47 protein-coding genes and 1 CRISPR repeat array (2 of these 48 running past the window's edge) are annotated in these 57,671 nt (G+C 52.6%); of the genes, 23 read left to right on the forward strand and 24 right to left on the reverse strand.

What is annotated here, in order from left to right:
* On the forward strand, positions 1–1,480 hold the 3' portion of the coding sequence (locus QWI17_RS13265) for a cyclic-di-GMP receptor FimW-related protein (RefSeq protein WP_302722995.1). 323 nt of this gene lie to the left of the window's left edge; 1,480 of the gene's 1,803 nt are visible here — the last part of the coding sequence; its start codon lies off the left edge, out of view; its stop codon occupies positions 1,478–1,480.
* Between the two features lie 283 nt (positions 1,481–1,763).
* On the forward strand, positions 1,764–3,845 hold the full coding sequence (locus tag QWI17_RS13270) for an EAL domain-containing response regulator (RefSeq protein WP_302722996.1): 2,082 nt from the start codon (positions 1,764–1,766) through the stop codon (positions 3,843–3,845).
* A 129-nt stretch (positions 3,846–3,974) separates the two neighbouring features.
* On the opposite strand, the gene serB is transcribed toward QWI17_RS13270, so the two are convergent.
* On the reverse strand, positions 3,975–5,192 hold the full coding sequence (gene serB, locus QWI17_RS13275; RefSeq protein WP_302722997.1) for a phosphoserine phosphatase SerB: 1,218 nt from the start codon (positions 5,190–5,192) through the stop codon (positions 3,975–3,977).
* 244 nt (positions 5,193–5,436) lie between these two features.
* Between serB and QWI17_RS13280 the strand changes: the two genes are divergently transcribed.
* From QWI17_RS13280 to QWI17_RS13305, 6 genes are all read left to right on the forward strand, one after another.
* Positions 5,437–6,558, forward strand: coding sequence for a hypothetical protein (locus QWI17_RS13280; RefSeq protein ID WP_302722998.1), 1,122 nt, complete (start codon positions 5,437–5,439; stop codon positions 6,556–6,558).
* A gap of 143 nt (positions 6,559–6,701) precedes the next feature.
* On the forward strand, positions 6,702–8,456 hold the full coding sequence (gene olsF, locus QWI17_RS13285; protein WP_302722999.1) for a bifunctional ornithine lipid synthase OlsF: 1,755 nt from the start codon (positions 6,702–6,704) through the stop codon (positions 8,454–8,456).
* Between the two features lie 117 nt (positions 8,457–8,573).
* Positions 8,574–9,935: a UDP-N-acetylmuramate:L-alanyl-gamma-D-glutamyl-meso-diaminopimelate ligase gene (gene mpl / locus QWI17_RS13290; protein WP_302723000.1), complete on the forward strand. Its 1,362-nt coding sequence runs from the start codon at positions 8,574–8,576 to the stop codon at positions 9,933–9,935.
* A gap of 11 nt (positions 9,936–9,946) precedes the next feature.
* On the forward strand, positions 9,947–10,558 hold the full coding sequence (locus tag QWI17_RS13295) for a flavin prenyltransferase UbiX (RefSeq protein WP_302723001.1): 612 nt from the start codon (positions 9,947–9,949) through the stop codon (positions 10,556–10,558).
* Positions 10,555–11,460, forward strand: coding sequence for a hydroxymethylglutaryl-CoA lyase (locus tag QWI17_RS13300; protein ID WP_302723087.1), 906 nt, complete (start codon positions 10,555–10,557; stop codon positions 11,458–11,460). The genes QWI17_RS13295 and QWI17_RS13300 overlap by 4 nt, the downstream gene beginning before the upstream one ends.
* Positions 11,461–11,473: 13 nt before the next feature.
* The gene (locus QWI17_RS13305; RefSeq protein ID WP_302723002.1) at positions 11,474–11,782 is read left to right on the forward strand and encodes a DUF2288 domain-containing protein; all 309 of its coding nucleotides are present in this window, start codon (positions 11,474–11,476) and stop codon (positions 11,780–11,782) included.
* Positions 11,783–11,908: 126 nt separating this feature from the next.
* On the opposite strand, the gene QWI17_RS13310 is transcribed toward QWI17_RS13305, so the two are convergent.
* The gene (locus tag QWI17_RS13310) at positions 11,909–12,643 is read right to left on the reverse strand and encodes a sulfite exporter TauE/SafE family protein (protein WP_302723003.1); all 735 of its coding nucleotides are present in this window, start codon (positions 12,641–12,643) and stop codon (positions 11,909–11,911) included.
* Positions 12,644–12,877: 234 nt separating this feature from the next.
* Positions 12,878–14,605, reverse strand: a complete 1,728-nt coding sequence (locus QWI17_RS13315; RefSeq protein WP_302723004.1) for a glycoside hydrolase family 43 protein — start codon at positions 14,603–14,605, stop codon at positions 12,878–12,880.
* 253 nt (positions 14,606–14,858) lie between these two features.
* Between QWI17_RS13315 and QWI17_RS13320 the strand changes: the two genes are divergently transcribed.
* The 3 genes from QWI17_RS13320 (at position 14,859) to QWI17_RS13330 (ending at position 18,772) form a co-directional block, all read left to right on the forward strand.
* Positions 14,859–16,463 carry a glycoside hydrolase family 43 protein gene (locus tag QWI17_RS13320; protein WP_302723005.1) on the forward strand — a complete coding sequence of 535 codons (1,605 nt, stop codon included), beginning with the start codon at positions 14,859–14,861 and terminating at the stop codon, positions 16,461–16,463.
* A 56-nt stretch (positions 16,464–16,519) separates the two neighbouring features.
* Positions 16,520–17,455: an alpha/beta hydrolase gene (locus QWI17_RS13325; protein WP_302723006.1), complete on the forward strand. Its 936-nt coding sequence runs from the start codon at positions 16,520–16,522 to the stop codon at positions 17,453–17,455.
* 408 nt (positions 17,456–17,863) lie between these two features.
* The gene (locus tag QWI17_RS13330) at positions 17,864–18,772 is read left to right on the forward strand and encodes a poly(ethylene terephthalate) hydrolase family protein (RefSeq protein ID WP_302723007.1); all 909 of its coding nucleotides are present in this window, start codon (positions 17,864–17,866) and stop codon (positions 18,770–18,772) included.
* Positions 18,773–19,000: 228 nt separating this feature from the next.
* Here QWI17_RS13330 and QWI17_RS13335 read toward each other — a convergent pair whose 3' ends face one another.
* From QWI17_RS13335 to QWI17_RS13385, 12 genes are all read right to left on the reverse strand, one after another.
* On the reverse strand, positions 19,001–19,417 hold the full coding sequence (locus QWI17_RS13335; protein WP_302723008.1) for a type II toxin-antitoxin system VapC family toxin: 417 nt from the start codon (positions 19,415–19,417) through the stop codon (positions 19,001–19,003).
* Entirely contained in the window at positions 19,404–19,667 is a 264-nt protein-coding gene (locus tag QWI17_RS13340) for a ribbon-helix-helix protein, CopG family (RefSeq protein WP_302723009.1), read from the reverse strand. Before QWI17_RS13340 ends, QWI17_RS13335 begins: the two co-directional genes overlap by 14 nt.
* 186 nt (positions 19,668–19,853) lie before the next feature.
* Positions 19,854–21,101: a CRISPR direct-repeat array (repeat unit 28 nt; unit sequence GAAACACCTCCACGTGCGTGGAGAAGAC).
* Between the two features lie 47 nt (positions 21,102–21,148).
* Positions 21,149–21,388 (reverse strand): type I-E CRISPR-associated endoribonuclease Cas2e, encoded by a 240-nt coding sequence (gene cas2e, locus QWI17_RS23655; RefSeq protein ID WP_368045344.1) that lies wholly within the window; start codon positions 21,386–21,388, stop codon positions 21,149–21,151.
* Positions 21,389–21,413: 25 nt separating this feature from the next.
* Entirely contained in the window at positions 21,414–22,289 is an 876-nt protein-coding gene (gene cas1e / locus QWI17_RS13345) for a type I-E CRISPR-associated endonuclease Cas1e (protein WP_302723010.1), read from the reverse strand.
* A gap of 2 nt (positions 22,290–22,291) precedes the next feature.
* A complete protein-coding gene (gene cas5e, locus QWI17_RS13350) occupies positions 22,292–23,002 on the reverse strand; it encodes a type I-E CRISPR-associated protein Cas5/CasD (protein ID WP_302723011.1) in 711 nt (236 codons plus the stop codon).
* A gap of 12 nt (positions 23,003–23,014) precedes the next feature.
* Positions 23,015–24,043, reverse strand: coding sequence for a type I-E CRISPR-associated protein Cas7/Cse4/CasC (gene cas7e / locus QWI17_RS13355; protein ID WP_302723012.1), 1,029 nt, complete (start codon positions 24,041–24,043; stop codon positions 23,015–23,017).
* Positions 24,044–24,075: 32 nt separating this feature from the next.
* A complete protein-coding gene (cas6e, locus tag QWI17_RS13360; RefSeq protein WP_302723013.1) occupies positions 24,076–24,720 on the reverse strand; it encodes a type I-E CRISPR-associated protein Cas6/Cse3/CasE in 645 nt (214 codons plus the stop codon).
* The gene (gene casB / locus QWI17_RS13365) at positions 24,717–25,271 is read right to left on the reverse strand and encodes a type I-E CRISPR-associated protein Cse2/CasB (protein WP_302723014.1); all 555 of its coding nucleotides are present in this window, start codon (positions 25,269–25,271) and stop codon (positions 24,717–24,719) included. The genes cas6e and casB overlap by 4 nt, the downstream gene beginning before the upstream one ends.
* A gap of 4 nt (positions 25,272–25,275) precedes the next feature.
* The gene (casA, locus tag QWI17_RS13370; protein ID WP_302723015.1) at positions 25,276–26,772 is read right to left on the reverse strand and encodes a type I-E CRISPR-associated protein Cse1/CasA; all 1,497 of its coding nucleotides are present in this window, start codon (positions 26,770–26,772) and stop codon (positions 25,276–25,278) included.
* A gap of 2 nt (positions 26,773–26,774) precedes the next feature.
* On the reverse strand, positions 26,775–29,348 hold the full coding sequence (gene cas3, locus QWI17_RS13375; RefSeq protein ID WP_302723016.1) for a CRISPR-associated helicase Cas3': 2,574 nt from the start codon (positions 29,346–29,348) through the stop codon (positions 26,775–26,777).
* A gap of 31 nt (positions 29,349–29,379) precedes the next feature.
* Positions 29,380–30,246 carry a hypothetical protein gene (locus tag QWI17_RS13380; RefSeq protein WP_302723017.1) on the reverse strand — a complete coding sequence of 289 codons (867 nt, stop codon included), beginning with the start codon at positions 30,244–30,246 and terminating at the stop codon, positions 29,380–29,382.
* Positions 30,247–30,398: 152 nt separating this feature from the next.
* Positions 30,399–31,217 (reverse strand): helix-turn-helix transcriptional regulator, encoded by an 819-nt coding sequence (locus tag QWI17_RS13385; RefSeq protein ID WP_302723018.1) that lies wholly within the window; start codon positions 31,215–31,217, stop codon positions 30,399–30,401.
* A 243-nt stretch (positions 31,218–31,460) separates the two neighbouring features.
* Between QWI17_RS13385 and QWI17_RS13390 the strand changes: the two genes are divergently transcribed.
* Together QWI17_RS13390 and QWI17_RS13395 are read left to right on the forward strand one after the other, a co-directional pair.
* Entirely contained in the window at positions 31,461–32,513 is a 1,053-nt protein-coding gene (locus QWI17_RS13390) for an aldo/keto reductase (RefSeq protein WP_302723019.1), read from the forward strand.
* Positions 32,514–32,544: 31 nt separating this feature from the next.
* Positions 32,545–33,477 (forward strand): bile acid:sodium symporter family protein, encoded by a 933-nt coding sequence (locus tag QWI17_RS13395; protein WP_302723020.1) that lies wholly within the window; start codon positions 32,545–32,547, stop codon positions 33,475–33,477.
* Between the two features lie 169 nt (positions 33,478–33,646).
* Here QWI17_RS13395 and QWI17_RS13400 read toward each other — a convergent pair whose 3' ends face one another.
* Together QWI17_RS13400 and smrA are read right to left on the reverse strand one after the other, a co-directional pair.
* Positions 33,647–33,859, reverse strand: coding sequence for a DUF1418 family protein (locus QWI17_RS13400; RefSeq protein WP_302723021.1), 213 nt, complete (start codon positions 33,857–33,859; stop codon positions 33,647–33,649).
* A gap of 12 nt (positions 33,860–33,871) precedes the next feature.
* Positions 33,872–34,462, reverse strand: a complete 591-nt coding sequence (gene smrA / locus QWI17_RS13405; protein WP_302723022.1) for a DNA endonuclease SmrA — start codon at positions 34,460–34,462, stop codon at positions 33,872–33,874.
* 195 nt (positions 34,463–34,657) lie between these two features.
* Here smrA and QWI17_RS13410 point away from each other — a divergent pair, with 195 nt between their 5' ends.
* Entirely contained in the window at positions 34,658–35,548 is an 891-nt protein-coding gene (locus QWI17_RS13410) for a GGDEF domain-containing protein (RefSeq protein WP_302723023.1), read from the forward strand.
* Between the two features lie 119 nt (positions 35,549–35,667).
* Here the strand turns inward: QWI17_RS13410 and QWI17_RS13415 are convergent, their stop codons facing one another.
* Positions 35,668–36,669, reverse strand: coding sequence for an NAD-dependent epimerase (locus QWI17_RS13415; RefSeq protein ID WP_302723024.1), 1,002 nt, complete (start codon positions 36,667–36,669; stop codon positions 35,668–35,670).
* Positions 36,670–37,042: 373 nt separating this feature from the next.
* On the opposite strand from QWI17_RS13415, the gene QWI17_RS13420 reads away from it, so the two are divergent.
* Genes QWI17_RS13420 through QWI17_RS13450 form a run of 7 tightly spaced genes read left to right on the forward strand, consistent with a single transcriptional unit; the run spans position 37,043 to position 45,859 of the window.
* Positions 37,043–38,242 carry an ExeA family protein gene (locus QWI17_RS13420; protein ID WP_302723025.1) on the forward strand — a complete coding sequence of 400 codons (1,200 nt, stop codon included), beginning with the start codon at positions 37,043–37,045 and terminating at the stop codon, positions 38,240–38,242.
* A 24-nt stretch (positions 38,243–38,266) separates the two neighbouring features.
* Positions 38,267–39,319, forward strand: a complete 1,053-nt coding sequence (locus QWI17_RS13425) for a CpsD/CapB family tyrosine-protein kinase (RefSeq protein WP_302723026.1) — start codon at positions 38,267–38,269, stop codon at positions 39,317–39,319.
* A gap of 19 nt (positions 39,320–39,338) precedes the next feature.
* Complete coding sequence (locus QWI17_RS13430; protein WP_302723027.1) at positions 39,339–40,445, forward strand: polysaccharide biosynthesis/export family protein; 1,107 nt, start codon at positions 39,339–39,341, stop codon at positions 40,443–40,445.
* 55 nt (positions 40,446–40,500) lie between these two features.
* Positions 40,501–41,874: a GumC family protein gene (locus QWI17_RS13435; protein WP_302723028.1), complete on the forward strand. Its 1,374-nt coding sequence runs from the start codon at positions 40,501–40,503 to the stop codon at positions 41,872–41,874.
* A gap of 53 nt (positions 41,875–41,927) precedes the next feature.
* Positions 41,928–43,226: an O-antigen ligase family protein gene (locus QWI17_RS13440; protein WP_302723029.1), complete on the forward strand. Its 1,299-nt coding sequence runs from the start codon at positions 41,928–41,930 to the stop codon at positions 43,224–43,226.
* Between the two features lie 6 nt (positions 43,227–43,232).
* A complete protein-coding gene (locus tag QWI17_RS13445) occupies positions 43,233–44,543 on the forward strand; it encodes a glycosyltransferase (protein WP_302723030.1) in 1,311 nt (436 codons plus the stop codon).
* On the forward strand, positions 44,540–45,859 hold the full coding sequence (locus tag QWI17_RS13450; RefSeq protein WP_302723031.1) for an oligosaccharide flippase family protein: 1,320 nt from the start codon (positions 44,540–44,542) through the stop codon (positions 45,857–45,859). The genes QWI17_RS13445 and QWI17_RS13450 overlap by 4 nt, the downstream gene beginning before the upstream one ends.
* Before the next feature lie 96 nt (positions 45,860–45,955).
* Here QWI17_RS13450 and QWI17_RS13455 read toward each other — a convergent pair whose 3' ends face one another.
* Genes QWI17_RS13455 through QWI17_RS13470 form a run of 4 tightly spaced genes read right to left on the reverse strand, consistent with a single transcriptional unit; the run spans position 45,956 to position 50,316 of the window.
* A complete protein-coding gene (locus QWI17_RS13455; RefSeq protein ID WP_302723032.1) occupies positions 45,956–46,906 on the reverse strand; it encodes a glycosyltransferase family 2 protein in 951 nt (316 codons plus the stop codon).
* A gap of 16 nt (positions 46,907–46,922) precedes the next feature.
* Positions 46,923–48,086: a glycosyltransferase gene (locus QWI17_RS13460; protein ID WP_302723033.1), complete on the reverse strand. Its 1,164-nt coding sequence runs from the start codon at positions 48,084–48,086 to the stop codon at positions 46,923–46,925.
* Positions 48,083–48,907, reverse strand: a complete 825-nt coding sequence (locus QWI17_RS13465) for an OmpA family protein (protein ID WP_302723034.1) — start codon at positions 48,905–48,907, stop codon at positions 48,083–48,085. Before QWI17_RS13465 ends, QWI17_RS13460 begins: the two co-directional genes overlap by 4 nt.
* Positions 48,908–48,954: 47 nt before the next feature.
* Positions 48,955–50,316 (reverse strand): UDP-glucose dehydrogenase family protein, encoded by a 1,362-nt coding sequence (locus QWI17_RS13470; protein ID WP_302723035.1) that lies wholly within the window; start codon positions 50,314–50,316, stop codon positions 48,955–48,957.
* A 517-nt stretch (positions 50,317–50,833) separates the two neighbouring features.
* Here QWI17_RS13470 and QWI17_RS13475 point away from each other — a divergent pair.
* Together QWI17_RS13475 and QWI17_RS13480 are read left to right on the forward strand one after the other, a co-directional pair.
* Positions 50,834–51,952, forward strand: coding sequence for an alginate lyase family protein (locus QWI17_RS13475; protein WP_302723036.1), 1,119 nt, complete (start codon positions 50,834–50,836; stop codon positions 51,950–51,952).
* 199 nt (positions 51,953–52,151) lie between these two features.
* Positions 52,152–53,228, forward strand: coding sequence for a sugar transferase (locus QWI17_RS13480; RefSeq protein WP_302723037.1), 1,077 nt, complete (start codon positions 52,152–52,154; stop codon positions 53,226–53,228).
* Positions 53,229–53,531: 303 nt separating this feature from the next.
* Here QWI17_RS13480 and QWI17_RS13485 read toward each other — a convergent pair whose 3' ends face one another.
* Positions 53,532–56,669, reverse strand: a complete 3,138-nt coding sequence (locus QWI17_RS13485) for an efflux RND transporter permease subunit (RefSeq protein WP_302723038.1) — start codon at positions 56,667–56,669, stop codon at positions 53,532–53,534.
* A protein-coding gene (locus QWI17_RS13490; protein ID WP_302723039.1) for an efflux RND transporter periplasmic adaptor subunit crosses the window boundary here: on the reverse strand, positions 56,669–57,671 show its 3' portion. 182 nt of this gene lie beyond the right edge of the window; only the last 1,003 of its 1,185 coding nucleotides appear in the window; its start codon lies beyond the right edge, outside the window; the stop codon is at positions 56,669–56,671. Before QWI17_RS13490 ends, QWI17_RS13485 begins: the two co-directional genes overlap by 1 nt.

Below are 57,671 nucleotides of genomic sequence, written 5' to 3' on the forward strand. Positions count from 1 at the left end.
GGTGGCGCAGGCACTGCAAAAGCACCTAAGCAATGCTTATACCTGCGCCGTTCGGGACAGCTTTACCAACAAAACCAGCCAAGATGTGAAGGCTCTGTGTATCCACCGCGCAATTACGGGGCTTGGTTTATTGTTGCTGCGCAGCTATCAGCTGTACACACCAACCCCGAGCCAAGCCTGGCGAGAGCTGCATACGCTATACCATTTAGCGGAGCTCAGCGGACTGTCACAGGTGCTACTGCGTGACCCCATGGTGGGGCAGCGCGGTGTGCGCACCATTGAGCAGGCCTACTTGCGCGTTGTATTACTGTCCGCCTGCCGCCCCAATCAATTGCGTCAAAACGACCTGCACAACATATACAATGCGCTAGAGGACTGGTCGGCAAAAGCATCGCTTAATAAGCTAGACCCTTCCGGGACCAAGAATTTGTACAGCGTTATGCTGGACAGCGAAGCCCCTCCGGTTTATCGCACCCGGCTAGCACTCTATGAAAGCCAAGATATTCGCCAACTGGACACCACTGAACTATGTCAATCCCTGCACGAGATGGTGACAGACCCAGAGCGGCTAAAATCATTGAAGCTCAATACCAGTCTACTGGGCCACGCGATTGATGCATGGCAGCAACCGGCGCAACGCAATTTCGAACGCACAGCCGGCGACGGACAGCTGGAGGTTTGCGTCGGGCTAACCAACCTGCATTTTCATGTAGCCGATGAAACGCCGTTCAATCTGTTCATCAGGCAAACCTCAAGCTTTGATATCGAGGGCGACGGTGAAATATTTAAAAAACACAGCGTGAAACTGAAAGACCGTATCGACCCCAGCCAAGCTGACCCATGGGGGGATGCTTATGATATCGCCAAACCTAGAATGGCGGGGAGCGACAAGCCCACCACCAATATCGACCAGGCACTGCAACAAGGTGCGCGCATGCGGTATCGCGGTCAGCACCCCATATTTTCCGTCGAGATTATTGATGTTAGCGCAGGTGGTTATTGTCTGGAATGGCACACCGCAAGCCCGCTGCAACTGAAAGCCGGTGAACTGCTTGGGGTGCGCGAGCCCGGCCGCTTTAAGTGGGCCATTGCCGCAGTGCGCTGGGTGCAGCAAACCCGCAACACCAGCCAACTGGGCATTCAATTACTGGCCCCCCAGGCACACCCAGGAGCGGCCGCACCCATCCACAAAACTGGTGACACGTCTGAATATCATCGCGTACTGGCACTACCTGCGCAAAGGCTGGCCAACCGCCCGGCAAGCTTGTTGACCAATGCGGTGTCTTTTCACGAGCAGCAAAAGGTAAAACTTTATCAGGGGGGGCAATTGGCCACGCTACAATTGACCCGACGACTTTTTAGCACAGGCTCCGTGAGTCAGTTTGCCTACAAAAACCTAACCAGTGCCAGCGATCAACCTGAAAAGAACGACTCCCGATCCACTTCGGAGGATGATTTCGAATCGGTTTGGCGCAATTAGTAACGCTGGGGACGTCTACTATGTCGCATAATATCGACATATGCCCCACTCACATGCAGTTCTATACGCCAATAGCTATTGTCGTAGGCCCGGATTCGGGTAATATAGTTGCCGCACTAGCTCGGTTGAGCTAATAATTTCAACTAGATGGCGACAAACGGTAGCAACAGACACCGCAACGGCCTATTACAAGTCGCCGTGCATTGGTTTGACTCTCGCATGTGGTGGATTGCAGGCAACGGGTCACCCATAAAATCAAAATGAAAGAGCGCAGTAATACTCTATGACAGCCAACGATACGATCCGACTGCTCATCCTCAATGACTCACAAGCCGAGGCTGAGCGCCTGATCAGCATGCTGCAAAATGCGGGCAAACCGAATCGGGCTCAGCATGTCACCAGTGCCGACTCTCTGGCAAAGCTGCTTGAAGATCAAGCTTGGGATCTACTGATCGCTCACGAAAAAACCCAAAACCTTGCCCCCGCTAGCGCTATCCAACAAATCCGCCGCCTCAACAAAGATGTCCCGGTCATATTGCTCACCGATGAGCAAGGCAGCCAAGTGGTGGTCGAAGGCCTGAAACTGGGCGCCGTCGATGTTGTACAACTCGATGAAGACCAACACCTGCTCTTTGTCATTAATCGCGAAATGGCTAATCGTTACCAGCGGCAAGAAAAGCGCATTGCGGATCGTCTGTTTCGAGAGTCGGAACGGCGCGCCCAATCGCTGCTCGACAGCTCGCGCGATGCCATCGCCTATGTCCAGGATGGCCTGTACCTCTACGCCAATGAATCCTTCGCCGAGCTGTTTGCCTACGAGGACAAAGACGATATAGATTGCATGCCCATCATGGACATGGTTGCAGAGCGGGATCAAAAGACGCTAAAAGACTTCATCAAAGAGTTTACCTTGAAGGGCGTGGACGCCGAGTCATCTCAGCTGCAATTCAGCGGATTGAAGCAAGATGGTAGCGAAACCAATATCGCCCTGGAAGTAAACCACGCCACCTACGACGACGAACCCTGCCTGCAATTTTTAGCCAAGGCCACAAAGCAAGACGGCGCGTCCGCTGAAGAGCTGGAGGCGGTAAAATCGCTGGATGTGGTTACCGGTTTATACAACCGCAGCTACATGATGGGGCAAACCAACAAAGTCATTAATAATATTGGGGACGACCAAACCCGCGCCCTTTTGTACATTGATATCGACGATTACGCGGACGCTATACAGGGTAAGTTCGGGGTTAGCGGTGCCGATGAGGCCATTACTGACCTGGCTAAACTTTTTACCGAGCTTAAGCATGACAGTGAAATTCTGGCACGCTTCGGCGACAGCAGCTTTACCTTGCTAACCAACACAACTACGGCGTCGGAAGCGGTAAAGCGCGCAGAAAAAATTAGCAGTCAGGTCGCCGAACACATTATCGACATAGACAACGTTACCCTGCAAGTAACCGCCAGCATTGGGGTTTCGGTGATCAACGAAAATAGCTCAAAAGCGGAAACTGCCATAGAGCAGGCCCTGGATGCCATGGAGAAAGCTCGCGCCAGCTCCGAGTGTCAGGCCCTGCTCTATGAACCCCCCATGAGCGATGAGGAACGCCAGGAGAAAAATCTTCTGAGTGAAGTACGCGAAGCGCTGGCCAATGATCTTTTCCGCTTAATGTTCCAACCGATTATCAGCCTGCGCGGTTCTGACGAGGAGTATTACGAAGTATTAGTCCGGCTGGAAAGCGCCACTGGCGACAAGCTGTCCCCAGAGGGTTTTATTGATGCTGCGGCCGATGCAGGTATCGGGACCAAAGTTGACCGCTGGATTGTCCTTGAGTCGATTAAAATGTTGTCTGAACATCGCGCCCGGGGCAACCAGACCAAACTTATCGTCAACCTTAACCGAGTCTCTGTGTGCGACGAAACATTAGTTCCCTGGTTAGGGGTGGCCTTTAAAGCGGCCGGCCTACCTACCGACGCCATTATATTTCAAGTGCAAGAACGCGACGTCACAAACCACCTCAACGCGGCCAAAGCACTGAACAACGGCCTGTTAAAAATCGGCTCAATGATGTCAATCAGCAGCTTTGGCTGCTCGCTCAACCCATTCAATACGCTAAAGCATGTAGACGCCAAGGTAATAAAGGTAGACGGCTCCTTCACTCAAGACATTCAGAGTAAGAGCGAGAGCCCTGAGGGGCTCTCACAGCTGCTGGCGGAACTGCACGAACACGAGCGCGTTACCATAGTGCCCTTTGTGGAGAACGCCAGCGTACTATCAACGCTATGGCAGGCTGGCGTGCACTACATTCAAGGTCACTATTTGCAAGAACCCACGGAATCGATGAGTTACGATTTTAATATGGAAGGGTAAAACTGTCGGATGTCGGATGTCGGATGTCGGATGTCGGATGTCGGATGTCGGATGTCGGATGTCGAACAGTGTGGAGTGACGCGTTGATTTTCAAACCTCAGACATCGGACCTCAGACATCCGACTTTTTTCAAACAATCCGATCGCGTTCGCGAAACCCCATCAAATAGAGAATCGCGTCTAGCCCCAGCGTTGATATTGCCTGCTCTGCGCTGGCTTTCACCAAAGGCTTGGCGCGAAACGCAATGCCAAGGCCAGCAGCACTTAGCATTGGCAAATCGTTGGCGCCATCGCCAACTGCGATGGTTTGCTCTACGGTGATACCTTCTTTCTCAGCCAGAAGCTTTAATAACTCGGCTTTGCGCTGGCCATTGACGACTTCACCTTTCACCTCGCCGGTTACCTTTCCGTCAACGATATCCAGCTGATTGGCGAACACGTAATCAACGCCCAATCTTTTTTGTAAGTACTCACCAAAATATTGAAAGCCACCAGACAAGATCGCAGTTTTGTAACCCAAGTGTTTTAAGCTACTGATCAGCTTTTCTGCGCCCTCAGTAATTCGTAAATTCGCCGCAATATCCGCAAGTACGTTCTCATCCAAGCCCTTTAACAGTGCCATGCGGCGGGTAAAGCTCTCATTGAAATCCAATTCGCCACGCATGGCCAGCTCGGTGATTTCAGCCACCTGCTCCCCCACGCCAGCGGCCTTAGCGAGCTCATCGATCACTTCCGCTTCAATCAGGGTGGAATCCATATCGAAACAAACAAGGCGCCGATTGCGGCGATAAACGGTGTCCCGCTGAAAGGCGATATCTACTTCATGCTGCGTCGACAGCTCCATAAAGTCTGCGCGCAAAGCTTCGCGATTGGCCGGCTCGCCGCGCACCGAAAACTCAACGCAAGCGCTGCTGCGCTGATCCAAACCATTGAGGGGAATACGCCCTGAAAGGCGATTAATATTGTCTATATTCAGACCGTGCTTGACGGTTACCTGCGTTAAGTCCGCTATTTGGCCAGCAGTGACTTCTCTTGCCAGTAACGTCACGATATAGCGGGCCTTGCCCTGATGATTGACCCACTGTTCATAGCTTTGCGCATCAATACGGGTAAACCGCACCTGAATAGACAAATCGATAACCGCCGCCCGGATTTCCTGTAGCAGGTCATCTTGATTCACAGCACCCTGCTCAAAACCCACTAACAATCCTAACGTTAAATTATCGTGGATTACCGCCTGCCCAATATCCAGCACGGCAGCTTGGTACCGATCAAGCACCTGAGTAATGGCGGAAGTGACACCGGGCTTATCTTCCCCGGCCGCATTGATCAAAACTATATCTTTCACGGTATAAGGCGCTGTAGTAAAAGCGGGCATTATAGCGGTTAACGCGTTGCAAATACTAATAGGACAGCGGCAAAACAACCACAGAATGCAAAATTTAAGCAATGCCTGGGCAGACTGTTGAACAACCGCCTGCATGTAAAGGGTTTTTCAACAGCGGCTAATGCTACAATTGCGTTAGAATGCGCTCACCGTATCGACGCGGTATAAGAGAATACTTAGCCTCAAGGACACCTCAAAACCCGTAATGACACTGAAGCAAACTCTTAGTCGCCATCCTTTACTCGGCCTGTGCCTGTGCCTGATGGTACTGCTTGGACTGACCGGCGCCATGCTGACTCTGCACTTCGCCGCACAGCAACAGGCGACAAGCGCAAGTCAATATGGCAATGCGTTAGCCGAAAGTGCGGCGTCACAGGCCGTAGAGCCGGCCCTGAGCCAGGACATGATCAGCTTGCAGGTCATTTTACAAGCCGTTGCTCAGCAACCCAATGTCAGCGGCGCGACCATTCACGATGTCGAGAATCAACTATTGGTGCAAAGCGGCTCCGGCAATGCCCCGCCACATTACAGCGAGCTAAACTTCACCGCCCCCATCACGTTGGACACACATATTGCGGGCCACCTAGGCGTCACACTAGCGCTGCCTCCGATCCAGCAAGTTTATGACAGCTTTATTTGGGCGTGGGCTCTAACCGTTTTTATCGCCATGTTGGTCTGCGTGCTGGCCTATAGGCGTCTATCGCAACAACAAGGCGCGGGCAAAGAGCCGGCCCATGATCTAGAGCAAACAGCGGCCGACTCACAAGGTGTCGAAGACGAACCCAGCGAGCAAGAGATTGCCGGCGCTGAGTCAACGGACAGCCACTGCGTTACCGTAAAGTTGCAGCTGCTGAACATCAACAAACTGGAACAACAACTGTCGTTAAATAACTACCAAAGCTGCTTGAAAAAATTTGACCGACTTGTAAAAGGCATACTAGCGCTCTATGAAGGCGAGAAAAACACACTAGAGAACGGCCGGCTAACCCTCTCTGTTACCAGTGACAACCTGGATGACGCCAGCTTCTACGGAATTTGCATCGGCCACCTGGCATGCGAATTGTCACAACAGCAGCCCAGCCCCCGACTAAAAATTTCAGTAACCGTTACGACACCCGACGGGAGCTCTCAGCGGACGCCCGAACAGACACAGCTTCCTGACGCAGGTACTATTTGGGTTGACCCAGCACTGCACAGCCCAGCCCTGGCATCGCATGTCAGCATAACTGAACGCCAACAGGTAGCAGTGATCAAACCGCCCTATCAAGCTCTGCTCGAACGCCAATGCAAACAACTGCAGGCAGCACTGCACCAAGACGCAGAGTGAAGCATACCGAGCTTGCAGGCTACACGGGCGAGCTTGTCACTCATCCGTCACCAAAGCATCACATAACTGTCACTAAAGCCAACTAGCGTAGCGTATCACCGTCCGCCCACATCCAGCACGGGGCATAGATACAGGTTACGCGTATGCTGAATATCGAACAGTCCGTTAATGATAAATTCCCCCGCTTTGCCGGTACTAAACCCCTCTTAAAAAAGCCTACGCTGTCGTTGCTGCGCAAGCTCACTCATGAGCAAGAGATTAATGACTTCCTAAGCAACAACGAAGGGTTAAAGGGAATTGACTTCATCGATCAAATTTTCGATTACTTTAATTTCAACTACAGTGTCAGCTCGCGTGACCGCAATAATATTCCCGCTCAGGGCCGCGTCGTCATTATTGCCAATCACCCTATTGGCTCGCTAGACGGGCTCGCTTTACTGCACATGGTACGCGGCATTCGCTCAGATGTTCGTATTGTTGCCAACGATATGCTGATGGCCTTCGAGCCGCTACACAACGTGTTTCTGCCACTGGATAACATGACCCGCGGCGCCTACCGGAAAAGCTATAAAGCTATTTTGGCGGCACTCAATAACGAGCAGGCCGTCATTATTTTTCCTGCGGGAGAAGTATCGCGCGCCACCCCCAAAGGCATTCGCGACGGCGCCTGGCACGCAGGCTTTTTACACTTTGCCCGCAAAACCAATGCTCCGGTACTGCCTATCTGCATCGACGCGAAGAACTCTCTGCTGTTTTACTCTGCGTCCATGCTCTACAAACCTTTCGGTACCGCGTTGCTCGCGCGTGAAATGTTCAAAAAGCAATCAACCGAAATTCGTATGCGCATTGGCGAGCCGATTCCTGCCACGGAATTGGAAGCAAAGAACCTTGCCGATAAGGCCCTGATCCGCCGCCTGAAAAAACACCTGTACAAACTGCGAAAAAAACGTGACGCGCAGTTTGTTACCGAACGAACCATAGCCCACCCGGAAGAGCGCAGTGCACTGAAAAAAGAATTTTCGCTGGCGCAGCAAATTGGCACCACCTCAGACAACAACAAAATATTTCTCTGCAACTACGCTGACCACCCAACCATCTTGCGGGAAATAGGGCGACTGCGAGAACACACCTTTCGCAAAGTAGGCGAAGGCACTGGCGCGCGCCGCGACCTCGATAAATACGACCACCACTATTTGCATCTGGTACTGTGGGACGAAAGTAACCTCACTATTGCAGGGGCTTATCGCATAGCCGATTGCGGTCGAATTTTGCAACAATACGGCGCCGAAGGGCTTTACACCAACGAGTTATTCACCTTTCACCCCAATCTATTCCCCTATTTAGAGCAAGGCGTAGAGCTGGGCCGCAGCTTCGTGCACCCAGACTACTGGGGCAAAGCCAGTTTAGACTACCTTTGGCAGGGGTTAGGTGCCTACCTGACACACAATCCTCAAGTGCGCTATGTACTCGGACCTGTCAGTATGAGCGCCACCTACCCCAAAAATCTGCGCGATTTGGCTGTCTTTTTCTACCAGCGCTATTTCAGCACAGCCCAGCCGATGGCACTTGCCCCACACCCTCATGTCATCAATCAAGAAGACCATGAACGGCTAATCTGTGAGTTTCGCGATAAAGAACCCGACGATGCCATGCGTTACGTGCAGCAGCAATTCAGCGCCGCTGGCCACAAATTCCCAACGCTCTATAAACAATACGCCGCACTGTATGAAGCCGGCGGTTACAGCCTACTCGCCTTCAGCGTCGACTCGGATTTCGGCAATTGTTTAGATGGCCTGTTTATGGGAGATCTAACCAAAATGAAGGCGACCAAAAAGAGAAGGTATTTTGGGGAATCGTTACGGGCGTCCGAGGCCCAGGGTCTGATGTCCGACGCTTGACGGTCCAAGAGGCTTCTCCTGCGTAGCGAAAACTCGTCAGACATCAGGCCTCAGACGTCTAGCATCGCAATTTATGCTAAGCTCGCTGCAATCAAAAATGACGATTGAAGCGAGTTTATGCACATACATATTCTTGGTATTTGCGGTACGTTCATGGGCAGTCTGGCCTGCCTTGCCAAGGAACTTGGCCACCGGGTGACAGGCTCGGACCAAAACGTTTACCCACCCATGAGCACTCAGCTGGAGCAATTGGGTATTGAGCTTATCAGCGGCTACGACCCCAGCCAGCTCGACCCGGCCCCCGATTTGGTTGTTATCGGCAATGCGCTAAGCCGTGGCAACCCGGCGGTAGAAGCTGTGCTTGAGCGAGGACTGCCTTATACGTCTGGCCCCGAGTGGTTGCGACAACATGTGCTGCCGGGCAAATGGGTGTTAGCGGTTTCTGGCACTCATGGTAAAACCACAACGGCCAGTATGCTGGCGTGGATTTTAGAGTACGCCCAAATGAGCCCCGGCTTTTTAATCGGCGGCGTCACCCAAAACTTCCCCGTATCCGCCCGCCTGGGCGATACCCCCTTCTTTGTTATCGAAGCCGATGAATACGACAGTGCCTTCTTCGATAAACGATCCAAGTTTGTTCATTACCAGCCGCGCACGCTGATTATTAACAACATGGAATTCGACCACGCCGATATTTTCGATGCACTGGCGGACATCCAACGACAATTCCATCATCTGGTACGCACAGTACCCGCTAGCGGTCGTATTATTTATCCGGCCAATGTCGCCGCCATAGAGGACACCATTGCCAAAGGCTGCTGGAGTGAGACAGTCACCACCGGCGAACAAGGTGAATGGCAATGCACTAACCTGCAAGCCGACGGCAGCCAGTTTGCTGTATGCCAAGGCGGACAGCAACATGCCGTTGTCGACTGGGGGCTCAGCGGCCAGCACAACGTCGACAACGCGCTTGCAGCGATACTGGCGGCGCGCCACGTAGGCGTTACACCAGAAATTGCGGCGGCGGCGCTGTCGGAATTTAAAGGCGTAAAACGCCGCATGGAATGCATCGCCGATACACATTCTATAAAGGTGTACGACGACTTTGCTCACCACCCTACGGCCATTCAAACCACCCTGGCCGGGCTGCGCGCCAAAGTGGGCGATGGAAAAATCATCGCCGTAATTGAACCGCGATCAAACACGATGCGTATGGGTGTCCACAAAGATAATTTGGCTGCCGCCTGTGTCGACGCCGATGATGTACTCTGGTACCAGCCACCCGATACCGACTGGGATCTGGCCGATGTCATTAAACACTCGCCCGTGCCCGCAAAGTTATATCGTGATTTGAATGCAATTATTCACGACGCGCTGGCATTGGCCGAGGCCAACTGCCACATTGTTATTATGAGCAACGGCGGCTTTGGTGGCCTGCACGGCCGCCTGGTGGAACAACTGAATAAACACGCACTGTGACGGAGGCCAAAATGAATGAGGAGCGCACCGTAACCCTCGCTATGACGGGCGCCTCAGGCGCTCAATACGGATTGCGACTACTGCAGTGCCTGCTCGCTGCCGAATGTCGCGTCTACCTATTGCTGTCGTCCGCCGCCGAAGTGGTGATTCGAACGGAAACCGAATTAGATTTACCCTCGAACTTGGAAGAACAACAGATCTTCCTTAGCCAGCGTTATGGCGCCGAAGATGACCAGCTTATGTTATTCGGCCGCGACGATTGGTTTTCGCCGGTGGCCTCTGGCTCGAGCTCCCCGGCCTCTATGGTTATTTGCCCGGCCAGTGGTGGCACTTTATCGTCCATCGCGACCGGCGCCAGTAACAACTTAATTGAGCGCGCCGCCGACGTGGCGTTAAAAGAAAGGCGACAATTAATTTTAGTCCCGCGCGAGACCCCCTACTCGGCCATTCACCTTGAGAACATGCTTAAACTTACCCAGCTGGGCGCGGTGGTATTACCGGCCAGCCCTGGCTTCTATATGCAGCCTGACAGCGTCGAAGCACTGATTGATTTTGTCGTGGCCCGTATTCTCGACCAACTGGGTATTGAGCAGGAACTGATGCCGCGCTGGGGAGAGGAATAGTGCTACCGGGTAAAGCCACCTTGGTGGAAGTAGGCCCGCGCGATGGCCTGCAGAATGAGACCGGGCTCATTGCCAGTGCCGACAAAATAGAACTCATTAACGCCCTCGCCCGAGCGGGACTTACGCGCATAGAGGCCGGCGCCTTTGTTAACCCCAAGTGGGTGCCGCAAATGGCCGATAGCGAAGCGGTGTTGGCTGGTATTGAACGCCGTGCAGGCGTCAGTTACAGCGCCCTCACTCCCAACTTAAAAGGCTTTGAGCGCGCGCTCGCAGCAAAGGCCGACGAGGTCGCGATTTTTGCTGCCGCGTCAGAGGCCTTCAGCCAAAAAAATCTCAATTGCAGTATCGATAAAAGCCTTGCGCGCTTCGCAGAGGTCACTCAGGCGGCAGCCCAGGCCAAGATCCCTGTGCGCGGCTATATTTCCTGCGTACTGGGCTGCCCTTACAGCGGGGCAGTCGACCCCGCACTTTGCGTGGACATCGCCGAGGCACTGTTCGACATGGGCTGTTTTGAGGTGTCACTGGGTGACACTATTGGCGTGGGCACCGCCGCTAGCACCCAGGCTCTGCTCACGCCGATGCTTCAAAAATTCAACCCCAAACAACTGGCCGTGCATATGCACGATACCTACGGCCAGGCGCTGGCCAATGTGTACCAGTCCCTGCAAATGGGCATTAGTGTTATCGACGCCTCGGTCGCAGGGCTGGGCGGCTGCCCGTACGCCAAAGGAGCCTCGGGCAACCTCGCCACCGAAGACGTGCTATACCTATTAAACGGGCTGGGTATTGAGCACGGCATTGACCTCAATCAAGTAGTAGTAGCGGGCGATGTTATGTGTCGCAAACTCGGCATTGCCAACCACAGTCGGGTAGCCCAAGCACTGCTAAGCCAAAATGCCTAAAAGATTCGAGAATATGACCGAAGACAACGAACTGTTACAAGCCAAAGTAAATTTAGAAACTGCGCAAATACCCTGGCGCGAACTGCAGCGTTTTTTCGCCTCGGGCAACGCCATTTTTGTCGCGCCGGAACTCGACCTTACACAAGTAGCGACCGAAATGGCCCGCGACAACGCAGCGCAAATTCAGCATTGGATGCAAGCCAACCAAGTTGGCCCCGTCAGCGACGAAAGCGCGCAAGCGTGGTTTGATGATGACATCACCCTGTGGGCTGTTGTGGTTAAGCCTTGGGTTTTGGTGCAGGAGAAAGGGTCTGAGGTCTGACGTCTGAGGTCTGACTGGATAGAATGCCTGAATTCGGACGGCTAATGTCTGAGGTGAATCGAAAGCGGCTAGTGCCGTTTCGATGTTGTTTGCGTCAGACATCGGACCTCAGACATCCGACGGCCGTTAGTATGTCAACACCCCCCTAATCACAGCCGCAACGCCCGCCAGCGCCGCTATGGACAAAATAACGGGTCTGAGGGCATTGAAGGGTAAGCGCGTCACTAAGTGGCCCGACAACCAAAAGCCGATAAATACCCCGGGGGCGGTGGCCAGCACCAGCTTCATTTCCAGCATGCCGATATAGCCGGCGGGGGCCAGCGCCACGACGCTGGCAAGGCTGGCGAATAGAAAAAACGCGGCCAGATTAGCGCGCACCAATTCACCGGTCTCATTTTGGTAAATCAGCGCAATAGGTGGGCCACCTACCGCGGTAATCGTACCCATATAGCCGGACACCCCACCAGCCATAACACTATTGCGCGGCGACAGTGACGGCCTTAACCCCATCACACTCAAACCTACCGCCATTAGAATTAATACTCCAAAAGCCAGCTCGAACCCCTGTGCGGTTAAAAACGTCAGGGTAATAGCGGCCAAACCGGTACCAATCACGTTGCCGCCTATGGCGTAGCGCACGGGCCGAAACGTTAAACTTTGGTGATTGCGAATCAGCATAAGAATGTTAAGAACCACGGCATTAATAATCATGACGCCGGGTAAAAAAGCGGGGCTGATTAAGAACATCAACGGTGCTGACAAGGTACCGATGCCATAGCCCGCAACACCCTGAAGGCAGGCGCCGGCCACCAAGACAATATTGGCGAGGATAAGTTGTAAGAGCGAAATATCGGACAACAAATTCAGTTCTCAAAAATCAACGTGGGCATTATTACCTAACCAATATATCATACAATTGAAGGGCTAAACAGATTATAAACCAAGCAGGCCTGGTAGATTAATGGTAATAAAAAGCCCCGTCACCTCACAGATCCGGCAACTCAATCACTAGCAGGCTGTGACCTACCATTTAGTTCAACGGCCCGATGGCGACTTTCGTTCAATATGAGCCACCATCAGGCGAAAGACTTTATTTTAAAGCGTCGTGCAATAGGGCCCAATCAAGGTGCCGACAAAACCACCCGCGACATTGGTACTGAGATTAGTGGCATCAACCGCCTCGGCGAGCGTATACGACTGGCCCTGAACATCATAGGAGGCAGACATTTGTCCACCATCGAATGCCAGCGTTAAGGTGACATTCTCAGTGTCAGGCAAGGTCGTTGCTTTAACTAACTCATCCTCCAATGAGCCCGCGCGCCGGTATAGCGCCACCTGTTGTTCACCTTCGAATTCGCGAATACCCAGAAACATCAAATATTGATCGTTTTGGATCGCGGCCAAACCGGCCATTTGACCTTCATCGCCCGAACCCAATGACACGGTGGTTGATACGGTTGCAATATGATGCTGCTGACGCTTACCGACAAAAGAAGGCACTGTATTTAGGTCGCCAAGGCCACCCTCACATGCCAGGTTTAAGGCCCCATTCTCGACTTGGTAAAATGGGCTATCCGATGCGCGAATCCCCATCCAACCCAAGGAGAGCTTATCGCCATCGAAATCATCCGAGTAACTAAAGTCTCCCGAATTCAGTGAGGCTGCCTCGGGCTGAACAGGCAGGTCAGGTTTTTTAAGGGCAAAGGGAATGCGCTCACCCTCAGGCAAAATATAGGGCCAGTCGTTTTCCCACCGTACCGGCAGCAAAAAAGTTTCTCGACCAATATTAAACATGTCGTGGTCATATGGGCGAATGGCAAGAAACGTTGCCCACCAGTCGCCGTTGGGGATTTGTACAAACTTGGCGTGCCCGGCGGCAATAATTGGATCCTCTCGCTCAAATTCCAAATCGCGCTGGGTCAATATCGGGTTATGGTCAGCGGGTTTGTAAGGGCCCCAGACGTTGTCCGCCCGAAAAATGGTCTGGGAATGCTGCACACTCGTGCCACCCTCAGCGGCGGTAATATAGTAGTAACCATTTCGCTGAATAATATGTGGCCCCTCGATCCATACCGGCTCTTCTGAGATATCCACACCGCCATTAATCAGCTGTTTACGCTCTCCCGTCATAGCAAGATTGCGCCAGTCAAACTCCTGAATCCAAATGGCGCGGTGACCGTCGTAGCGCGGCTCTTCATTGGGCGCACCGTTATTAAGAATGTAGGCTTTGCCACTAGTATCCCAATGAATAGAAGGGTCAATTCCCTCAAAACCCAACCAGTGCGGGTCCGACCAAGGCCCAGTGGGACTCTCGGCCGTCATTACAAAGTTACCGTCGCAATCAACACACGTCGAGGTTAGATAATAGAGCCCCTCGTGGTAAGAAATATCAGGCGCGAATATACCTCGTGAAACGTTTAAGCCAAAAAAGTCGAACTGATCGGGCCGGTCAATCGCATTGGCGATATGCGTCCAGTTAACCAGATCTTTGGAGTGGTAAATCGGCAAACCGGGGAAATGGGTAAACGAGGAGGTGACCACATAATAATCGTCGCCCACCCGTGTCACTGTAGGGTCCGGTGCGTAACCAGAAATCACCGGATTGCGAAACTCGCCCTCGCCCACCACCACCTGTTCCTGCGACTTGCCTTTGTAGCTAAAGCTTGTGTACTGAGCAGCGCCCGCAGCAGCCGGTGTCGACGCTGAAGATGAAACCTCTTGCGCTGATACCTCTGGTTCGCTCTGGTTACTGTCTGGGGTCGAATCACAACCCGCCAACAATACGGCAAGCCCAACTAGAAGTAAGGTAAATAATTTATTCATTATATGAACCCTCAAAGTTCTACAAGGATACGCAACACGTAAATAACCGCCATTGTTCGCGGTGTAAGTTAAAGACTGTTGCTCTCTTTTAAATTGCAATATATTATTACAATTTCATATTGTCAAATTCACTATAACCTTTCGTGCAGCTGCAATCAATTAGAGTAATAGCGCGCCGCAGCGCCTTTTTACAAGGCCGGGGTTCTGGCTCACTGATGGTTTTATCGGTAATGACTTCATGGGGATACACGGGATGAACACCATCAAATGCGTCGGGTTGGCCGTGGCCGCATTAACAAGCGCCTGCAGCCATCACGCCGAGGTAGCAACCCCACCGAAGACGGCGGTGTTCGCCAAGAACCCGATTATCTGGGCCGATGTGCCGGACCCAGCTGTTATTCGTGTCGATGACACTTATTACATGAGCAGTACCACGATGCACATGAATCCTGGGCTGCCTATTATGCAATCTCCCAATCTGGTGGATTGGGAGTTATCGGGTTACGTTTATGACACCCTGTCGGACGGCGATCAATCAACCCTAAGCAATGGTAAACAATCCTACGGGCAAGGCTCCTGGGCCAGTAGCCTGCGCTATCACCAAGGGCGCTATTACGTAACCACCTTTGCCAATCACACCGGCGAAACCTATATCTTTTCCACCGACAATATTGCCAAGGGCCCTTGGGCACGAGCAGAAATTGATGAGCTTTTTCATGACGCCTCCCTGTTTTTTGATAGCGGTCGGGCCTTTTTACTCTATGGTAACGACGACATTCATTTGGTGGAGCTTACCGCCGACGCCACAGCGCTTAAGCCAAACGGGCTGCGAATCACGATAATTGAAAAGGCATCTGCAATCGCGGGAGAGAATTTTTGGGTACCTGCCGAAGGCGCGCAGGTTATCAAAAAGGAGGGCTATTACTACATCAATCTCATCAGCTGGCCAGCCAATGGGATGCGCACCCAGTTGGTGTATCGCGCCGAGCAGTTAACGGGCCCCTACCAGGGGCGCATTGCACTACAGGACCGGGGCATTGCCCAGGGCGGCCTAATCGATACGACCGATGATCAATGGTTTGCGTTTTTGTTTCGCGACTCCGGTGCTGTGGGCCGCATCCCCCATTTAGTGCCCGTTAGCTGGCGCCATGGCTGGCCAGTTTATGGTATCGACGGAAAGGTGCCCGATACTCTGGACATTGTATCCCAGCGGCCCGCGCTGGGTAATATCGTCGAATCGGACGAGTTTGTCTACGGGCAGCGCATGGCCACAAACCATAAGCCAACCCTCTTAAAACCGGCCTGGCAGTGGAACCATAACCCCGACCCACAAGGTTGGGCCGTCACTGAGAGGCCCGGCTACCTAACACTCACCAACCAGCGTATCGATCAGGGGCTACTGGACACACGCAACACCCTTACCCAACGGATGTTTGGCCCTACATCCAGAGCGACCGTTGCCCTGGACACCTCTCAGCTGCGCACGGGCGATACCGCTGGGCTTGCGGCACTGCAAGCACATTATGGTTTTGTCGGTGTTGAGCAAACAGCAACAGGGCCCGAATTAATAATGGTATCTGGCCAGTCCAACGATACCCCTGAACAAAAACAGGTGAATGATCGGGTGGCTCTGGCGCAATCGATCGTATATTTGCAGATCCGGGCCGATTTTCGCGACCTGAATGACACAGCCACATTCTGGTACAGCCTCGACGGCGCCGACTGGAGTCCTATCGGCACACCTCTAAAAATGAAGTACACCCTACCCCATTTTATGGGCTACCGATTTGCGCTGTTCAACTACGCCACGCAAACACCCGGCGGGCGCGCCGATTTTGACTTTTACCGAATCGAATAAAAGTTTGAGAACAACCTTAATAATATCAATCAACCATAAGGAAAAGGTGGACCAAAATGAGCCATAAACATTCACACGTTATTGTTAAATTAATTGCTGTAGTCACACTTATATTCAACGCGGCCGCGCTTGCACAAGACGGTAAAATGACCCCCATTGAGGCGCCACCGGAACCTAACGCGATACCGTTGAACACCGGCCCTGTAGAGGGACAGACCGAACCGGAAACCTGGTTTCGCCAGTGGGGCGATCCGATGGCGCGCAACATTTCTAAAGCCACACTCACCCCCTTTTTAGCCGATCCGGCCAAGGCAAACGGCGCTTCAGTCATAGTTACCCCAGGGGGCGGTTTCATGTGGCTCTCCATGGGCAACGAGGGCTGGGAAGTCGCCGAAGCGTTGGCGGCGCAGGGTATCAATGCATTTGTGCTTAAATACCGTCTGCAGCCCACAGCGCCTACATTAGAAGAGTTCGAGAAGCAGATGAACCGCCGCTTTGAAGAGGCTGGCGATTCCACCGACGAACCTCAACAAACGCCCGAAAGACCTCGTTGGGATCTTTCGAATCAGCTTGAAGATGCTGAGGCGGCCTATGCGATGATTTTAGAGCGCGCCGATGAATGGGGGGTCGATACCTCTCGCATCGGCATGATCGGTTTTTCCGCTGGCGCCGGCCTCACCATGACCACCACCCTCCAGTCAGATAAAGTAGACTTGGCGTTTATCGGTCCCATCTATGGCGGCATGGGGGCCGTAGACGTTCCCAAAGATGCCCCACCTATGTTTTCGGCCATTGCCACCGACGATTTCCTTTTTAGCGGCGACTTTGGCGTTATTCAGTCTTGGCACCAGGCTGGTATTCCCGTTGAACTGCACCTATACCAAAACGGCGGACATGGATTTGGTTTGGGCAACCCGAACCGCACCAGTAACCAATGGTTTGGTTCGTTTATACATTGGCTTGATGTCAATGGTTTTCTGAAAGCCGAGTAAGTCTAAAAGCAACCTTGCCTGTAAGCCCCCAACCGAAAGAGCGGGGGCTCCATATTCGTTTGCGTCAATCTGTGAATGCCCGCTAATGCTGCGCGAACGGTGACGTCGAGCACCCACAGCGAGCACCCACAGCGATCGGGAAAATGAGGCGAACTGCAAACGTGCAAGCCGCACGGTGAGATGAGCCAACACAGAGATCGGAAAACTCTGTAAGCCCCGATGGTCGCGGCCAAAACACTGCCTACGTCGCGTTGCTTTTCTTGCCAAGGACTATACCTGCGAAAAACGCCTTACGCACTCAGCGTTTTGGATTCGCGCAGAGTCGACTGACTACCTAATCAGGTTCCTTAAAAAAGTTCGGAAAACGACCTGAGATTATTAAAATAACTGAAACAAGGACTTATCCCAATGAAACATTTACTGACTTTTATATTTCTGGTGACATCCGCAGGGGCGCTTCCATCTTTAGCCCAAACAACGGCCTCCAGAGTGATTGAAAGTGGCGGCAGCGGAGAGTCCAAAGCCATTATGTTGACTGACGCCTCTCTGACTACTCATACCATTTTCGCGCCGCAAAATATAAGTAAGTTTAGTACAGAGCAAAAATTACCTTTGGTGGTATGGGGCAATGGCGCCTGCAATGACTCGCCGTGGGAACATGTAAACTTTTTAAACGAAATCGCCTCGCACGGATTTTTCGTCATTGCCATTGGCACCATGCCCACAACAAGTGGCGAGCAAGTCACCGAGCGCTCAACCTCAGCGAAATTAACCCAAGCAATTGACTGGACCGTTGCACAAAACAACGATAAAGACAGCGCCTACCATCAGGCAATAGACACTGACAATATAGGCGTGGCGGGTATGTCTTGCGGCGGCTTACAGGCACTGGAAGTGGCAGGCGACTCTCGCATTTCAACACTCGGTGTTTTTAATAGCGGCATTTTTATTACCCCCATGCCCAGCCCCTTGCCCGGCATGCCCAACATCGACAAAACCCAACTGGAAAAAATTCACACCCCCACACTCTACCTGCTGGGCGGCCCATCCGATATCGCCTACGAAAATGGTATGCATGATGTCGAAAACATTAACCATGTTCCGGTTTTTGTCGGCAACCTGGATGTAGGCCACGGCGGCACCTACCGCGAGCCCCACGGTGGCGAATTCGCGAGAGTCGCCACCGCCTGGTTCCAATGGCAACTTAAGGATGACGAGCAAGCCGGACAACTGTTTGTCGGCAACCCGCCGGGGCTATCAAAAACGCCAAAATGGAGCTACAAACAAAAGAACTTCAGTAAGCCTCAAACCCCTTGATTGATCGGCGGCGTGGCAAGCTCTACTGTGACAGCCACGCACGCGAAGAAACCGCTCAGGGGCCAAGGCGTCCTGGCTGCCTGTGCGGCAGTGAACAATAGATTAGCGGCAAAAAAAGAAATTGCAACAACCACTTAACTCATATTTAGGGATTTGACCCAAATTTTTAGTGGTATTGCAACCTTTTGATTTTATTACAGATTTTTAAAGAGCGAAATTTTGGGTATTTCAGTTGGTTAGTAATAGGTTCTTAAATGGATGGGTGTTTTTCCAACGGTAGGTATGAAAATCTCGCTGATCCGTTGAAAGCACCTGCCCCGTGCCTAGCTCCTCGGCAAGCACAACTAACGAGGCGTCGGTAAGATCCATCGGCAAATCGCGATACTTGTCCATCAGCTCAGCGCAGCGCCGTAGGTGGGCTTCGGTTAATTCGAAGAGCTGGCAATACTGGTCAACCCTCGACATAAATACAACCTGTGCATTGACTCCTAACCGGCTTAGCAAAAGATGACAAACCTCTGTCAGTACCGGCCAAGTCGTCACTAAGCTTTCATTCAACGCTTGCGTGACCTCGAGTGCGCGGGCATGGTGCTTATCGCGCCGATTGGCCAGTGCCAGCCAATAGCCGGTATCAGCGATAATCATGCTTTGCGCCTAGCGACTCGGAAAGCTCCTTTTTATAGGCCTCTGACAGATCCTCACCCCCTTCGCCACACCCAATAAAACCACCTCCCAACAAGGCCTCGCGCTGCGCTGCCGCTTTGGACATATGGCTGGCATAATACTCATCAATCGCCATCTTCAACACTTGCGTCATTGAGCTATGCTGCTGATTTTTAAGCACTTCTAGCTTGTCGATATACTCTTGCTCAACCCGCGCATTAATCCTAGCCATAGTACAGCCTCTGTGTGAATTTTGAACAAGTATAGCTTGTATGACATTCGTCATACAAGCTATACTTTGGAGTGCCCACGCGGGTCAGAACCAGGGGACAGTTGCGGTTTTGCTTAGGCCAAAACTATCAGAGATTTAGGTGGGTGTCCTCGATTTACCTCACGTTAGAAAGCTGGCAAACGAGCAGAAACACCTCCACGTGCGTGGAGAAGACCAGGTTGTACCACCAGCCACTTGTAAAGTTATAGAAACACCTCCACGTGCGTGGAGAAGACGCCCTGTGTGCACAATCCTGCTTGGCGCCCCCGGAAACACCTCCACGTGCGTGGAGAAGACAGCTACGCGGCTGGAGTCCGGTGGGGTAATCCGGAAACACCTCCACGTGCGTGGAGAAGACCGGTGGCGGCATCGTGGCGAGCTTCATAGGCATGAAACACCTCCACGTGCGTGGAGAAGACTATACATCGGTTACTGCCGGTGCCGATCATCTGGAAACACCTCCACGTGCGTGGAGAAGACTGTTCAGGGCTGGCAGATGGCGGCCCTGCTGCGGAAACACCTCCACGTGCGTGGAGAAGACCGCCTGATCTTCATAGCCTCGCTTGATTGTCCAGAAACACCTCCACGTGCGTGGAGAAGACAACAGTAATGTCACTCAGCGGCTAATGGCTGAAGAAACACCTCCACGTGCGTGGAGAAGACGAACGCTTTTTGATCCTTCTCGGCCTGCTTTAGGAAACACCTCCACGTGCGTGGAGAAGACTTGTAGCCGATCACGCCATGGAAATTGCCGACAGAAACACCTCCACGTGCGTGGAGAAGACTGAAGTCCATGCAAGCTGGCATAAGCGGTGCCGGAAACACCTCCACGTGCGTGGAGAAGACACGCTTTACGCTACGCTATGGAGCGGTTTATGAGAAACACCTCCACGTGCGTGGAGAAGACTGTTGCTTGCTTTGCTTAACCTATGTGTAAATAGAAACACCTCCACGTGCGTGGAGAAGACCCCAAAAACCCGGAGCATAAACGCTAATGGCTGGAAACACCTCCACGTGCGTGGAGAAGACGCACAACGCTTGCGCCTATTAACTTAAAGACTAGAAACACCTCCACGTGCGTGGAGAAGACAAATTGACCAGAAAAGTCAATTCTGAGCTCTAAGAAACACCTCCACGTGCGTGGAGAAGACCTAAAATACCCAAAGCCGTTTACTTTATCTTAGGAAACACCTCCACGTGCGTGGAGAAGACACCGATACCGCGGGCATGACGGCAGGTGATGCGGAAACACCTCCACGTGCGTGGAGAAGACCCTTCAGAAAATGAGAAAACGTAATCTTTAGCAGAAACACCTCCACGTGCGTGGAGAAGACCAGATACACCGTCGATTGCTGTGGTTACGGCTGGAAACACCTCCACGTGCGTGGAGAAGACACCAACATATTGTTAAAGATCTACGCACAAAACACAAGTTATGGCGTTTACGACTGTTTTAGGGTTTCAATCACAAGCTGCAGGCCGCTAATTTCCGTCATCGAATTACGGACCGGGCCTACTGTGTAGATTTTATAACCAGGTGGTTTCGGTATAGACCGAAACATCACTATTCCGGATTCGGGGGGGCAATGCTTATACAAATAATCGACTACTGTTTTTGCAACGGAATCCTTCACACCGGATACAAAAACATTCGCGCGGGGCTCCACAAACCAAAGTTTCATCCTGCCTCTGACAGCAGGAGGAAGGTCATTTGCGACGACCACGAGCACGGCTCACCCCCAATACTTCGGCGACATCATCGGCTAACGTTGCTAACAAATCCATTTCAATCACCCGCTCACGAAATGCATCGGAAACTTTGTATTTGTTGTATCGGCCCGCCATATCCCGAGTTAACGAAAAAGATAGATCGATACACAGGTGCTCTTTGTACAGGTCAGCAAGGTCATAAACAAAAGGCAAGGGACTGCCCGAATGGATAAAGCCAATGTGTGGCGAATAGCCCATGCTGTGTACAGCCGAACACAAAATGCCGTACAAGGCCGCATTACAGGCAGTTAGAACTTGATTGGTGATATCGCTCGTTTCAAACTTTCCAGGTACAAATTTGCGCCCCTTCCAGCCAACCTGATACTCCTCTGCCTTGGCTTGGTATAGGGCTCTAACCCGATGCCCTTCCATACCCACCATTTCCTTCAGGTTCTTACCATCTAAATCAGCCGTAGGAAAACGCCGTTTGAACATACGTCGAGCTACTTCCACAGATTTTTCTGAGTCAGCAGCCAGCTCAATTTGTTGTTTCAGGTTGCGGGTATCAGAAGTAGGTAAGAAACCAGCGGCATAAAAAAGCAGGCTATCTTCCCCCACCCAGCACACAGAGCAATTGGCAGCCGTGGCCGTTTTAACCGCATCATGAGTAATGCTGGTACCCGGCCCCAGTAACAAGGCATTGAGCGTAGCTACTGGCAATGGCACGACATTATTGGTTGAATCAATCCACTTGACGCTGCTGTCGTCAATTTCCAGCCTGCCCCGCTCCAGGTAAAGGAACGGGTACTTGTCCTTCACCTGAGGCAGGGAATCGCGGGTTACTTTGACGAACAAACGTTGTCCGGCTGCCATGATCAGGCCACAGGCAAGACAGTAACGCGGCGATCACGGTACAACTTGTGCTCGCCAAATTGCAGCGGGACGTCATTGAGAGTCAGAACCTCGCCGTCATGCTCGCCTTGCAACACTTTAAATACCGGCGCGCGACTCTTGGACTCTGCCAGCTGTGTGGCTTTGTTCATGGCATGCTCGGCATCAGTGCAAATACCCTGGGCGATGAACTCCGTCGGCACACAGTTCTTTCGCCCCAGATACAAATCCCACACCGGGTTTCGCAGCGCGGTTTCCAGCTCAGACAACTCTGCCTTCGATCCCTGCAAGGCAACCGCGAAGGCCATATCCTGCAGGTAGTAGCGGTAGGTCATTTTAGTACCACCCCCTACTGCTTTCTTTCCTTCACTGGTTTTCGGAATCAGCAAACTCTGCCATGGGTCTTTATCGTCATAGCCACTACCTACCATATGAAAATCTCGCATCAATGGCTGACGTGGCATTGGCTTGCCGTGGCGGTCCATCGACACAAAGGCCTGCACCTGCATATCGCAATCAGCCCACTTCTCCAGCCGTTGTGTCTGCTTTCCTCCTACCCCCAGAGCACAACAAAGCAGACCAAACACACCGGACTTGGTGGGAAAATCAAGGCTGTCCCGCCGCCCAAACTTAGAGTCATGCCCCCACGACTGGAGCGGTGCTTCCAACCATAACAGCAAATACGGATCACTCATGGCTACCCTCACTTACTGTACATGGCTTTGCAGAGATTCAATCAAGCTGTCGATACTGAAGTTTTCATCTTCCCCCCAGTCATAGGAAGCCTGTTTTCCGAACAATGAGCCTGTCAACTTCTCTTTTTTATCGAGATAGCTCTTAAGCTCATCCACACTGGATTTTAAATAGCCTCCCTCTCGTGCCTTAACCGCGGTTTCAAACGGAACCTGTAAACGCTGCCCCTTGCGCACCATAACTCGGGCGAATTCCCATGGGCTAGCTCCAGACTGAGTGGTTTGTCGGGCGTTGGGTACTGCAACGAACAGAGCCTTGGTAAAAGCCTCCACTGCCTGTTTCAAGTCTCCTTCGCCCAGCGTCTCCGCCAATTGACCAAGGTCGAGACTGATATAGCGATAATAGGTTGCCGAGTTGTATTCCAGGCTGCCCATATGAGCAGAGCCTGGTTCCTTTTGCATATCATCTAGTGCAGTGAAAAATTCCACTTCATTACTAACCTTATGCGTGGAGATTGCGTGAGAAAAGGAAGCGGCAGCCTCTACATTCATTTCGGCTGCCTTCGCCACCATACGACCAAAGAGCGCAATATCCAGTGCATCTGATGCGGGGTTCAATGCTTTCTTGGCTACCTTAGCCAGTTCCTTGTCTTTAATTTTGCTGTCGTCGAATGCCTTCTCTTCTGCATAGACCGCGAATGCCTCCGCTTCCGTATCACTCACAAACAACAAAGTATCATCTGTCAGTTGCGAAGCAATTTTGGCGCCACAAGCATTTGCCTGTTCGTCTGAAGCACCAGCTGCCAAACATGCCTTGACAAAAATTTCTTCCGCTTTCTTGGTTCGAATACCCAAAGTGACGCCGAATTCCTGCATGGCAAGCCGCACCTGCCGCTTCCAGCACTGAGAGCTAACCCGGGCACGTGGCACACCACCGACAATGGCAGATTTAGGCGCACCCACATCATCCCGATTCAGGCAAGTGACCGGGAAAGACTGCAGGATATGGAATTCAATGCGAGTATTGGTATAACTGTTAGTCATGTTGATTTCCTTGTCTTCAAATAAGTCATAAATTAGTCAAACAGGCTTTCAATAACAGGAATAACCTGTAGTAGACCGCAGCCATAGGCACGGGCGCGGCCAATACCTTGAGAAAAACTATTAGCAAACTGCTCCCTATCGGTGATACGCAACATACCCAGCACATGGGCCTGGCCAATGGTCACATTGCGCTTGTGTTTATCCTGGAATTGCAGCACTTCGATCTTGTCGACCTGTAAACTCTGAGGAGAAACCTCAAATCCCCAGCTCTTGGCCGAACGCTCAATAAACCACTGAGTTATGTTTTCACGCCCCTTTACTACCACCAGTTTTCGGCTGGCACTGTCACGGCGGGTTGGGTTGACGATGACTTTAAAGCGGTACAAGTCATGCGCCAGAAAATCATTCGGTATCGGTTTACTAAGCACTTCTCCGTGCTGTCCATCCACCGCATTCATAGGCTCTCGATTAGCGAGCATCAGAATCTTTCGACCTCGCACATCGCCCCCCTGATCGGCATAGAGAATCCCGCTGGCTGCGCTGGCCTGCTTTTGCTCCGCATCGCGCACATCTTCATAGAGACTGTATACGACCCGGTGCAAGGAATACGGATCGGTAATACGTAATGCCTTCACCGCTCGACGATCCAAATGCAATACGCTGGCAATCATCGTCATGCAGAATCCTCCTCGTTCTCGCTCTGAACAGGCTGCCCATAAAATTCCTGAGCCCATTGGGTCTTGGTGCGCTGACCTGATTCGAAGCCGAAAAAACGCAATTGCCGAAGCAAGCGTTCATAATTCAGAGGCTGCCCCACTTTGCTATCAACCAGAGTCAAAACAGGCCGAAGGATACGACAAGCTTCTGATAGCTCACTGCACGCCAACAGGCGACGAAGACGGGCCTTGGCCTGACTGCTCTCTCGACCATCCTCGTAGCAAGCTGCAATCGCCTTGCCCAAGGTTAAAGAACCGTTCTGATCAGTTTTGGATTTGGCTATAGCTGCCGCGATGGTAACAAAGGGCAATCGCTCATAGTCTTTTTCAAGGTCTATCCCGAACCAGCCCAGCAGCTCCCAGCTCTGATATTCCATTGACGGGTTCTCGGCTCGGCGAAGGCGGGCGGCAAGTCCCTTATCCCTCTGGCAAAGTTCAATCACCGCCCCAACGAAACGCTGTTCTCGATTTCTCTCATTGCCTGACACCGCAGACGATGGATTCTCTTGCATGGCCTCAGGCCTCCTGTTTCAGATATTTACTAGTATTGGGTCTACACTTAGCCCAGGCATCCATTTGCCTAGCTGTCTCGCGGGGGCAGAATTTGTCGTAGGCTTGATTGACATAGTTGGCGAAGCGCTGACGCAGTTTCTTTCGGTGGCCTGCCGCATCCTCAGTTTGATCACACTGATTGACTAGATCTTGAAAGTTCCGTTCACAGAGCTGCCAGAACAACTGTGTTGCCTGCGGAGCAATTTTGCTACCGTCGACAGTCTGCTCCTTAAAGAAGCCAAGAACCCGTCCATAGAGGTTCTTGGCAAGGCCATCAAGCGCATCTATTTCCTGCTTGAGCTGGCTAAACCAACTCTCACCCAAAATCTCGCTATGCAACCAAATTTGTGACTCAACAAAATCGTCGCTACCAGAGGCATATTGCTCTCCGGCGTTGCTGCTTACCCTCAAGCCGCCAGACCAGATTGCAAAGGTATCAACCGCATCGCGTGCCCGGTCCAAGCCATTTCGTATCTGCCAACTTTGAAAACCTAGTGTATCCGACTGATCCAAGAAACCCAGCAGAGCCGTCAACTCTCTCCACGGCCGCTTTTCCGGATCAACCCAGAGCCCCTTGGGTTCTTTTCCTGAGTTATTGATGGCCATACTGGGATCAACCACACCGTCTTTATAACCTGGATGCGCTATGCCCTCAGAATAATGCAAGCCATCATCGACAAGTAGGCAAAACCGGCAAAGCGGCAATAATCGCCCCATTAGGGATCTCTTAAGGTTTCTCGCTTTTTCACAGTCCTCCCCTGCTGGCATAGCTTCCCAAGGCGCACAACCAATACCCTCCGTATAGATATTCATTTGCTCAAGATTCCGCTGTGTAAGCAGGTTCAGCCATAAAGTTTGGCAAAGATCACTTCCGTACAGAAAATTATGGAGTAGTCCCATGTGAGCCACAGCAGGCCCAGGCTTTCCTGTTGAAGGCTTGCCTTTGTTATTCATTTTTCCAGAGTAACCGGATGTTAGAACAATACTGTTATCTGTTTTCTTACCAGACAGTGCGAAACCCATCAGCGACAAAATCAAAAGTGCCTTAGCACCATCATTAAGTTCACGCTGCACCTGCACTTGACTCAAAACAGTGGTGTTGCCCGTAGAAACCTCAGGTAGAACAGCACCAAAGGGTTGCACCTTCGCGGCTCTAATCGCTGGCATCTGCAGAAATGGCTTGTCCCCATACAGGTAAAATCGATCATGCCATTTATCCAAATAAGCCAGGCAACGCTCTGCCAGGCCTTCGGCCCCTAGCGCGTTCCACTCGGCTTCGTCTTTGGGCGTTGCCGCTGATTGGGCAATGGCCAGAAGCAACTTCAAAAGCGCAATTTTCTGTACCGGATTGCCGCCCAGACTTCGATATTCCGGATTGCTGAATATCTGCCTGAGACTGACACGGCCATGGTCAGCCACCGGAATCCAGGGCTCATCGATTAGGTTAAAACGGTTTTCCATAGTTATAGTTCCTGATTCTTGATCACCCGATAGCCTAGGTCATCACGGTATTCCAAGGTGTGCTTGTCGTGAATCGGCTTATTTTCAACGCCGCTCAGGCTGTCTGCGTCACCCACCAGCGCCACATGTAAAACACTTTCATCTTTTTCATGCCAATCCGGGTTGCCAAGATAAAAGCAGTGATGCAGACCAAAGCGCCTAAAGGTATCCGCAGGCACGGATTTGGGTTTGTCTCCGGGAGGGACGTTAACAATCTGACGCATCAGGGTAGCCGTACGCTGGCGCCATTCCTGTTTTCCCAATTTATGCCGTTGCAGAGGCAGCTCCACCTGGCTACCATCCAGCAAGGTCAACAAGGCGCATTCACAATCCTGGGAAATATTTCTGAGCATCAACACCTCATAACTGTCGGTTTCGCTATATCGAGTTTGTGCTTTGCTTTCTGGCAAAGTATTACCCCCTTGCGCTAATCCAACTCTTGCCAACTGCTGCAAGGCTATTCGCCCTTTTCTATTACGGATGCCATGATCCAACTCGTACTGCCAGCGGCGCATGCATCCTTGTTCATCTCTGCTGACATAGGTTTGCTCAATCAAGCTGCGGATATCCCCTGGCAAATTAACACTGGTCATGCTCTTCCAGACGTCCAGGCTTCTACACAAAACATATGGGCTATAGACATAGGCGCTGGCACCAAAGTGTTGCTGCGGTGATTCAATCGCCTCCACCAGGTCGGGAGCCAATAGCCAGGCCTCCGGCTTCGCCTTGTCACAGCGGGGCGTCTCGTCGTGCCTCCATAAACGACCAAGTCGTTGCAACAGCATATCCGTCGGCGCAAAGCGAGACACCATAAAGTCCGCATCAATATCCAGGGACTGCTCCAGAACCTGTGTTCCCACCAGAATTCTGCCTTGTACCTGCCTTTGTTCCCAACCCGCCTTACCATAGAGGTTGACCCATTTTTCTTCGATGTTCTGACGATCATCCACCGTGAAGCGGGAGTGCAGCAAACCACAAGCAATCCCCAGTTCCGCTGCGCGGGCAGCCATATCCAGATAACGCTGCTGCGCTTCCTTGACAGTATTTTCAATCCATAATACTTGCTGCCCCTGCTCCGCACTGAACAGCGCCTGCTCAACGGCCAGGCTCTCATTTGACTGCAAGGTAATTTGATATGGCTTATCTTCGCCAGCAGGAACACTGACCTCTGTTACCTCTATCTCGGTCTCATTAGGGCTGGCGGTAATCAGCGGATAATTCATAGACGTGGTCTTACGCTTCAACAGACTCTCTCTCCGCTCCTGGTTTAGGGTGGCACTGAGAATAATAACCGTACAACCCAGCTGGCGAAGCAATTCAATTAACGCATCCAGCAAGGTGCTGGTATAGGCATCGTATGTATGCACCTCGTCGAGAATCACCACCTTGCCTGCCAGCCCAAAGGCCCGCACAAAGCCGTGCTTTACGTTCATGGCCGCCATCAGCGCCTGATCGATAGTGCCCACCGCAAAAGGTGCCAGTAACCCCCGCTTACTCTGGTTAAACCAGGCGCCACCGGGGCGACCTTCTTCACCCATGTCTTTTTCAAATAACCAAGCATTGGCATGCAACAACAGTGAACGATGATCGCAATCTCTCGCCAGTATCTGCTCCAGAAAGCACTGAAAGCGTTCGTAAATCTTGTTGGATGTCAATTGGGTGGGCAGCGCAAAGTAAATTCCACTGGCCTCGCCGTTCTCTAACATCCGGTAGGCGGCATACAGGGAGGCCTCTGTCTTCCCGAGCCCCATAGGGGCCTCCAAAACATACACTCCAGGACACGACACCTGCTCAATCAAGCTTGATTGCGCTTGCCGTGGCGAGAAGCCAAACACGTCCTTAAATTTCAATCCTGGCTTGTAGAACACAGGCACAAACCCTGCGTCATCCACTGCCGCTGTAATTCGGTCTTTCCAGAGTTCACTCGGGTCTTCAAAGTGATAACCTGAACCAATCCAATCGGATACAGACGTCAGCCCCGCCAGCAATCGAGCCTGGGCTGCCGACTCTACCTGCGGCCATGTTTCTCCTAGGCTTTTCTGCAAAGCGTTAACCAGCTTTTCGCGCTCTGCCTGCCATTCCACCCCGCCAAAGTTGTTATCATTTGCTCGCATTCCTACCACTGCCGGGGAAAAACCATGATGCTGCCCCAAAATTTCCGGTATGTATTCTGGAGCATTCAGCTGTTTAGCTGTTAATTGACTGACACCCGCGTGACCATTCCAATTTTTCTCAAGTTTAAAATTCACATTCGGTAGCAGCTCTCGTGAGCAAGCATTCATAATCTTGTTGTAGAAGGTGGGGCTAACTTTACCAATATCGTGGGTCGCCGCCGTGAATGCGGCCCCCTCCGGAAACAAATCTGAAACTGGTGATCGCAGGATCAACTCTTTGGCGACTTCACCGACAATTTGGCAATGGTTCTCAACAGACCTACCAACTATTATATTTCCGTTATTGTTAAAGGATTTTGCCGGACAATCTTTATAGCTTACAGTCTTGACAACGGCTTTGGCTTTCTTTTTAGGTCTAATCATCACCCGTCTCCTTACACTCCATCTAGTGAGCCTACATCACCCTGTAGAAACTTAAAAAGAAACACTCACCCGCATTGCATTCGCTATAACCCGCGCCCGTACCTACCGGAAACGCCAAGCCTGTTATTGTGTTGCCGTCATCGGTAACCGTTCCCCAAAACTGATACCCTCGGGTATTATCCGGTGTGGAAAACTGGTTAAGAATGTACGGGGCAGCCGCTGAATGACTCACCGACAAATCAAACCCACTGCTTGTCATCACGCGTATGACATTGTCATCTCGTGGCACGCAGACACCTTCTAAACAATCCATTACCACTTTTTCCGACCGCACTAATGCCTGCTTATCAAGCGTTTTACTGGTGTCTATATCGTAACGGTAGCCTTCGTAAACACCTTCAATAACTGGAATAACAGCATCCCCCCCATCATCGCAAGCATCAATTTTCTGACCTGCTATCGCTTTAAAACTGCCCGTAAAAAGCACATCTGTCGTTACAACGCCCGAGTAGTCTCCTGTGGGTGTTACCGCGCGAAACTCTCGCCCGAATAACGTGGTTGTAAGCATTGCGTCACCGGTGACATAAGTGCAGGTTGAATAATCGTTAAAACACGCTCCGTTCTGGCTGATTTCACTGGCGTCACCTTGCAGCCCTACGGTGGATATTGTGCTTTCTGTACTGCACTCGGATGTTACAGCTCTCTCGCTATTCGCCCCGGATATTGTCAGGCTATTTACCTTGTAGCTGCTTCCCATTTTGTTGTGAAGGTTTACGATTTTTTCCAGCCCGCGGGGCCCATCCGAGCCACTACCAGAACTCGGGCCGAGATTGTCACCGCCACCCCCACAGGCAGATAACATTGTTGATACCAGCAAAACTGTCAAAATACGAAACATACAAGCCACCTATGTAAAATCGTCAACTACGGTTAATCCAATGTGGATCGCTCTTTGTTGACACCACTGTAGCTATTCGAACCCTGGCCGCAATACTGTAAATTTAATCCGTATGGTTTTCTGACAACACCCTCCAGCACGTCCTGTCACCATCAGAACAACCACTGTTTTATGTCATTTAAATTGACAAGAATAATTTGTTGGGCCTCGGGCACGGCGTCTAGCACTTTGGTGTTAACTCGCATTTCTTGCAGTAGGTATTGAACAAGGCAGGCGCGGGTTTTTATGCGCAGTTGACCACTGTGCATTTGGTAGTCGTGCTCTATAACGCTGCGTTTATCGGGGGTTAAGCGCGAATCGGGCTCGAATATGAGCTCTACTTCGGTGTTCCAGGCAACATCTTGCTCGGCGCTGTGGGTGGCGGGGCCGGATAAGGTGACATCGCCGCGAAAGCGGCTGAGCACAAAATCACGAAACTGCTCTTTGTGCTCACACCAGGCGCGCAGGTGCCAGCGCAGGCCGGTTTGCACCAGCGAGTGTGGGGCGATTACCCGCCCTCGGCGATTGGGGTTGGTGAGGGAGACGTAATCAACCTCCAGCCGTTGGTTGTGGCGAATCGCCTGTGCAACCGCACGCATCAGTGCAGGCTCCAGGCCGCGACTGGGAAGGCTTAGTGAGTGAATGGGCAGTGTTTGCAGGGGTAAAGGTTGCGACAACCAGGCGAGGTACTGCTCTGCCTCACCGGTAATAAACAATGGTTTAAAATTTGAGCTGGGCTGGTGGCACTTGCGGCTATTGCAGTAGTTAAGGTTGCCGGGCACGAGGGCGGTGTAGCGTTTTATGTCTTGGCTGGCCTGCTGGCGCGACAAACCAAAGTGCTTAACCAGAAGGCTGCTATTGGCCGCGCCCTCCCAGTAAACAACTAACTCAAATATTTGTAAACGCGCTCGCTGCGCATCGCTGATGTCCATAACAGCTTGTCCTTATCGTTGCGGCGCTGGGTGCACTGAAGCGCTAAGCAAGTGTGCCACAACCCTAAGACGATTGAAACGAGCCCCCCCAAAGGCAATATACGGTACCATGCGGAAGCGATAAACAGCGCGGAATAGAAATGCCTAACAGCAGGGATTTTGGTAATCTAGTTGACCCAACCTTCGCTTTGCAGCTCGCACACCATTCAAACTAAAACGATCAGTTACTAGGAGGCCAAAATTATGCAATACAGCACCTTAGGCCATTCAGGCCTCAAAGTATCCAGGGTCTGCCTGGGCACCATGACCTGGGGCACACAAAACAATCAGGCCGATGCCAACCAACAAATAGAATACGCCCTTGGGCGCGGCATCAATTTTATCGACACCGCAGAGATGTACGCTGTGCCGCCGACGGCGCAAACCTACGGTACAACCGAAACGATTATCGGCCACTGGCTGGCAGCCAATCCAAAACGCCGCAGTGAATTTTTTCTGGCCAGCAAAATTGCTGGTAACGGGCTCAAGTATATTCGCGGCGGTGCTGATATTTCCGGCGAGACGGTTAAGCAAGCCGTAGACAGTTCATTGCAGCGCTTACAAACGGACTATATCGATCTTTACCAACTGCACTGGCCCAACCGCACCTCGCCTCATTTTGGCAAGCACTCACCGGGTCATATTCGGTTTGGCGATGTGAATACCGAGCAGCACTCGGCGCAGATGCTGGACATACTGCAAGCGCTGAATCATTGCGTAAAAGCGGGAAAAATTCGTCACTTCGGTTTATCCGACGACACACCTTGGGGCATTAATGAATACATTCGCCTGGCGCAGGAGCACAACCTTACCCGAGTGACCGCCATTCAAAATGAATTTAACTTGCTGCATCACAAAGACTGGCCGTACCTGATTGAAAACTGTGTTCATCAGAATGTGGCCTATTTGCCCTGGTCCCCTCTGGCCACTGGTGCCCTAACCGGTAAGTACCTCAATGGCGCCCGCCCTGCAGGAGCACGTTGGTGTACATCGCAACGCAATGGATTATTCCGCGATACCGAGCAGGTGAACGCAGCCGTTGGTGAATATTGCCGGCTGGCTAAACAGCACGACCTAACACCGGCGCAACTTGCGCTTGCCTGGTGCAATCAAGTGGACGGCGTTACTTCAACCATAATTGGTGCCACCAGCATGGAGCAACTAAAAGAAAATATCGATGCGTTTGATATAACGTTGAGCGACGACATATTGGCCGATATTAGTAACGCATTAAAAACTTACCCGGCACCGTTCTAAATAGCTGCGCTATAACAATAAGTTACTCTTTATGAAAAGCTCCAATGCGCTTGTTCGCTCCAGCCAGAGTTTTAACCAACTGTTCCCCGTTTGGGCCATTGGCTTAGGTGCTCTCGGCTTTTACTTTCCTCAGACTTTTACGCCTATGGCGCCCGGCATTAGCTGGATGCTATCGCTGATCATGTTCACAATGGGCCTGACCTTAGCACCTGAAGACTTTAAACGCGTTTTACGGGAGCCTAAAGCCATTGGCGTTGGTGTTGTACTGCAATTTACGGTAATGCCACTTGCCGCTTTACTCGCGGCCAAAACGTTTGGACTGGACCAGGCGTTAACCACGGGTATGGTGCTGGTCGGCGCAACCGCCGGCGGCACCGCATCGAATGTTATTTGCTGGCTTGCGGGCGGACGGGTCGCGCTGTCGGTATCGATGACCTTAACTTCCACAATCCTATCGGTAGTGCTAACGCCTTTACTGACATGGCTACTGTTAAAAAGCAGTGTGGATATAAACATTGCGGGAATGTTTTTAAGCATCGCGAAAATTGTTGTCGCCCCTATTGCCCTGGGCGTTGTTGTACACAGCTTACTTAAACAGTGGATAAACCGGCTCGAACCACTACTTGCCAGCACGGCCGTTATCATTATTGCACTGATAATCGCCATTGTGGTCGCCCTCAATGCCGGGCGTTTAAGCAGCGTCGGTGGCTGGGTGTTAGCGGCCGTTGTATTACACAATGCTCTGGGGTTAACAGCAGGTTACGGTTTGGCACGCGCTCTAAAATTTGACCAAGCTACAAGTCGCACTATTGCCATTGAGGTGGGAATGCAAAACTCAGGGCTGGCGGTTGCTTTAGCACAGCAATTTTTTACCGCGGCAGCAGCATTACCAGGGGCACTATTTTCCGTATGGCACAATGTGTCCGGGTCATTACTGGCAAGTTGGTGGAGGAGAAAGGGGTGAGGGGTGACGGGTGACGGGTGACGGGTGACGGGTGACGGGTGACGGGTGACGGAAAATTTTGGAGTGTCCCCGAAAAAGTAGACAAGTATTTTCTAGCACACCAATACGGTCGCCTAAAGTGTATAGAAATGTACGGCCCGGCCAGGACAACCGAGCCCTTCCGTAGTGGTTAAGATTTATGCCGGTTGCGAATACCATTTAAAATAAAGATAACGGCGGGCATCATGCAGGCAACACCCAGCAGTAAGTAGATGATCGTGTCGTTATCAAAGCGGTATTGCTCGGGCAGCAAGGGGACATCGCCCAAATGCATGGCCATGGCGCCCCCGATTAGGACGCAGCCGAGGAAGTCGAGCAGCAGCAAATGTATCGGCAACTTCATGCGTAACGTCCTCTAATCGTCATTATTTTTGCGGCGCGAGTGCCGCTCCCAATTCTCCTGCCGTTTTTGCTCACTTTTCTTCAGTAAAATATAAGTAGCACCGCTGGCACCATGATGTTTTTGCGCGGAGTGAAACGCGAGCACATCGTCAAACATAGGCAGCCAGTTGGCCACGCAGCTTTTGAGTAGAGCGGGCTTGGCGCGCCCCTCGCCTTTGCCGTGGGTGATCAGAGCGCAGCGAATGTCATTGTCCATGCAGTCGCGGATAAATTGATAAAGCGCACCACGGGCTTCTTCCACCGTCATACGGTGCAAATCAAGCCGCGCATCAATACTGTATTTACCCAAGCGCAATTTACGATAAACGCCGTGCTGTACGCCCGCGCGCTTAAATTCGAGAATATCTAATGGCTGCACCGGATCAATATGCTCACCACTGAGAAAATTAGTGTCTTTGCGGGTGACGGCCGCAGCCGCAGCCCGGCGCACATCCAGGCTTTGCGGGCTGGGTTTGTCTTTTTCCAGGGGGACTCGCTCGTCGCGCTGTATTTTTTTGACATCACCCATCTCACGGGCAAACAAATCGTCATCTTGATCGTTCATATTGAAGCCTAGGCGACACTGCATTTAATCGGTGAATAGTGCGACAGACCGACTTGATCACGCCGACCTCTGGCGTATGATCAACCGGTACGCTGAATGCCTATTATGCCGAAATATAGCCTTAACAACCACGGCAGTAGTGGGCCCAATGGACTAAGATCAATACAGCAACTGGGAACGCTTAAGGCCTAAACAATGAGTCGACAGGATATCAGCAACAACACTTTGGCCATGATTTCGATTATGGCCACTCTCGGTATTGGATTCGCCTGGTCGGCGGCGTGCTTCGCCACAGGATCCATCCGCCCCGTTACCGGAATAATCTTGGTGACGGTCATTAGTGATATTGCCCTGGCCGCAGCGGCGTTTGCACTACTTGTCATCTCGGCCTTTTTGCCGGTACGACGCCATTTAGCCATGGGCATGGTTTGTGGCAGCGCTCTGCTATTTTTTGGCTCGTGGCATTTGCTTATGCTGGCCATGGTTAGCCATCTGCCCGGTGTCATGCACGCCATGGGTACTATTGCTATGCCGCTGGGAGTACTGACACTCGCTGTCGCCATATTTCACATTGGTAGAGCCTACCGCCTCAGTCGGTTGCTGCTGGGTAGCTACCGAAAAATTGAGCACAGCCTCGCGACGCGCGATCAAATCACTCAGCTGTTCAATCGTCGCTATTTTTACAGCAACTGCCCTGAATTGCTGAAATCGTGCCAAAAGCACAATCAGCCATGTGTGCTGATTGTCATGACGATTGCAAACTTACCGGCAATTAACCAACGCTACGGCGTTACAGCTGGCGATGCGGCGCTGTCGGAGCTGGGCCGACTTATTATTAAGACTACTCGCCGGATTGATGTCGCCGCCCGCCTCGGAGGTCGCCGTATTGCCATTTTCCTGCCAGACACTCCCTTAGAAGATGCCGCACATATCGCCAAACGTGAACTGCAGCTGTGCGAAAAAGTGACCATAACCAATAACGATGGCGAGCGGACCGTCATTACTTTGGAGGTTGATCAAAGTATTCAACAAGCCGAAGCCAATGAGGCCTTTGAGACCTTAGTAGACCGCGGTTTGGCTTTATAACCCTGCATAGCACAGGGCACAGGGCACAGGGCACAGGGCACAGAATTGTGTTCGCGTCCGCATCCCGTCAACCGTTAGCCACGTCCCTATCTGTCCCAGACGCCAGATACATCGGCGTTTCAGATACCTTGGTAGCGGCGATACCACTCAACGAAGCGAGCCATGCCGGTTTCCACATCGGTGTCGGGCTTGTAGCCCACAGCCTGCTGCAAACCACTGACGTCGGCAAAGGTTTTCACGACATCTCCAGGCTGCATAGGAAGGTACTCCTTGATGGCGGTTTTACCGCAGGCGACCTCAGTCGCTTCAATAAACCGACCGAGTTGTACGGGCTGTCCGTTACCGATATTGTAAATACGATGGGGGGCAAAGCTGGTCGAGGGATCACCTTGCTGTGGCTCTTCGGATGGCTCAGGGATGACGTTGCGAATCCGTAGCACACCCTCAACAATATCGTCGATGTAGGTGAAATCGCGCCTCATGTCGCCATGATTGAACACTTTTATGGGGCGGTCATTGAGGATTGCCTCGGTAAATAGCCAGGGCGCCATGTCGGGGCGCCCCCAGGGACCATAAACAGTGAAAAAGCGAAGCCCCGTGGCCGGAATTCCGTAAAGGTGAGCGTAGGAATGAGCCAGCATTTCGGTGGACTTTTTGGTGGCCGCATAAAGCGATACCGGGTGATCCACACCATCGGTCGGCGAGAACGGCACCTTGGTATTCATACCGTATACGGAACTGGAAGAGGCGTATAGCAGGTGTTCAATGCCTTGCTGGCGACACCCCTCCAGTATGGTCAGCGTACCTGTAAGGTTGCTGTCAATATACTCGAAGGGCGCCTCCAGCGAATAGCGAACGCCGGCCTGAGCTGCCAGATGGATAACCTGCTGGAACTGCTCGCGGCGAAATAGCTGTGAAATAGCCTCCCGGTCGGCCAAATCGGCTTTAACAAACCGGAAGTTTGGGTAAACCTCAAGAAGCTTGAGCCGGTCTTTTTTGAGCTGGACACCATAGTAGTCATTCAAGTTGTCCAGGCCGACTACCTGATGCCCCTGCTCTAGCAGTTTCAGGCTGGTGTGAAGGCCGATAAAACCGGCAGCGCCGGTGACGAGAAGCTTCATAGGGTAACGATCCTGTGTACTGGGGCTGGTGTGTGAGCAAAAAGTAGGGAGCTATTGTAACACCGGCGTAAGGCCTGTGGCTTCTCGCCAGAGCTCTAACACGCGGACGAATATCCGCCACCATGGCCACAACCCAATGACCAGACAAAGACCCGCCGGCCTCAGAATGCTTTCCAGCTCGTAACATAAACACACTAATCGCGAAACTGCCTGTGCGTGACACTAGTCACACATTTGACTTTACGCGCCATATCGGATATTTTCACACGCTATCGCGGATAGTGGGTATCGGGTCTGACTATCTCCCTGCCAATCCTTGCGGGAGACAATTACGCCTGGGGTATCCCAGCTGACACAAGGTAGTCGAATTAACGTGGATACAACCCTTAACGCCATAGCCTCGGAGCCCTTTCTTAACAAGCCCTCCCCTCAGCTGTTTTTCGAGTCCGAAAACCACACCAAGGGATGGCAGTTTCTCAAATCAGCACTCAAATCCGCAGAGCCACATTTGATTGTCGCCGGCCCCTACGGTGCCGGCAAAACACTCTTGTGTCTCAAGCTGGTCGAGCACCTCAAAGAGAGCGCAGAGCAGCCCTTTGTCTATGTCTCAACCCCAGCCCAAAACTACGCCGAGATGCTGCGCCAAGCCTGCTCCGCGCTAAACCTGAAGGTCTCCCGCTCCGTTACCAAGCAGGAGACACTGGCGAGTCATATTTACCGGCACTTTGAGCAAAACCCAGACGACACTCTGGTGATTCTGCTGGATGACGTTCAGGAATACGATGCCAGCACACTTAATCAGATCCGCATGTTGGCCAATTACAATGTGGAAGGTAAGTTTCCCGTCCGTTTATTTCTATTTGCGCATTCACACTTTTATCAGCGCCTGAAATCAGCCGACTTAGAGTCACTTGACCAGCGGATAAAGCGTCGATTTCACCTGGAAGGCTTGAGCTTTGAAGAGGTTAAGGAATACATCTATTTTCAGATGCTGGAGGCCGGCATGCGGGGGTCTCCCTTTTTCCCCGACGACACGATCCGGGAAATAACCAAACTGAGCGAGGGCCTGCCCCGTAGAATCAACAATCTTTGCGACAATTGCATTCTGATTGGTGACAAACTGGGCAAAGAGATCATTGACCGATCCATTCTTGCCGAAGGAGCCAAACACCTGGGCTTGCAACCGCTGCCGCCTGTAATCGACGCCCCCGCAGTCAATGGTGTGGATTCCGCGCCAATGATGGGCCGATCTATACCCATTGACGCCTCGCTGTCAGAGCACGCAGACGACCTGAAGTCCGATTTGAGCGCCGGACAGCCGGAGTTCTACGCACAAGCCGACGATGCCAGCGAGCCGTTGAACTCGCACGCCGCAGATAGCGAACCCCATGACTCACCAGACCCGAGTAGCAAGCAGCCGCCGCGCTCTAAGATTGACCTGGGCGCCGCCGCGCCATGGGCGACCTGGATTTGGCGTGCTACCGTTGTCGTACTGCTTACAGCAATAGCCATTGTGGCCTTTGCGGACGGCGCTGTGTTGCCAGACGCATTAAGTGAAATATACAACGGATAACCTAGGGCGCAGCTGGCATTCACTATGACAAAACAAAAACCTGCAAAGCAAAGCTATGCCGAGCTGTTCCTGCAGCGCAACGCCGCACAAGCAGACCACTCGCATCCATCGCACAGCTACGCGGCCGAGTGGTTGGATCAAAACGGACATCGCCACAACGCACCCGAGGCCGATGCATTATCAGACGGCTCGAATGCACCAAATCACGTTGAGCCCGAATCGCGGATTGCGCAAGAGGACGAAGCGCTATCGGACAGCTCAAAGGCACCAGATCACGTTGAGCCCGAACCGCAGATTGAGCCAGAGGCCGAAGCGCTACCGGACAGCGCAAATGCACCAGATCACGCAAACTTTGACCCGCAGGCTGAGCAAGAGGACGCGGCAGAAGATGGACAAAATGAAACACGCGACGCACGTTTAAGCCTATCCAAGCACACCGAGCGACAACTGGAGCGCAATAGGCGCGAGCTAGGCATGATTCGGGGCAACCTGGCATCGGCAGCCGATAACCCGCGGCTCATATACGTCAGTAGCTGCTTCGATGGCGAGGGCAAAACCACATGCTCGCTCAATGCGGCTTACGGACTCTCTGTCGCAGGTGCCGGCCGGGTTTTATTGGTCGACGGCAATACAAATCATCCTCGTCTCCACGAGCTTTTTTCATGTCCCTCCACCCCCGGGCTGGTCGACGTGCTCGATGGCAAGGTGGAGCTTGAGCAAGCGCTAGTGGCTACCCGCTATTCCGAATTGGATTTTTTAGCTATAGGCGACTCACTGAGCGCCGGACCAAATATTGTGTCCAGTGAGAGGATGAAAAGCTTCCTGGACACTGCCAAGCCATTATACGATTACATTATCGTGGACGGCGCATCAATCTTCAGCTCTTCTGAAGCGACTCAGATGGCGCCACTGTTCGACGGCATGATTTTAACGGTTGCATGCGAACAGACCAAATGGGAGGTTGTACAAAGCGCGGAAGATAAGGTTCGAAACGCAGAGGGAAAGCTGCTAGGGGTCGCGCTTAACAAAAGAAAATTTCACATTCCCAAACGAATTTACAAATGGCTGACGCGTTAAAGCGCGGAGGCATAAAAAAATGGCCGGTATGATAAAGCTTGCAACCAAAGTTTGTTTTCTGTGGGTAGCCTTCGCTGCACTAGTGGGCTGCGCCTCCAGCTACGAGGACGATTTTCCCGCTGACGCCAACAAAGACGGCAATTTCGATTATACCGATGTTATCGACCACACCAAAGGACGCCCCGGCGAACAACTGGCGACGCTCGAAATCGGTTCTGACTTTCCCGTCTTTCAAAACTACTTTATCTCCCCCGGCGATACACTGGACGTCGTCTATCACTTGGTGCGGAGCCAGAAGGAGCACTATCCGATTACTCTGTATCACACCGTTAGTGTTCAGTTTGTCAATCTATCAAAGCTAGACCAGTCGCAGGATGTTTTACCGGATGGAACCATCAGCTTGCCCTACCTGGGTTCGTACTCAGTGATCGGAAAAACCGTAGAACAAGTACGATCGGAGCTTAACGAGAAGTACAAAAAATACATCCGAGATCCGGAAATCTTTGTCCAGATCAAAAACTTCAACGCTCGCGTAGAGCAGTTGCGTAAAGACCTCCATACAGCCGGTCGAGGCTTGAGTAAGCTTATTAAGGTACGCCCTGATGGCTACGCCACTTTTCCTATGATAGGGGATTATTACGTTGCCCGGCGCAGTGTCGAGGAAGTCTACAAGGAGTTGGGGCGCGACTACCAGGAATACATGCCGGGCCTTCAGGTGGATTTATTCATGCACGAACAGACGGGTACCAATGTGTACCTGCTTGGAGAAGTTGAGGACCCCGGCAGCTATAAAGTTGTACGACCGATCAGTGTGGTCCAGGCTGTGGCTCGAGCCGGCGGCTATACACGCCAGGCGGAAACACGCAACGTAGTGGTCTTTCGGCGCGAGGGCGATCGCCTCCATGCTCACCGGTTTAACATTAAAGATATGGAAACCTTCGGCGCCCAGGCGACCAACTTCTACCTCCAACCCGAAGACATTCTGCTGGTCCCAAGGACTCGTATCTCAAGCGCGGCACAGTTGATGAATGAAATTTCCGATATCTTCCTATTACGCGGCCTAGGACTAACTATCGGTTACGACATCAACGACACCCGCATTAAAGACGACCGCAGTAACGATTGATGCGGTTGTCACAAGCGGGCTAACCCAGGCTGACGAAACACAACACGAGCACAGTATGCAAACTCAGGACTACTTACGCGAACTCATCACCATTTTTTTCATCCGCAAGAAGACAATTCTGGGGATCACCATTGCCGCGCTTGTCCTCGGCATATTGATCGTAATCCTGTATCCGTCTGCGTACCGCGCCAATGGTGCCCTGATTTTGAAAGGCAACCAGGTACTGCAGGCCCAGGGCGGCTCGTTAACCGACGTCAATGCTGAAGTCAACAGTTACGGGGAGACCGACCTGTTCTCCGAAATGGAAATCCTTCGCTCTCAGGATGTAATTCGCGGAGCCGTGCTGCGCCTGCAGGACGATGAACGTTTTCCCATTGACCCGACCGATGAAGAATCTTTAATGAGCATGGTACGCGATGTCCAAAAGCGCCTTGCCACATCTTTGGTGCCCCGTTCGTATGTCATTCGCGCTGCCGTCGAATGGAATGATCCGTCTAAGGCAACGGCCTTACTCGACAGCATTTTCGAAGAGTACATTCAACAGCGACAAACGGTATTCAACCCGGAAGAGACGGAGGAGTTTTTCCGAAATCAACTCGACTCTTTTCGCGATGGGCTGGAGGCATTGGAAAACGACGTTATCGCTGTATCGGGCGGAGCGGGAGAGAGCGAGCTAAGAGACCGCATCAAACAAAATATTGAAATGCGGGGTGATCTTCGAAAAGCGCTGGGCAAGCTCGAAGGTGATTTGATCGAGAAAAACAATTATGTGACATTCCTTGAGCGCTCTCTGCAAGAGGAGGGATTCAACTTTTTTACCGCCGTCCCCAATTTGGTGCTGGGCGATTTTTCGAAAAAAATCGAGGATCTTTTAATCGAGAGAGAAGCCCTACTGAAGGTATATACTGCGGATAACCCCGAAGTCATAAAGAGCGAAGAGCAGCTCAATCGCCTCTACGATGTCTTTAAGAAAGAAGCAGCGCGCAATATCAAAAAGGAGCAAGCTGAGCTGAAAGCTCTCCAAGAGCAAGCCAGTAAAGTGGAGACGCGACTGGAAGCAATCGACACTGAAAATCGTACACTGTATGAGCAGTCCATAAGGGCAAAACGGCTCGACCGGGAGCGCGACGTCATGGAAGATTCGTTCAAGACGTTTGCCACCCGACACCGAGAAGCCAAGATCCGCAACGAAACCAAGTCCGACCACCTGTTTACTGTCGGTGTTGTGGAACAGCCCTACGCTCGAAACAAGGCGGTTTTCCCCAACGCCAGAAATCTTCTTCCGCTGTGTCTGATTATTGGATTGATGTTAGGTATGACCGCTGGCTTTTTAATCGAGTTTTTTGATCATCGCTTTAAGCGACCGGAGGATGTTACCAATTACACTCAAGTGGCGTACCTGTTCTCCGTCCCTGACTACTCCAAGTAATAGTTGCGGTGACGATGCGGGGAAGGCCGGCCTACTCAAATAGCGCGATCGGCATGTCGAGTAATCGCATCGCGATGGATCACCCGATCCCTCAGGTGATGTTTTACCTGATTATTGCCTCCATCCCCTTCTTTCGATGGCGCCAGTTACCCGGGCCCGACTTTATGAAGCTCGACTGGCTGCTGACAGCCGGCTTGCTGGGCTTAATCGGTGCCTATCTTGGGACGTTAAAAGGCCCACCCACAAGGCTGCGCGCCAACATCTGGATACCATGGGTGCTATTTCTGCTCGCCAACCTTTTGGCGACACTTTTATCACCCTACCCAGATCAAGCCTGGTCCGGAATGGTCGTACTATTTCAAGCCTCCATTTACTTTATGATTGTATTACTTCTGGTAAGCGATCGAGGCTTTGAAACGTTTCTACCCTGGACAATTGGCTTAAGCATGGGACTGGGTGCGCTCCTGTCAGTGCTTGGTTATTTTTTCAATGTCGAGGCATTTTCGCAAGAGGGTACAGAGCGTGCCTACGGCGGAACCATTAGCGCCAACAATATGGCATTAATGTGTGTGTATGCCCTACCCGTTGCGGTGCACTGGGCTGTGTACGGAAAACGCAACCTGATAAAGCTGCTGGGCCTCGGCACTTCTCTGATGATGGTACTGGGCGTTGTAAGCACAGTCTCACGCGGCGGTTTTTTGAATTTATTGGTTGTCAGCGGCCTTTTGGCATATCAATACCGAATTCACTTCAAGGTGCGCTATTTAGGCTTAGTGGTCGCGGGCATGACTATAGGGCTGTTGGTGATCGGCACCATGATCCCGGAAGAATTTTTCGAGCGCCAGGCCACGCTCGTCACCGAAGGAACACAAGACAAGTCACTTGATCGGCGCTCATCCTACGTCATCGTCGCCTTCGATGCTATCCAGGCGAAACCAATATTAGGCTGGGGAACAAGCGCTTTCAGAAAGCTGTGGGTAGAGTCGGAAGAGACGCGCTGGTTCGACATGATAGAACGGCCGGCACACAATACTTATCTCGAGGTGGCCGTGGGCAGCGGTATTTTGGGGCTTTGCCTTTTCGCTGCCCTCCTTCTCAAGGCCTATTTGAATTTCAGGAACGCGGAAAAAATGCTTTTGCAAAAGCACCTGTATGAAGCAGCGCACCTCGTAGGGGCCTATAAGCTCGGCTTGGTAGTGGTGCTGTTTTATTTTCTCTTTAAAAGCGGGATAGAGCACAAGTACTTTCTGTTGGCTCTGCCGCTCTCCGTGGTTGCACTGAGATTCGCGCTGGCAAAGACCGAAGCACTTTCGAGCGAGGCCCAAACCGACGCACGAGCGACAAGCCCCTAAAACACTATGACCGACAACCTACCGAAACAAGCACCGCGCATCGGCATTGTCATTGGCACACTTGAGCCCGGCGGTGCCGCACGTATGGCCGTGTCACTGCTCAGAGCGCTGCTGCTTAAAGGCACGCACGCTCGACTGTACTGTCTGGACACAGATCAGGATATGGCACTCGCCGATGAGGACGGGGCAGACTTACGCCAACATATTACGATTTTAGGGCGTCACGGCTCCAGACGGAGCACTCTCCGTAAAGCTCTGGCTATACCCTTTTTATGGGGTCGCCTGGAACGAGAAGTGCGCACGGAAAAGCTCGATCTAGTGATCAGCTTTATGGAGCGAGCGAACATACTCAGCCTGCTCGGCAGTCGGCGCACGCCCCGGGTCCTCTCCATAAGAAAACACATCGAGATGGCCTTGGCCGATAAAACGCCCTTGAAGCGAAAACTGGTGTATTGGGGATACCGTTTTTTGCTTACCCGGGCTCAATGTATTAATTTCAATTCAGCAGAGTCCGCCGAAAGCTTCAAAAATTTGTACCCACGATACGCAGACTCATTATCAGTCATCCACAACTTTATCGGTGACGATGTTCACCGGCGCGCGAATGAGCCACTAAGTGCCGAAGACGAACAACTGTTCGACGAACAAACGTTATTAACGTGCGGACGGCTGGTGCCCGTAAAAGGGCAAGCGTCCTTGCTGCGCGCCTTTTCGAGTGTGGCACACCAAAACCCTAAGGCGAAACTGGTTTTGTTGGGCGGCGGCCCATTGGAAGATGAGCTGAAAACCCTGGCGGTGCGACTGGAATTGTCGGACCGCATCTTCTTCTTGGGCCATAAAAAAAACCCCTACCCTTACATTAAGCGTTGCGGTGTATTTGTTCTATCGTCATTTTCGGAGGGCTTTCCCAATGCATTGCTGGAAGCTATGGCGCTAGGCAAAGCCGTGATTTCCACAGACTGCTATTCGGGGCCTCGTGAGCTCCTGGCACCAGATACCAACCCCTGCGTCAAAACAAATGCATGTGACTATGCCGCGTACGGCGTACTCACGCCGCCTTTATCGCAGAGAGTCAATGCACCGTCAACGCCATTGAACCATGCCGAGCTAGAGCTAGCTGACGCAATGAAAGCGGTACTCGACGATAAAACGTTAAAAAATCAGTTGGGTGAGAAGGCCGCCCTGAGAGCTCAACACTTTAATAGCCATCAGATCATGAATAAGTGGCAGGCTCTGATTGACCAAATTACGGAAAAAGGCAATAGCGGGCGCACCGCGCCTCATTCACAGCCCGACCCACCGAGCCGCAAAAAATGAGGGGACGACTGTTAAAGGGCGGCGCACTCACAATGGCGCTAAAACTGATCAACCTCGGCTTAATGTTCATAACGAGCATTATCCTCGCCCGCATTCTGGGGACTCATGACTATGGGAGCTACATCTTTGTTTTCACCCTTGTTGGGCTTCTGTCTGAGCCGGTTTTTCTCGCCCTGCGAACCGTCGCCATAAGAAACGGCACGATTTATCTCGAACAAACCCGGTACGACTACCTTCAGGGTATGATTCAGATGCTGGGAAAAGTGGTATGTATCAGTGGTTTTTTCTCCACCGCCGTACTGATGTTATGCGCCTTTTTCCTGAAGGACCGCACAGAAGGAGGCCACTACACCCTATACCTCGTCGCTGCCGTGCTGCCCTTTATCTGGGGCGTAAACCGAATCAAAGATGGACTGCTAAGAAGCGCAGGCTCTGTTTTTGCCAGCCAAGCACCGAAGCTGCTGTTTCGGCCCTTGTTGTTATTGGTTTATGTCTTTATTACCTGGTGGCTGCTCGACGAATCGTTTAATGCCTCCTGGGCCATGGCTATGCAGATTCTGGCGGCGGCTTCTGCCGCTCTCTTGTATGGATGGCTGTTTCGTGGGCGGTACAACGAGTATCTTGACGGCGTTGAAGCAAAGCACGAATCGCGTGAATGGCGCAAAAGCATGGTACCGCTTATTTTTACCGGGGTGTTCGAGAACCTCAACACTCGCATCGGCATTCTACTGATTGGCCTGCTAATGGCACCGGCGCAAACCGGGGTTTTTCATGCCGCTTACCGACTGGCGGAGCTAATTGTTTTAGCGTTTGCCTCAGCCAATGTCGTTTTTGAGCCCCACATGGCTCGGCTGTATCACAATGGGGAGCACCAGGCGCTGCAACGAAAGCTCACCACCATTGCGCGATTGGTTTTCGCGCTATCCTTGCCGGTCGCGGCTGTAATGATTATCTGGGGCGAATGGATATTGAGTTTGTGGGGCAAAGAGTTTGCGACAGCAGCACCAGCGCTCACTATTCTAGCAGCAACGCAGCTCGTCAATGCGGCTTTTGGAAGCTCTGCCATGTTACTGCTGATGACTCATTACGCAAAAATCGCGGCATCGGGTCTGATGTTGGGCGTCTGCATAAAAGCGGCCCTGTGCTTTGCCTTGATTCCCCACTACGGTATAACGGGCGCTGCTTGGGCCGCCTTTGGAGGTATGTTAATCACCAAAATATACCTGATGATTCGGGCTGAAACAACGCTGGGGCTACACACCTCTGTGGCAGGGGCGGCTTTCGCCCGCCTGTTTTATACACCCAAAGAGCACTGATCCATTTGATGCGCTTCAGACAGCTGAAGCAAATACAAGTGAGTTTACTCACGCTCGTTAAAGCCACCTGCCATCTTCAGAAAACCCGGATTGGCGCTATAGCGAGTCCAGTGACCTCCCCCTACAGATATCCAGCAGGCCGGTTGCAATACCTTGCACTCGGCGCCATTCTTTTTTCTTAAAAGAAACGAGCGCAATACCGATCCGATAGAGGCTATAACCAAACAAAGCGAACCAGAAAAACAGCCAATCGAACGGAGTTCGCCTTACTTGGTCCCTAAAAAAATAGTAGCGAGAGAGGACAAACGCGCGCCCTTTGATTACCCAGTTGAAATTCGACTTGGGGGCGCAATAGTGATAAAGGCGCGCGCTGGGGTTGACCAGTAATCGGTACTTGCGCGAAACACGGTAACTAAACTCCTTGTCCTCCCCTTGCCCGTAACCACTGGCGCTTCTATAGCGGTTTGAAAATTGGAATTCGGAGAAAACGGATCTCTTAAAGGCGCTTACCCCACCCAAAAGAAAGTCAACTGATCGGGTTTTCTTAATTGGCCAGGGTGTTTTTCCGTAATCGGTAGCGAAGCCCGAGCGTTTAACCTTCCCCTCGCGCAGCCCTGTCAAGCCGAACAGCAAAAAGGGCAAATACTCAAATAGATCCTTAGGATACCGAAACCAATCATTTTCAATAATGCCGCCAACGCCGACGACGGTATCGTCATTGCAGGTGTCAAAGGTATTGACCAGCTGTTCAATGTAATCGTCGAACAGCACAACATCGTCCTCGAGAAAAACTAACACCTCAAACGTGGCTATTTCAGCGGCGCGGTTTCTAGATTCGGTGACGCCGGGTATGTTTTTTTGTTCATAGACACACTTCACGCCCGCCGACTCAAACTGATCTTTCAAGGGAAAGCCACCCAGGTCACCGTCGTCAACGATTATGAGTTCGTCTGGCAGCCGGGTCTGCTTGAGAATGGACTGCAAACAATCGTCAAGGCTATCCGGGCGATTATAGGTCGGTATTATGGCGCTGATTGTGTGAGGCATAGGATCTCAGTGTCTATCAGTTCTTTTTGGGTACCCACATGACGTATTTGCGGCCCAGGAAAAAGTCACAAGTTCCCAGAAACGTTCCATACAGACCAGCAGCAACATACGCGTTGGTATTGATTAATTTTTTTAGCAAGCCGGGCAAACGATTGCGCAGAAGCCCGTAATAGCCCACCAGCGTAACAGTGAGATACAGCGCGATAGCCACCACCAGCGCCGCGACTTTCCCGGGGGAGGAGAGGTTAATTGCTACCACAGCGACGACGGCTAGCAATACTGCGTGGGGGATAAAACGCCTGAGCACCTTGTTGATGAACAATCGGGGAGCGAAGAAACCGAACGACACCGGGTTGAACAATGCCCGGTGGTGCCACATTCCGCTCAAACTCCGGCAGACGATACGCCGACGGCGCTCAATCTCGTGGCTAAGCGTGCGAGAGGGGATACGTATACGAGCAACCAGATATTGGTCAAAAATCATTTTCCGGTGCGAGCGAATCACACTCAAACCGCTATATAGATCATCCGTAACGCCATCCGGGATGTGTCGGGTTAGTGATCGACGTACGGCATAGAGTTTACCGTCGTTGGACGTGATTTGCCCCAGCTGAGACTCCCAGCGTTTTATCAAAGAGTCGAGGTTGATGTACAGAGACTGCGCGCTCGAGTCTTGCCCTTTTTCCCCAATCTCTCGCTGACCGCAAACACCACCAACTTGAGGGTCTTTGAAGTGCTCCTGCAACCGTGCAACACAGTCGGGCTCAAGCAGACTGTCCATATCACTAAAAATTATAATATCGCCCTGGCACTCCCTGAGCGCCAGATTGAGGACTGCGTTTTTCCCCATTGCCTCCCCGGACTCATGCAGCGACACCACAGCTGGCAACGCATCCGCGATTTGCTTTATGAAATCTGGGGCCGGGCCGTCGTGATAAAGCACCCATTGCTGCAGCCCATCAATAGCCTGGGTATTTTTCAGTTTTTGCTGAAGGAGTTCTTGCGAGGGGTTTTTAACCACAGTGACCATGGCGAATCTTTGCCTTTCGGCGCCTTCGTCGACAGTGGAGGACTGAACCCTGGAAGTTTTGCCAAAACGAACATTCAGCCATAACAGAAGAGGATTGCCAAGAATGACCGCAACGGGAATCGCCACCGCAATCCAAAATACTACTATCATAGCCGGCGGTAACCTGCGACGAATTCTACCCGACGGTTTTGCGAGCGCCCGGATTGGTCAGCATTAGATGCGACAGCCTCAGCCTCTCCACGCCCGTGTGCCTCAAGTCGAGTTGGATCAATTCCGCGGGCGACCAGGTATTCGACTACCGTTTGCGCACGCTGGCGAGAAAGCTCCATATTGTATTCTTCGCTACCCTGATTGTCGGTGTAACCAATCACTCTCAAAAGTATCTCAGGTTGAGCCTGCAAAAGCATGACGACTTGTTCGAGAAGCGGAAACGCTTCTGGCATTAACTCCCAACTATCGAGAGAAAAGTGCACGTTGCTCAGAGAGGGCAGCATAGCGGACAGCTCGGCGCACCCCCAGCGAGCGTTGTCACCGCTCTCCCAAACGGCCCGGCAGTCACTCAGTGCGTCGTCCGCGCCGGCAAAGGGATCATCTTCTCCGGACTTTAAATCACAGTCTTTGCCGTCTGCTTCGACTCCATCGCGGCAGTTATCCGACGCATCGATTGCAACGTCGCTGTCTTGCTCGACGGGGCAACCCTCATTGTCCACAACCGTATCCGGCGGTGTCCCGGGACACAGATCAAGGAGGTTGGCAACTCCGTCACTGTCATCGTCAATAACGCATCCGCGCTCGTCGACGGGCGTTTGAAGGGGAGTTTTTATGCAATCGTCTCTGTCATCGGCAACACCGTCCTGATCAGCATCGGGTACGGCGCCGTCTTCTGCCACCCACATGCCAATGTGGTAGTGCGAACAACCAGCGGTCAGAATCAGAGCAAAACTTAGTGCAAAGACGTTTTTGTACGACATGATCAACCTTTTTAGACTGGGGCCACTTTGAGGCTTCAACGAGGTCGCTACCGTGCTCGCTTGCTTACGCTGAGACCGCGACCGATACCGTAATAGGCAATCCCCTGATAGCGCATGTAATCGGGATCAAAGATATTGCGACCATCGAACACGGGAATGGCTTGCTTTAATTGCGATAGGGAGTTCATATCAGCGGCTTTGAATTCGTTCCACTCGGTGCACACAATCAATGCATCGGCGCCATCAAGGGCGTCCTCTTTATGATCGCAATAGGTGATCGCCGAGTTTTCGCCAAGAATGGCACGACAGTTGTCGGCCGCCTTCGGGTCATACGCGAGAACACGAGCACCGCCATCCAACAACCCTTTTATGATCTGTAGACTCGGCGCTTCGCGCATGTCGTCTGTATTAGGCTTAAAGGCGAGCCCCCATAGCGCGAAAGTACGACCTTTTATGTCACCCTTAAAGTGGCTGTCTACCGACTCCAACAGATGGGTTTTCTGTAGCTGATTCACAGCCTCAACCGACGCGAGAACCTGTGGTTCAAAATCCACTTCGCGCGAGGAATGGATCAAGGCCTTGACGTCTTTAGGGAAACACGAACCGCCGTAACCACAGCCCGGATAAATAAAATGGTAACCAATACGTGGGTCGGCGCCGATACCGAGTCGCACCTGTTCAATATCTGCCCCCACCCGCTCGGCAATTTGGGACATTTCATTCATAAAGGAAATTTTGGTCGCCAGCATACAGTTAGCGGCATATTTGGTCAGCTCTGCTGACACGCAATCCATGAACATGACTTTGTCATGGTTGCGATTAAACGGCATGTACAAGTGTCGGATTTCATCGAAAACTGCAGTGTCCTCGCAGCCGATGATAATGCGATCGGGGCGCATGCAATCCTGCACAGCGGCGCCCTCTTTGAGAAACTCAGGGTTGGAGATGACGCTGAACTCCAAGTGCTGTTTATCCAGCTCCACCAGCCGTTGATGAATTGTGTTGCTCACTTTCGCGTTGGTGCCGACCGGCACGGTGGACTTAACATAGACCAGCTTGCTTTCACTCATATGCTCGGCAATGGTTTGGGCTACCTTGAGTACGTGCTGCAAATCGGCCGATCCGTCTTCCTCGGAAGGTGTGCCCACGGCAATTAAAATGTGCCGACTGGAGTCGATTGCCTCAGAAGCATCCGTGGTAAAAGATAAGTGCCGTGCCGCAGTATTTTTGCGGATAAGCTCTTCCAGACCAGGCTCGTAGATTGTCACCTCACCGCGATTTAGGCGGGCAATCTTTTGCTCGTCAATGTCCAGGCAACAAACCCTGTGGCCCATTTCGGCAAAGCAAATGGCTTGAACCAAGCCGACATAACCGGTTCCGATAACAGTAACGCTGATGCTGCTCGACATACTTGGATGATCCTCAAAGGCGCACGATCTAACCGGCCATGTTCCGCCACGTAAAGCCCGGAGTCTGGCCGAAACGTTTTTAGAAACCTCTGATCAACCCCTTGCGGCCGCTGGCTTTCAGGAATTTTTGCTGGCAAGGCGTGCGATCGAGTCAGGCTGGTTGCCCGGCAAGTGAGTACACCAAAAGTAGGCGCTCTAAGCGACGCTGTCAGCGAGAATTCCTGAAAGCCCCAAAGGGCGCGAGCATTCTCGGCGTTGGCAATCTTGCTAAGGACTACGGCCATTAACGGCGATTGCCGCCTTGTGTCTGCTCCGCGCCCGATTACGCAGAGACCACAAGGAGTTAATCAGAGGTTCCTCTACCAACTTGCCTTAATCGCTGGCAAGCAAAAGTGTCTAATAATACACAACATACCGACCGTTAGAAGCGTTAAAATGAAGAGTTTGCTTGGGTTCGGCTGTCGCCTAAGTATACACTAGTACTTTCCTTAAATGACAGTAAGCAGAGGGTGAAGCCATGTCCCGAGCCTGGACAATGCGCCTGACGATCGTGCTGGCCCTTGCAGCAACACTGACCGTTTTGATCGCTCATAAGTGGCGCGAAAACGGTCTCCAACTTACGGTCGCCGAGAGCGAAAAACGCACCTGGCATTCGAGCGCACCTGTCCTTCCCGCGCACTACATCTGGATTGATAGAAATCGACTGCTCGCTTTACCCACTGAGGGTCCGGCCTGGGAAAATTTGCTGACCGCCGCCAACCAACCCCTCGGAATCCCCAACCTTGCCGATCAAAACGACCCGACCAATGTGCAGGTTCTGGCGCGGGCGCTGGTCTACGCACGTACCGGGGGTGAGCATCTGCGCCGAAGTGTGATCAGCACCTGCATGATGGCGATTGGCACCGAGCGCGGAGGCCGAACTCTGGATCTTGGTAAGGAGCTGCTCGCTTATGTATTGGCGGCGGATCTAGTGGGTCTTGAAGGCGAACAAGAGCAGCGCTTTCGCAACTGGCTGTCAACGCTACCCGAGCGTGAATACCCCTCAGGAAAAACACTGCGATCGACCCACGAGCGCCGCCCCAACAACTGGGGCACTTTTGCCGGATCCAGCCGATTGGCCGTCGCCGCCTACCTAGGGGACAAGGAGGAGATTGCCCGAGCAGCGCGGGTGTTTAGAGGCTGGCTGGGCGACCGCACACTCTACTCCGGATTTCGCTTCAAAGACCGCAGCTGGCATGCCGAACCTCTACGCCCGCGGGGTATAAACCCCGTAGGCGCGACCAAACAAGGCTACTCCATCGACGGCGCCCTGCCTGACGATCAGCGCCGCAGCGGTGGATTTCTTTGGCCACCACCAAAAGAAAATTATGTCTATACAGCACTACAGGGCGCACTGGCACAGGCTGTCATCCTGGATCGGGCCGGCTATCCGGTTTGGGAATGGGAGGATCGTGCACTGTTGCGAGCCTTTCGCTGGCTACACGTGCACGCTGACTATCCCGCGCAAGGCGATGACACCTGGCTGCCCCACCTAATCAATTACTACTACAGCGAGAACTTCCCTGCCCCGGTGCCAAGCCGGCCCGGGAAAAATGCGGGCTGGACCGACTGGACCCACCCTCCCGGCATGCACTAAGGCCCTATTCTGGCCGCTTGCGCATATCCACCACTTTCCCTCCCCGCAGCGAACCGACCGGTCGGCAGGCTGCATTTTACCCATGGCGACCAAAAATCACACAAAAAGCGCCAATTAGGGGTTGATGTTTTTTTATGCGTCACTCAGAATCCTAAAACGAAGACAAAATGTGCGATACATCACAAAAAACAGAGGTTCTATGCTCGCTCAGTCCCTTGAGAAAAACACCAAACGCACTGATCCGCCCGCCAAAGGCACGCGCAAACTGCGAAGCGCGCTCGACTGGCTGCTGGAAAAGCTGCTGGCCGTGTTATTGCTGGTGTTATCGTCGCCCCTGTTTATCGTTCTGCCACTGCTAATCAAATTGCAAGATGGTGGGCCGGCTTTCTACCGTGGCGACCGGCTGGGGCGCCACAAAGAAACCTTCCAGATGTACAAATTTCGTACATTGGTACCCGATGCGGAAAGCCAGCTTGGCGCTCAGCTGCTCAATCACCAACACCAGCTGCACACACCCTTAGGTAAGTTCTTGCGCGATGTGCGCGTCGATGAGCTGCCACAGCTATACAATGTATTGCGCGGAGATATGGCTTTTTTCGGGCCGCGCCCGGAGCGCCAGGCGGTATACGAGGCGCAGTGCGCGCAAATTCCGGGTTACGACAAACGCTTCGCAGTCAAACCTGGCGTTCTCGGGTACTCTCAACTGTTTACACCCCACAGCGCGCCCAAACGCATGCGAGCAACCATCGACAACAACTACGGTCAGCGCGAGCAAGGGCTGTTACACGAGCTAGGCGTGGTGATCTATGCCTTCAGTCACCTTAGCTTCGGACTGGTAAAGCGCGCGAGCCGCTCGGTGCTAAAGCGTTGCGTAATGTTCCGCCACGCCGGTAAAACCCGCGAACGTCGCCGCCTAAAGCGCGTCAGCCCAGTGGGGGTAGAAGTTGCGCTTTTTACCGATGTACACGCTATGAAAAGGCAAAGGCTAGGGAAAGTAGTTTTGGGCGATATCAGCGACGAGTGGACCCGCGTCTACTGTGATCAGCCCCTGCCGGAAGAGCCTCTGGTACTGCAGCTGCGCATTGACACCTCGGCTCGCAGATCCAGAAATGCCACCGACAAACCAAAAACAACCTATTGCCGCGCAAGCGTTGTACGGCAGTTGGAGCGCCCGGGCCATACAGGCCAATACACCTACTTGCTGAAATACGAGCCCACTTCGCCCCTCAATCGGTATTTACTAGACAAGTACTTCATCGCCAAAAGCATCTTTTGATACGGCGCTCTTAAGTGGGCCGCGCCGGCAACACTCGCAATAACGGTGCGGTTCAGATTGCCGCTCCCTATGCCAGAGCCTGCTGGAGGGGCGTGGCATTAACACTTTAGCTATTTTATTGCGCTGTCCCGGTTGGTTACGTGGATTTCGCTAACCTGCACTGAAACTCAGTCGGCCGCTTTCGCCAGTCAGAGGCAGCGTGCTCTATTTCCAAGCTCGGGCGACATAAACACGGTGACGGGTGACGGGTGACGGGTGACGGAATTGTTCGTTACCAGCCCCTCGTCAACCACCCACCGGCTGTTACCTTCCTCCGTCGTCAGATATATGACCTTCCCCATTCGCTCGCTCCCGCCAACGCTTGAGGTCATCCAACACCATAAAAAAGCAGGGGACGACAATCAGCACAATGGCACTGGCAAAAACGATCCCGAAGCCGAGGGAAATAGCCATCGGAATCAGCTGCGCCGCCTGACGCGAGGTTTCCATAATAATGGGCGAAAGCCCGCCAAAGGTGGTGAGTGTGGTTAAGAAGATGGGGCGGAAACGCCGCACACTGGCATCACAGATAGCCTGATAGGCGTTTTCGTAATTGGGCATGGTTTTATTGGCGTGATCCACCATAATCAGCGAGCCATTCACCACCACTCCGGACAGCGCCACAATACCCATCAAACTCACAAGCGACAGGTCGTAACCCAACATCAGGTGACCTATTACCACCCCGATGATGCCAAAGGGTATAGCGATCATCACAATCAGTGGTTGCAGGTAACTGCGAAACGCGATGGCGAGCAGCGAGTAAATCACAAACATGGCCATGCCAAATCCGCCCCAGAGCACCTGGGTAGACTCGCGCATTTCTGACTCACTGCCGCGGAACGTCCAGGTCAAGCCCGGATATTCCGCTCGCAACTGCGGCAGCACCTGCTCCTTCATGGCAACGGACACCTGACCGAGTGCACTTTGCGGCTCTACATCCATGCCGACGTTAATTACGCGGCGACCATTGCGACGGCTGAGAGAACTAAACGCCTCAGCCAGGTGCGGCTCGGCTACGTCGTACAGAGGCACTTCTGTGCCGGAGGGAGTGCGAATGATCAAATCATCCAACGTGTGCTGTTGGCGACGCTCCTCCAGGGGCAGCTTTACACGCACTTCAATTTCGTTGGTGCCGCGTAACTGGCGAATGGCCACTGCCCCATAAAAGGCATCGCGCACCTGGCGCCCCACCTCGGTGGGTGTAAGACCCAACAACTCGCCCTCGGGGCGCAGCGTGAAGTTATATTGCAGTTTGCCTTTGTTGTAGTTGTCGTTGACGTTGCGGGTGTTGGCGTACTCCTCCATCCGCGCTTTGAACACTTGGCTGGCTTCGGCCAGAAGGTCGGTATTGGTGTGGCTCAAGTCCACGCTCAAATCATCACGCCAACCGCCGGGGCCGCGCTCGGCTTCGAAGGTTATTTGGTCTACCCCCTCGATATCGCCAATTTCATTGCGCCATAGTTCAATTACTTCTCGGGCGGTTACGTCCCGTTCATCCGGGGGCAGCATGACAATTTCCACATCGATAAAACTCTTGCCGCGCACGTTGGATTTTATGCCCTCGGCCACTTTGTACAGGTCATGCTTTTCGAACATCTCGTGGGTCTGCTCGGTAATAGCATTGGCCACTTCCGCCGCCTGCTCCAAAGTGGTACCCACAGGTAGGCGCACGCCAGCTTCAATTTCATCGGCGGCCACGCGGGGCATCATGACCATGCCCATATGGTCACTGGTGCCGTACGCACCGGCGATAATCAGTGCTGACACGACCACGCTGATTGTGAAGTACCGAACCCGAATGCACTTTTCCACAAACGGCCGATAGCGGTTTTGCACAAAGGCATTGAATTTCTTCGCCAGTGCTTGCTGGCGATCGTGCGCGTAATTTTCCAGCTTGCCCTTGCGGCCCTTACCACTCTCAGCCAGGTGGGCCGGGAGAATAAACAACGCCTCTACCAAAGAGATGAGCAGCACCGTAATCACCACCACGGGAAACGGCCACCAAAATTTGCCCGTGGTACCGGGGATAAACATAACCGGTATAAAAGCCACCACCGTGGTAAGAATGGTAAAAGTCACCGGTGAGGCAATATCTTTCGTGCCACTGATGGCTGCCTGCAACCGGCCGTAACCACGCTGTCGGTACTCGTAAATATTCTCGCCCACCACGATAGCGTCATCCACCACGATGCCCAGCACCACCAAAAAGGCAAACATGGAAATCATGTTGATGCTCACCCCCAGCGCGGGCATAAACAGCACGCCACCCACAAACGAAATGGTCATCCCCATCATGATCCAGAACGCCAGACGCAGCTCCAGAAAGATGGTCAGAATGGTGAGCACAATCAAAATGGCCAACCCGCCATTGCCGAGCAGCAACATTAAACGGTCGCTAAAGTCTTCGGCGTTGTTGCTGTCAATTCGGTGATGGACACCCTCCGGCAGCGTGGTATCCAGCTCTTTTAACACGCGCTCGACGGCGGCGGAAATTTCCAGCGGCGATTGATTACCCACCCGGAAGATATTCACTTCCACCGATGGCTGTTTGTTAAACTGCGAGTGAAAACCGGTCTCTTCAAAGCCATCATCAATGTTGGCGATATCGCCCAGGGTGACTCTCGCCCCGGACTCGGTCGTGACAACCGGAATACCGGCAAACTCCTCGGCCCACTGCTTGCGCTCGTTCATACGCAGCAGTATTTCACCCCGGCTAGTTTCCACCGATCCGGCGGGCACGTCGCGACCGGAGGCTTCAATCATTCGCGCTACCTCGCCCAACGTGAGGTTGTAGCGGCGCAACTGCTCGCGAGGTATTTCCACATGAGTGAGATAACCCGGCACCCACCCCAAATCCACCTGGGTGATTTCGGGCTCGGTCAGTAAGCGGTCGCGCAGGTTTTCCGCCAGTTTGCGCAAGCTCCACACGTCAATGTCACCATAGAGACCGACTTCCATGACCTCACGCAAATTGTCGCGAATGCGCACTTCTGGATCTTCGGCGTCGTCAGGGAAAGTGCGAACGCGGTTCACCGCCTGGTCGACTTCCTGAAACGCTTTCATACGGTCGGCGCCCGCTACCAGCTCCAGGCTGACCCGGCCCCAGCCCTCGCGCGCCTCTGAGGTCATTTCCTTGATACCCTGCACGCCGCGCACCGAGCTCTCAATGGGCTGCAAGATGCCCTGCTCCACCTCTTCCGGTGATGCGCCCGGGTAACGGACATCCACCTCGACAACATCGATTTCAAACTCGGGAAAGACTTCCTTTTGCATGGCAAATGCCATGTACAAACCGCCCGCCAGCAAAATAATCATCAGCAGGTTCGCCGCGATGGAGTTGCGCGCCATCCACTCAATGGGGCCGTGCGATACCGGACCTTTCTGATTGTCTGCACTCATTACTGTGCCCCTTCAGCCAAACGCAGTGCGGCACCGTCCTGGATACGTGCGAGGTTGGTGGTGACGACACGATCGCCATCACTGAGCCCGTCGCGCACATAAATATGCTCGGCATCCATAAAGGCAATATCCAGCTCCCGAATAGAGAGCTCACCGTCCTGATACACCCACGCGGTATCGTTTTTGCGCAAGTATTCCCGCTTCAGGCGCACCACATCTTGCAGTGGCTCGGCGGTGATACGGCTCTCCACATAGCTGCCCAGCACCAGCGGCATCTTGCCGGCGTTCTCCTCGTTGCGGGCCTGAGGGTCATCCACTTCAATCAGCATGCGGAGCATCCGCGACTGCTCGTCCAGCTCGCCGACCAGCGACAGAACTTTACCTTCGCGTATTTGCCCTTCCGGCCAGGCGGAGCGATCGCGCAGCTCCACGGTCAACTCATCCACCGCATCAATATTGGGCATTTTTGCCAGAGGGACGGTCGCCACAACCCAGTAGCGCTCGATACCCACCAATCGAGCCAGTGCATTGCCCGGAGCGACTTGAGAGCCCACATTGACCGCGCGGGAGACGATCTGAGCGTCAAAGGGGGCGGTCACTTCGGTGCGCTGCAAGTCCAGCGCAGCCCTATCCACCCGAGCTTCGGCCGCCTTGAGCTCGGCCCGGGCCGCGTCCAGCTGGGGCTTACGAAGTATCAGCGCCTCTTGCATGGCGGGCAGATTACGCCCCAGCTGACGATATTCCTGCTCGGCCGCCACCTGCTCACCCTGCTCGATTTCCAGCGCGGCCTGAGCCTGGGCCAACTCGCTTTGGCGAGACGCGAGCTCGATCTCGTAATCGGCCCGGTCAATGGTGACCAACACTTCGTCTTTCGTTACAAAAGCGCCCGGACGGAAATTCTCCGAACGTGCATTTACCCGGCCGCTCACTCGCGGCTGCAGGGTGACCTCCTGCGAGGGCGACACCGAACCCATGCTGACAATGACCGGGCGATAAGTACCC

It is taken from the genome of Gilvimarinus gilvus (genome assembly GCF_030518155.1).
In the GTDB taxonomy this organism is placed as follows: Bacteria; Pseudomonadota; Gammaproteobacteria; order Pseudomonadales; family Cellvibrionaceae; genus Gilvimarinus; species Gilvimarinus gilvus.

What these genes read in the sequence shown, in the direction of transcription:
- QWI17_RS13270 (WP_302722996.1), top strand. Translation starts at nt 1,764, where the DNA reads ATGACAGCCAACGATACGATCCGACTGCTCATCCTCAATGACTCACAA.
- QWI17_RS13280 (WP_302722998.1), top strand. Translation starts at nt 5,437, where the DNA reads ATGACACTGAAGCAAACTCTTAGTCGCCATCCTTTACTCGGCCTGTGC.
- olsF (WP_302722999.1), top strand. Translation starts at nt 6,702, where the DNA reads ATGCTGAATATCGAACAGTCCGTTAATGATAAATTCCCCCGCTTTGCC.
- mpl (WP_302723000.1), top strand. Translation starts at nt 8,574, where the DNA reads ATGCACATACATATTCTTGGTATTTGCGGTACGTTCATGGGCAGTCTG.
- QWI17_RS13295 (WP_302723001.1), top strand. Translation starts at nt 9,947, where the DNA reads ATGAATGAGGAGCGCACCGTAACCCTCGCTATGACGGGCGCCTCAGGC.
- QWI17_RS13305 (WP_302723002.1), top strand. Translation starts at nt 11,474, where the DNA reads ATGACCGAAGACAACGAACTGTTACAAGCCAAAGTAAATTTAGAAACT.
- QWI17_RS13315 (WP_302723004.1), bottom strand. Translation starts at nt 14,605, where the DNA reads ATGAATAAATTATTTACCTTACTTCTAGTTGGGCTTGCCGTATTGTTG.
- QWI17_RS13320 (WP_302723005.1), top strand. Translation starts at nt 14,859, where the DNA reads ATGAACACCATCAAATGCGTCGGGTTGGCCGTGGCCGCATTAACAAGC.
- QWI17_RS13325 (WP_302723006.1), top strand. Translation starts at nt 16,520, where the DNA reads ATGAGCCATAAACATTCACACGTTATTGTTAAATTAATTGCTGTAGTC.
- QWI17_RS13330 (WP_302723007.1), top strand. Translation starts at nt 17,864, where the DNA reads ATGAAACATTTACTGACTTTTATATTTCTGGTGACATCCGCAGGGGCG.
- QWI17_RS13335 (WP_302723008.1), bottom strand. Translation starts at nt 19,417, where the DNA reads ATGATTATCGCTGATACCGGCTATTGGCTGGCACTGGCCAATCGGCGC.
- QWI17_RS13340 (WP_302723009.1), bottom strand. Translation starts at nt 19,667, where the DNA reads ATGGCTAGGATTAATGCGCGGGTTGAGCAAGAGTATATCGACAAGCTA.
- cas2e (WP_368045344.1), bottom strand. Translation starts at nt 21,388, where the DNA reads ATGAAACTTTGGTTTGTGGAGCCCCGCGCGAATGTTTTTGTATCCGGT.
- cas1e (WP_302723010.1), bottom strand. Translation starts at nt 22,289, where the DNA reads ATGGCAGCCGGACAACGTTTGTTCGTCAAAGTAACCCGCGATTCCCTG.
- cas5e (WP_302723011.1), bottom strand. Translation starts at nt 23,002, where the DNA reads ATGAGTGATCCGTATTTGCTGTTATGGTTGGAAGCACCGCTCCAGTCG.
- cas7e (WP_302723012.1), bottom strand. Translation starts at nt 24,043, where the DNA reads ATGACTAACAGTTATACCAATACTCGCATTGAATTCCATATCCTGCAG.
- cas6e (WP_302723013.1), bottom strand. Translation starts at nt 24,720, where the DNA reads ATGACGATGATTGCCAGCGTATTGCATTTGGATCGTCGAGCGGTGAAG.
- casB (WP_302723014.1), bottom strand. Translation starts at nt 25,271, where the DNA reads ATGCAAGAGAATCCATCGTCTGCGGTGTCAGGCAATGAGAGAAATCGA.
- casA (WP_302723015.1), bottom strand. Translation starts at nt 26,772, where the DNA reads ATGGAAAACCGTTTTAACCTAATCGATGAGCCCTGGATTCCGGTGGCT.
- cas3 (WP_302723016.1), bottom strand. Translation starts at nt 29,348, where the DNA reads ATGATTAGACCTAAAAAGAAAGCCAAAGCCGTTGTCAAGACTGTAAGC.
- QWI17_RS13380 (WP_302723017.1), bottom strand. Translation starts at nt 30,246, where the DNA reads ATGTTTCGTATTTTGACAGTTTTGCTGGTATCAACAATGTTATCTGCC.
- QWI17_RS13385 (WP_302723018.1), bottom strand. Translation starts at nt 31,217, where the DNA reads ATGGACATCAGCGATGCGCAGCGAGCGCGTTTACAAATATTTGAGTTA.
- QWI17_RS13390 (WP_302723019.1), top strand. Translation starts at nt 31,461, where the DNA reads ATGCAATACAGCACCTTAGGCCATTCAGGCCTCAAAGTATCCAGGGTC.
- QWI17_RS13395 (WP_302723020.1), top strand. Translation starts at nt 32,545, where the DNA reads ATGAAAAGCTCCAATGCGCTTGTTCGCTCCAGCCAGAGTTTTAACCAA.
- QWI17_RS13400 (WP_302723021.1), bottom strand. Translation starts at nt 33,859, where the DNA reads ATGAAGTTGCCGATACATTTGCTGCTGCTCGACTTCCTCGGCTGCGTC.
- smrA (WP_302723022.1), bottom strand. Translation starts at nt 34,462, where the DNA reads ATGAACGATCAAGATGACGATTTGTTTGCCCGTGAGATGGGTGATGTC.
- QWI17_RS13410 (WP_302723023.1), top strand. Translation starts at nt 34,658, where the DNA reads ATGAGTCGACAGGATATCAGCAACAACACTTTGGCCATGATTTCGATT.
- QWI17_RS13415 (WP_302723024.1), bottom strand. Translation starts at nt 36,669, where the DNA reads ATGAAGCTTCTCGTCACCGGCGCTGCCGGTTTTATCGGCCTTCACACC.
- QWI17_RS13425 (WP_302723026.1), top strand. Translation starts at nt 38,267, where the DNA reads ATGACAAAACAAAAACCTGCAAAGCAAAGCTATGCCGAGCTGTTCCTG.
- QWI17_RS13430 (WP_302723027.1), top strand. Translation starts at nt 39,339, where the DNA reads ATGGCCGGTATGATAAAGCTTGCAACCAAAGTTTGTTTTCTGTGGGTA.
- QWI17_RS13435 (WP_302723028.1), top strand. Translation starts at nt 40,501, where the DNA reads ATGCAAACTCAGGACTACTTACGCGAACTCATCACCATTTTTTTCATC.
- QWI17_RS13440 (WP_302723029.1), top strand. Translation starts at nt 41,928, where the DNA reads ATGTCGAGTAATCGCATCGCGATGGATCACCCGATCCCTCAGGTGATG.
- QWI17_RS13445 (WP_302723030.1), top strand. Translation starts at nt 43,233, where the DNA reads ATGACCGACAACCTACCGAAACAAGCACCGCGCATCGGCATTGTCATT.
- QWI17_RS13450 (WP_302723031.1), top strand. Translation starts at nt 44,540, where the DNA reads ATGAGGGGACGACTGTTAAAGGGCGGCGCACTCACAATGGCGCTAAAA.
- QWI17_RS13455 (WP_302723032.1), bottom strand. Translation starts at nt 46,906, where the DNA reads ATGCCTCACACAATCAGCGCCATAATACCGACCTATAATCGCCCGGAT.
- QWI17_RS13460 (WP_302723033.1), bottom strand. Translation starts at nt 48,086, where the DNA reads ATGATAGTAGTATTTTGGATTGCGGTGGCGATTCCCGTTGCGGTCATT.
- QWI17_RS13465 (WP_302723034.1), bottom strand. Translation starts at nt 48,907, where the DNA reads ATGTCGTACAAAAACGTCTTTGCACTAAGTTTTGCTCTGATTCTGACC.
- QWI17_RS13470 (WP_302723035.1), bottom strand. Translation starts at nt 50,316, where the DNA reads ATGTCGAGCAGCATCAGCGTTACTGTTATCGGAACCGGTTATGTCGGC.
- QWI17_RS13475 (WP_302723036.1), top strand. Translation starts at nt 50,834, where the DNA reads ATGTCCCGAGCCTGGACAATGCGCCTGACGATCGTGCTGGCCCTTGCA.
- QWI17_RS13480 (WP_302723037.1), top strand. Translation starts at nt 52,152, where the DNA reads ATGCTCGCTCAGTCCCTTGAGAAAAACACCAAACGCACTGATCCGCCC.
- QWI17_RS13485 (WP_302723038.1), bottom strand. Translation starts at nt 56,669, where the DNA reads ATGAGTGCAGACAATCAGAAAGGTCCGGTATCGCACGGCCCCATTGAG.